Origin of the sequence: Rhodococcus sp. NPDC127593 (assembly GCF_042671975.1) — a bacterium.
GTDB lineage: Bacteria > Actinomycetota > Actinomycetes > Mycobacteriales > Mycobacteriaceae > Rhodococcus_F.
In genome coordinates this window covers 1-57,039 of record NZ_JBHXWI010000028.1, presented here as the reverse complement: position 1 = coordinate 57,039, position 57,039 = coordinate 1, and the positions used below count along the sequence as shown (strand labels likewise).

General features: G+C 67.5%; 53 protein-coding genes and 1 pseudogene (1 of these 54 only partly in view). 39 read left to right on the top strand and 15 right to left on the bottom strand.

Translation table 11 applies throughout. From position 1 onward, the window contains the following. From ACFVJ3_RS25475 to ACFVJ3_RS25455, 5 genes are all read right to left on the bottom strand, one after another. Positions 1-1,004: the beginning of an acyltransferase family protein gene (locus ACFVJ3_RS25475; RefSeq protein ID WP_378454695.1), read on the bottom strand. Its footprint begins 1,183 nt before the window's first position; the window shows 1,004 of its 2,187 coding nt (coding positions 1-1,004); the start codon lies at positions 1,002-1,004; its stop codon lies beyond the left edge, outside the window. Positions 1,005-1,128: 124 nt separating this feature from the next. Then, positions 1,129-1,455: a Rieske (2Fe-2S) protein gene (locus ACFVJ3_RS25470; RefSeq protein WP_378454694.1), complete on the bottom strand. Its 327-nt coding sequence runs from the start codon at positions 1,453-1,455 to the stop codon at positions 1,129-1,131. Continuing rightward, entirely contained in the window at positions 1,452-3,947 is a 2,496-nt protein-coding gene (gene nirB, locus ACFVJ3_RS25465) for a nitrite reductase large subunit NirB (RefSeq protein WP_378454693.1), read from the bottom strand. The genes ACFVJ3_RS25470 and nirB overlap by 4 nt, the downstream gene beginning before the upstream one ends. 90 nt (positions 3,948-4,037) lie before the next feature. Beyond that, positions 4,038-5,189 carry an MFS transporter gene (locus ACFVJ3_RS25460; RefSeq protein WP_378454692.1) on the bottom strand — a complete coding sequence of 384 codons (1,152 nt, stop codon included), beginning with the start codon at positions 5,187-5,189 and terminating at the stop codon, positions 4,038-4,040. Next, a complete protein-coding gene (locus ACFVJ3_RS25455; RefSeq protein WP_378454691.1) occupies positions 5,186-6,127 on the bottom strand; it encodes a PAC2 family protein in 942 nt (313 codons plus the stop codon). Before ACFVJ3_RS25455 ends, ACFVJ3_RS25460 begins: the two co-directional genes overlap by 4 nt. 51 nt (positions 6,128-6,178) lie before the next feature. Here ACFVJ3_RS25455 and metH point away from each other — a divergent pair, with 51 nt between their 5' ends. From metH to hisG, 6 genes are read left to right on the top strand one after another with little or no spacing between them, the layout of a single operon-like run. Next, a complete protein-coding gene (gene metH, locus ACFVJ3_RS25450) occupies positions 6,179-9,748 on the top strand; it encodes a methionine synthase (RefSeq protein ID WP_378454690.1) in 3,570 nt (1,189 codons plus the stop codon). Next, entirely contained in the window at positions 9,741-10,433 is a 693-nt protein-coding gene (locus ACFVJ3_RS25445; protein ID WP_378454689.1) for an HAD family hydrolase, read from the top strand. Before metH ends, ACFVJ3_RS25445 begins: the two co-directional genes overlap by 8 nt. Positions 10,434-10,448: 15 nt before the next feature. After that, a complete protein-coding gene (locus tag ACFVJ3_RS25440; protein ID WP_378454688.1) occupies positions 10,449-11,306 on the top strand; it encodes a rhodanese-related sulfurtransferase in 858 nt (285 codons plus the stop codon). Between the two features lies 1 nt (position 11,307). Continuing rightward, entirely contained in the window at positions 11,308-12,201 is an 894-nt protein-coding gene (locus ACFVJ3_RS25435; protein WP_378454687.1) for a pseudouridine synthase, read from the top strand. Positions 12,202-12,226: 25 nt separating this feature from the next. Next, positions 12,227-12,508 (top strand): phosphoribosyl-ATP diphosphatase, encoded by a 282-nt coding sequence (locus tag ACFVJ3_RS25430; RefSeq protein ID WP_378454686.1) that lies wholly within the window; start codon positions 12,227-12,229, stop codon positions 12,506-12,508. Positions 12,509-12,555: 47 nt separating this feature from the next. Next, on the top strand, positions 12,556-13,407 hold the full coding sequence (gene hisG / locus ACFVJ3_RS25425; protein WP_378454685.1) for an ATP phosphoribosyltransferase: 852 nt from the start codon (positions 12,556-12,558) through the stop codon (positions 13,405-13,407). Positions 13,408-13,444: 37 nt separating this feature from the next. Here hisG and ACFVJ3_RS25420 read toward each other — a convergent pair whose 3' ends face one another. Both ACFVJ3_RS25420 and ACFVJ3_RS25415 read right to left on the bottom strand, forming a co-directional pair. Further along, positions 13,445-14,281, bottom strand: coding sequence for a thioesterase family protein (locus tag ACFVJ3_RS25420; RefSeq protein WP_378454684.1), 837 nt, complete (start codon positions 14,279-14,281; stop codon positions 13,445-13,447). Continuing rightward, the gene (locus ACFVJ3_RS25415; protein WP_378454683.1) at positions 14,278-15,183 is read right to left on the bottom strand and encodes a RecB family exonuclease; all 906 of its coding nucleotides are present in this window, start codon (positions 15,181-15,183) and stop codon (positions 14,278-14,280) included. The genes ACFVJ3_RS25420 and ACFVJ3_RS25415 overlap by 4 nt, the downstream gene beginning before the upstream one ends. Positions 15,184-15,277: 94 nt before the next feature. Between ACFVJ3_RS25415 and ACFVJ3_RS25410 the strand changes: the two genes are divergently transcribed. Further along, positions 15,278-16,132, top strand: a complete 855-nt coding sequence (locus ACFVJ3_RS25410) for a tRNA (adenine-N1)-methyltransferase (protein ID WP_378454682.1) — start codon at positions 15,278-15,280, stop codon at positions 16,130-16,132. 49 nt (positions 16,133-16,181) lie between these two features. Here the strand turns inward: ACFVJ3_RS25410 and ACFVJ3_RS25405 are convergent, their stop codons facing one another. Then, complete coding sequence (locus tag ACFVJ3_RS25405) at positions 16,182-16,685, bottom strand: hypothetical protein (protein WP_378454681.1); 504 nt, start codon at positions 16,683-16,685, stop codon at positions 16,182-16,184. Positions 16,686-16,868: 183 nt separating this feature from the next. Here ACFVJ3_RS25405 and arc point away from each other — a divergent pair, with 183 nt between their 5' ends. Continuing rightward, on the top strand, positions 16,869-18,644 hold the full coding sequence (gene arc / locus ACFVJ3_RS25400; protein ID WP_378454680.1) for a proteasome ATPase: 1,776 nt from the start codon (positions 16,869-16,871) through the stop codon (positions 18,642-18,644). Positions 18,645-18,710: 66 nt separating this feature from the next. Here arc and ACFVJ3_RS25395 read toward each other — a convergent pair whose 3' ends face one another. Beyond that, complete coding sequence (locus ACFVJ3_RS25395; protein ID WP_378454679.1) at positions 18,711-19,259, bottom strand: NUDIX domain-containing protein; 549 nt, start codon at positions 19,257-19,259, stop codon at positions 18,711-18,713. Between the two features lie 82 nt (positions 19,260-19,341). On the opposite strand from ACFVJ3_RS25395, the gene ACFVJ3_RS25390 reads away from it, so the two are divergent. The 5 genes from ACFVJ3_RS25390 to prcA all read left to right on the top strand — a co-directional run bounded on the left by ACFVJ3_RS25390 (position 19,342) and on the right by prcA (position 23,316). After that, positions 19,342-19,719, top strand: a complete 378-nt coding sequence (locus ACFVJ3_RS25390; protein ID WP_378454678.1) for a nitroreductase family deazaflavin-dependent oxidoreductase — start codon at positions 19,342-19,344, stop codon at positions 19,717-19,719. A 75-nt stretch (positions 19,720-19,794) separates the two neighbouring features. Continuing rightward, positions 19,795-21,294 (top strand): depupylase/deamidase Dop, encoded by a 1,500-nt coding sequence (dop, locus tag ACFVJ3_RS25385; protein WP_378454677.1) that lies wholly within the window; start codon positions 19,795-19,797, stop codon positions 21,292-21,294. A 170-nt stretch (positions 21,295-21,464) separates the two neighbouring features. Further along, positions 21,465-21,659, top strand: a complete 195-nt coding sequence (locus ACFVJ3_RS25380) for a ubiquitin-like protein Pup (RefSeq protein ID WP_005242990.1) — start codon at positions 21,465-21,467, stop codon at positions 21,657-21,659. After that, complete coding sequence (gene prcB / locus ACFVJ3_RS25375; RefSeq protein ID WP_378454676.1) at positions 21,656-22,540, top strand: proteasome subunit beta; 885 nt, start codon at positions 21,656-21,658, stop codon at positions 22,538-22,540. Before ACFVJ3_RS25380 ends, prcB begins: the two co-directional genes overlap by 4 nt. Then, entirely contained in the window at positions 22,537-23,316 is a 780-nt protein-coding gene (prcA, locus tag ACFVJ3_RS25370; protein ID WP_378454675.1) for a proteasome subunit alpha, read from the top strand. The genes prcB and prcA overlap by 4 nt, the downstream gene beginning before the upstream one ends. Here prcA and ACFVJ3_RS25365 read toward each other — a convergent pair. Continuing rightward, the gene (locus ACFVJ3_RS25365) at positions 23,307-24,773 is read right to left on the bottom strand and encodes a phosphatase PAP2 family protein (RefSeq protein ID WP_378454674.1); all 1,467 of its coding nucleotides are present in this window, start codon (positions 24,771-24,773) and stop codon (positions 23,307-23,309) included. The genes prcA and ACFVJ3_RS25365 overlap by 10 nt on opposite strands. A gap of 73 nt (positions 24,774-24,846) precedes the next feature. On the opposite strand from ACFVJ3_RS25365, the gene pafA reads away from it, so the two are divergent. The 8 genes and pseudogenes from pafA to ACFVJ3_RS25325 all read left to right on the top strand — a co-directional run bounded on the left by pafA (position 24,847) and on the right by ACFVJ3_RS25325 (position 34,287). Beyond that, a complete protein-coding gene (gene pafA, locus ACFVJ3_RS25360) occupies positions 24,847-26,205 on the top strand; it encodes a Pup--protein ligase (protein WP_201453095.1) in 1,359 nt (452 codons plus the stop codon). A gap of 47 nt (positions 26,206-26,252) precedes the next feature. Continuing rightward, complete coding sequence (locus tag ACFVJ3_RS25355) at positions 26,253-27,248, top strand: helix-turn-helix transcriptional regulator (RefSeq protein WP_378454673.1); 996 nt, start codon at positions 26,253-26,255, stop codon at positions 27,246-27,248. Beyond that, entirely contained in the window at positions 27,241-28,221 is a 981-nt protein-coding gene (locus ACFVJ3_RS25350) for a helix-turn-helix transcriptional regulator (RefSeq protein WP_378454672.1), read from the top strand. Before ACFVJ3_RS25355 ends, ACFVJ3_RS25350 begins: the two co-directional genes overlap by 8 nt. Then, a pseudogene (locus tag ACFVJ3_RS25345) lies at positions 28,218-29,281 on the top strand (2-dehydropantoate 2-reductase). Before ACFVJ3_RS25350 ends, ACFVJ3_RS25345 begins: the two are co-directional and overlap by 4 nt. 72 nt (positions 29,282-29,353) lie before the next feature. Next, on the top strand, positions 29,354-29,629 hold the full coding sequence (gene tatA / locus ACFVJ3_RS25340; RefSeq protein ID WP_378454671.1) for a Sec-independent protein translocase subunit TatA: 276 nt from the start codon (positions 29,354-29,356) through the stop codon (positions 29,627-29,629). A 71-nt stretch (positions 29,630-29,700) separates the two neighbouring features. After that, positions 29,701-30,741, top strand: coding sequence for a twin-arginine translocase subunit TatC (gene tatC, locus ACFVJ3_RS25335; protein ID WP_378454670.1), 1,041 nt, complete (start codon positions 29,701-29,703; stop codon positions 30,739-30,741). Between the two features lie 18 nt (positions 30,742-30,759). After that, positions 30,760-33,495, top strand: a complete 2,736-nt coding sequence (locus ACFVJ3_RS25330; RefSeq protein ID WP_378454756.1) for a DEAD/DEAH box helicase — start codon at positions 30,760-30,762, stop codon at positions 33,493-33,495. 102 nt (positions 33,496-33,597) lie between these two features. Beyond that, a complete protein-coding gene (locus ACFVJ3_RS25325) occupies positions 33,598-34,287 on the top strand; it encodes a DUF4333 domain-containing protein (RefSeq protein WP_378454669.1) in 690 nt (229 codons plus the stop codon). Positions 34,288-34,377: 90 nt separating this feature from the next. On the opposite strand, the gene ACFVJ3_RS25320 is transcribed toward ACFVJ3_RS25325, so the two are convergent. Continuing rightward, entirely contained in the window at positions 34,378-35,334 is a 957-nt protein-coding gene (locus ACFVJ3_RS25320; protein ID WP_378454668.1) for a 5'-3' exonuclease H3TH domain-containing protein, read from the bottom strand. 36 nt (positions 35,335-35,370) lie between these two features. Between ACFVJ3_RS25320 and ACFVJ3_RS25315 the strand changes: the two genes are divergently transcribed. Together ACFVJ3_RS25315 and ACFVJ3_RS25310 are read left to right on the top strand one after the other, a co-directional pair. Beyond that, positions 35,371-36,510 carry a Xaa-Pro peptidase family protein gene (locus ACFVJ3_RS25315; RefSeq protein WP_016880747.1) on the top strand — a complete coding sequence of 380 codons (1,140 nt, stop codon included), beginning with the start codon at positions 35,371-35,373 and terminating at the stop codon, positions 36,508-36,510. Positions 36,511-36,628: 118 nt separating this feature from the next. Next, a complete protein-coding gene (locus tag ACFVJ3_RS25310; RefSeq protein ID WP_378454667.1) occupies positions 36,629-37,387 on the top strand; it encodes a polyprenol monophosphomannose synthase in 759 nt (252 codons plus the stop codon). Here the strand turns inward: ACFVJ3_RS25310 and ACFVJ3_RS25305 are convergent. Further along, positions 37,347-37,760 (bottom strand): TIGR03618 family F420-dependent PPOX class oxidoreductase, encoded by a 414-nt coding sequence (locus ACFVJ3_RS25305; RefSeq protein ID WP_378454666.1) that lies wholly within the window; start codon positions 37,758-37,760, stop codon positions 37,347-37,349. The genes ACFVJ3_RS25310 and ACFVJ3_RS25305 overlap by 41 nt on opposite strands. A 30-nt stretch (positions 37,761-37,790) precedes the next feature. On the opposite strand from ACFVJ3_RS25305, the gene ACFVJ3_RS25300 reads away from it, so the two are divergent. Genes ACFVJ3_RS25300 through ACFVJ3_RS25285 form a run of 4 tightly spaced genes read left to right on the top strand, consistent with a single transcriptional unit; the run spans position 37,791 to position 41,291 of the window. Beyond that, entirely contained in the window at positions 37,791-38,567 is a 777-nt protein-coding gene (locus tag ACFVJ3_RS25300; protein WP_378454665.1) for an SDR family NAD(P)-dependent oxidoreductase, read from the top strand. Further along, positions 38,564-39,799: a precorrin-6y C5,15-methyltransferase (decarboxylating) subunit CbiE gene (gene cbiE, locus ACFVJ3_RS25295; RefSeq protein ID WP_378454664.1), complete on the top strand. Its 1,236-nt coding sequence runs from the start codon at positions 38,564-38,566 to the stop codon at positions 39,797-39,799. Before ACFVJ3_RS25300 ends, cbiE begins: the two co-directional genes overlap by 4 nt. Then, a complete protein-coding gene (gene cobM, locus ACFVJ3_RS25290) occupies positions 39,796-40,545 on the top strand; it encodes a precorrin-4 C(11)-methyltransferase (RefSeq protein ID WP_378454663.1) in 750 nt (249 codons plus the stop codon). Before cbiE ends, cobM begins: the two co-directional genes overlap by 4 nt. A 2-nt stretch (positions 40,546-40,547) precedes the next feature. Continuing rightward, entirely contained in the window at positions 40,548-41,291 is a 744-nt protein-coding gene (locus tag ACFVJ3_RS25285) for a cobalt-precorrin-6A reductase (RefSeq protein WP_378454662.1), read from the top strand. A gap of 22 nt (positions 41,292-41,313) precedes the next feature. Here the strand turns inward: ACFVJ3_RS25285 and ACFVJ3_RS25280 are convergent, their stop codons facing one another. Then, positions 41,314-41,751, bottom strand: coding sequence for a cupin domain-containing protein (locus tag ACFVJ3_RS25280; protein ID WP_378454661.1), 438 nt, complete (start codon positions 41,749-41,751; stop codon positions 41,314-41,316). Positions 41,752-41,985: 234 nt separating this feature from the next. Here ACFVJ3_RS25280 and ACFVJ3_RS25275 point away from each other — a divergent pair, with 234 nt between their 5' ends. The 4 genes from ACFVJ3_RS25275 to ACFVJ3_RS25260 all read left to right on the top strand — a co-directional run bounded on the left by ACFVJ3_RS25275 (position 41,986) and on the right by ACFVJ3_RS25260 (position 46,066). Further along, positions 41,986-42,726 carry a biotin/lipoate A/B protein ligase family protein gene (locus ACFVJ3_RS25275; RefSeq protein WP_378454660.1) on the top strand — a complete coding sequence of 247 codons (741 nt, stop codon included), beginning with the start codon at positions 41,986-41,988 and terminating at the stop codon, positions 42,724-42,726. A gap of 227 nt (positions 42,727-42,953) precedes the next feature. Next, positions 42,954-43,943, top strand: coding sequence for an NAD(P)H-dependent flavin oxidoreductase (locus tag ACFVJ3_RS25270; RefSeq protein WP_378454659.1), 990 nt, complete (start codon positions 42,954-42,956; stop codon positions 43,941-43,943). A 57-nt stretch (positions 43,944-44,000) separates the two neighbouring features. Beyond that, positions 44,001-45,377: an MFS transporter gene (locus tag ACFVJ3_RS25265; protein WP_378454658.1), complete on the top strand. Its 1,377-nt coding sequence runs from the start codon at positions 44,001-44,003 to the stop codon at positions 45,375-45,377. Next, positions 45,374-46,066: a pyridoxamine 5'-phosphate oxidase family protein gene (locus ACFVJ3_RS25260; RefSeq protein WP_378454657.1), complete on the top strand. Its 693-nt coding sequence runs from the start codon at positions 45,374-45,376 to the stop codon at positions 46,064-46,066. The genes ACFVJ3_RS25265 and ACFVJ3_RS25260 overlap by 4 nt, the downstream gene beginning before the upstream one ends. On the opposite strand, the gene ACFVJ3_RS25255 is transcribed toward ACFVJ3_RS25260, so the two are convergent. After that, complete coding sequence (locus ACFVJ3_RS25255) at positions 46,054-46,923, bottom strand: LysR family transcriptional regulator (RefSeq protein ID WP_378454656.1); 870 nt, start codon at positions 46,921-46,923, stop codon at positions 46,054-46,056. The genes ACFVJ3_RS25260 and ACFVJ3_RS25255 overlap by 13 nt on opposite strands. Positions 46,924-47,052: 129 nt before the next feature. Here ACFVJ3_RS25255 and ACFVJ3_RS25250 point away from each other — a divergent pair, with 129 nt between their 5' ends. Genes ACFVJ3_RS25250 through ACFVJ3_RS25240 form a run of 3 tightly spaced genes read left to right on the top strand, consistent with a single transcriptional unit; the run spans position 47,053 to position 50,216 of the window. Further along, positions 47,053-48,081 (top strand): NAD(P)H-dependent flavin oxidoreductase, encoded by a 1,029-nt coding sequence (locus tag ACFVJ3_RS25250; RefSeq protein WP_378454655.1) that lies wholly within the window; start codon positions 47,053-47,055, stop codon positions 48,079-48,081. A 5-nt stretch (positions 48,082-48,086) separates the two neighbouring features. Further along, positions 48,087-48,986: a LysR substrate-binding domain-containing protein gene (locus tag ACFVJ3_RS25245; protein WP_378454654.1), complete on the top strand. Its 900-nt coding sequence runs from the start codon at positions 48,087-48,089 to the stop codon at positions 48,984-48,986. 45 nt (positions 48,987-49,031) lie between these two features. Beyond that, on the top strand, positions 49,032-50,216 hold the full coding sequence (locus ACFVJ3_RS25240; RefSeq protein WP_378454653.1) for a YbfB/YjiJ family MFS transporter: 1,185 nt from the start codon (positions 49,032-49,034) through the stop codon (positions 50,214-50,216). 333 nt (positions 50,217-50,549) lie between these two features. Here the strand turns inward: ACFVJ3_RS25240 and ACFVJ3_RS25235 are convergent, their stop codons facing one another. Next, positions 50,550-52,202 (bottom strand): PucR family transcriptional regulator, encoded by a 1,653-nt coding sequence (locus tag ACFVJ3_RS25235; protein WP_378454652.1) that lies wholly within the window; start codon positions 52,200-52,202, stop codon positions 50,550-50,552. Between the two features lie 231 nt (positions 52,203-52,433). Here ACFVJ3_RS25235 and ACFVJ3_RS25230 point away from each other — a divergent pair, with 231 nt between their 5' ends. Genes ACFVJ3_RS25230 through ACFVJ3_RS25210 form a run of 5 tightly spaced genes read left to right on the top strand, consistent with a single transcriptional unit; the run spans position 52,434 to position 56,697 of the window. Then, positions 52,434-53,627, top strand: a complete 1,194-nt coding sequence (locus ACFVJ3_RS25230) for an alpha-hydroxy acid oxidase (protein ID WP_378454651.1) — start codon at positions 52,434-52,436, stop codon at positions 53,625-53,627. After that, entirely contained in the window at positions 53,624-54,547 is a 924-nt protein-coding gene (locus ACFVJ3_RS25225) for a transporter substrate-binding domain-containing protein (RefSeq protein ID WP_378454650.1), read from the top strand. The genes ACFVJ3_RS25230 and ACFVJ3_RS25225 overlap by 4 nt, the downstream gene beginning before the upstream one ends. 11 nt (positions 54,548-54,558) lie before the next feature. Next, on the top strand, positions 54,559-55,494 hold the full coding sequence (locus tag ACFVJ3_RS25220) for an amino acid ABC transporter permease (protein WP_378454649.1): 936 nt from the start codon (positions 54,559-54,561) through the stop codon (positions 55,492-55,494). Further along, the gene (locus tag ACFVJ3_RS25215) at positions 55,491-56,255 is read left to right on the top strand and encodes an amino acid ABC transporter ATP-binding protein (RefSeq protein ID WP_378454648.1); all 765 of its coding nucleotides are present in this window, start codon (positions 55,491-55,493) and stop codon (positions 56,253-56,255) included. The genes ACFVJ3_RS25220 and ACFVJ3_RS25215 overlap by 4 nt, the downstream gene beginning before the upstream one ends. Before the next feature lie 58 nt (positions 56,256-56,313). Then, on the top strand, positions 56,314-56,697 hold the full coding sequence (locus tag ACFVJ3_RS25210; RefSeq protein WP_378454647.1) for a RidA family protein: 384 nt from the start codon (positions 56,314-56,316) through the stop codon (positions 56,695-56,697). Positions 56,698-57,039: the final 342 nt, after the last annotated feature.

Below are 57,039 nucleotides of genomic sequence, written 5' to 3'. Positions count from 1 at the left end.
TGCCACAGGTACCAGGAATAGGACACTCGCCCGACCGCCCGCATCGGCGGCAGCGACAGGCTCCGCCCGACCCCCAGCCGGGGTGCGGCACACCCCGCCCCGATCACCAGCACCGTGCCGGCGACCGGCAGCAGCGCCGCGGTACCGGGGTAGGGCGTCGTCTCACCGAGTCGAAAACAGGCGACGACGATCAGTGCGAAACCCAACCATCCGGCCGAGGCGGCGACCACCGACGGCAACCGCTGCCAGTGCTGAACGGACAGGGCGACCAACCCGCCTGCGGCCAGTTCCCAGGCGCGTGCGGGCAACGAGAAGAACGCCCACGGCGGCAGTGTGCGGGTCCAGTCGAGCGAGACCGCGAACGACACTGCCGCGACCACGGCGAGCACGATCAAATACGGGGTCGTCGACGGTGCTTCGTCCGCGTCGTCGCGCCGTGTCCTGCGCCGGACGAGCCAGGCGACCCCGATGATCAGCGCCGGCCACAGCAGGTAGAACTGCTCTTCCACGCCGAGCGACCAGTAGTGCTGGAACGGTGACGGGGGCGTGTCGGCGGCCAGATAGTCGGTGCCGTGCAGGGCGAACCGGTAGTTGCCGACGTAGAGCGCACTGGCGATCCCGTCACCCAGGACCGCGCGGGCCTGCAGAGGGGGCAGGAGCAGGGCCGCGCCGATCGCAGTGGCCACCAGCACGATGCACCCGGCGGGCAGCAGCCGGCGTGCCCGCGCACCGTAGAACTCGGCCAGCCGGACGCGGCCGGTGGTCGCGACGCTTCGCCACAGCAGCCCGGTGATGAGAAACCCCGAGACGACGAAGAAGATGTCGACGCCGGCGAACCCTCCGCCGATTCCGGGGACGCCCGCGTGAAAGAGGACCACGGCCAGCACCGCGACGGCCCGTAGACCCTCGATGTCCGCGCGGAACACGGTCTCGGCGGGCGGGCCACCGACCGGAGGACGGCTACCGGATCGGCGCCGTCGTTCCGGACTCGTGACGGTATTCACTCGACCAGCGATCTGTCCATGCGACGTGCCCCTTCAGCTGCAGCATTGACCTCATGATGACAGCGGTGCCGAGACTTTCCCGAAAGGCACGCCGTATCAGGGCCGAGCGCTGGTGAGTGGCCACTCACACGTGCACGACGACCGACCCTTCGCGAACCGATGCGGCGTAGGTGCGGACCGAGCCCACACCCTCGGATGCGCAGGCGCCCGTGTCGAAGGCGAACGCGTACTGGTGGAGCGGGCACATCACGCCGGTGGCGTCGATCTGTCCGTCGGCGAGGGGACCACCCTTGTGCGGGCACACCGCATCCATCGCCCGAACGGTGCCGTCCGACAACAGGAATACGGCCACCTGACGGTTCTGCACGACGTACGTCCGGCCTTCGCCCGGCGTCAGGTCGCTGACCGGACCCACCGCGATCTCGGAGGGTCCTTCGATCAGGGCGGTCATCGGACCGGCACCTGGGGAAGCGGCAGCAGCGGGAGCGACGGAGCGAACTGGGCGGGCGATTTCGGCGCGCTTCGCTCCTTCCAGGGATCCCGGTAGCCGTCCACCGCCGTCTGGATCCGCTCGTCCAATCCGGTCACGATGTCCTCCTCGTCTCGGACCAGTAGCGCCTGAAGATGTTCGAGTCCTACCCGCGGCACGAAGTCGTACGTGCGTTCGAGCCATTTCGCGTTCTCGCGGTAATACTGAATGAACCGTCCGCCGAGTTCCACTACGGCGTCCGGCGATTCGACCGTGGCGAGCAGATCACCCTTGCGGATGTGCGCTCCGGCGGCGCCGCCGACGTAGATTTCCCATCGGCCGTCGCCGACCGCGACCACACCGAAGTCCTTGCACAGGGCCTCCGAACAGTTGCGTGGGCATCCGGCGACCGCGAGTTTCAGCTTCGCGGGCGTCTCCAGGCCCTGGAACCGTTCCTCGAGCGCGATGCCGAGGCTCGTCGAATCGCCGAGACCGTAGCGGCAGAAATCGGTTCCGACGCACGTCTTCACCGTGCGCATGCTCTTGCCGTAGGCGAACCCGGACGGCATGTCGAGGTCACCCCACACCTTGGGGAGATCCTCCTTCTTGATGCCGAGCAGGTCGATGCGCTGCCCGCCGGTGACCTTCACGAGCGGCACGCCGTATTTGTCGGCCACGTCGGCGATCTTGCGGAGTTGCTCCGGCGTGGTGACGCCGCCCTTCATCTGCGGGACCACCGAGAACGTGCCGTCGCGCTGGATGTTGGCGTGCACGCGGTCGTTGATGAACAGCGCGCCGCGCTCGTCCACCCAGTCGGGACCCCAGATGGTGCGAAGCAAGGAGGCCAGGGGCATCTTCGCGGACGCGTCCTCCTTCGCGTCCGTCGCGAGTGCGGCGAACACCTGGGACACGGCGCGGAGATCGCGTTCCCGGATGGTCGCGACGAGTTCGGGCTTCGTCATCGGGATGCAGGGCACGTACCAGTCGGCGGAGGGGTCGGCCTCGAGTTCGCCGCCCGCGGCGCAGGCCACGATGTCGGCGACGAGTCCCTTGCACGAGCCGCAGCCCTTGCCTGCCCGCGTCTGGGCGCAGACGTCGGTGAGCGTCTTGGCGCCGGTATGGACGCAGGCGACCAGATCGCCCTTGCTCACGCCGTTGCAGTTGCACACCTGCAGGTCGTCGGGGAGGTCGGCGACACTCGTCGCGGCGCTCGGGGCTCCGACGTCGAAGAGCATGCTGATCCGCTCCTCGGGCAACGGCACCTTGCCGTCGAACGCCTGCGTGAGGAAACCCGCCTTGCTGATGTCGCCCATCAGGGTGGCGCCGATCAGCTTGCCGTCGCGGACGACGAGGCTCTTGTACGTGCCGCTGCGCGGTTCGTAGTACTGGACGAACTCGTCGTCCGCCGTCTCTGGTCCCTTGACGCCCATCGCGGCCACGTCGACACCGGCGACCTTCAGTTGGGTGGTGGTGCGTGAACCGACGTACGCCGCTTCGGGATTGGAGCCGGTGAGGACTTCGGCCAGGATGACCGACTGCTCCCACACCGGGGCGACGAGGCCGTAGGTCTCCCCACGGTGCTGTGCGCACTCGCCGACGGCGTACACGGAACCCTCGTCCTCGCAGCGCATCTGGTCGTCCACCACGACGCCGCGTTCGACTACCAGCCCGGCGGCTCGCGCGAGTTCGGTGTTGGGCCGGATTCCGGCGGTGACGACGACCATGTCGGCGTCCAGGGTGGAGCCGTCGACGAACGACACGCCGGTCACCAGGCCCGCGTCGTCGCGCAGCACGGCGGTGGTCCGCATCGAGGTGTGGACGCCGACGCCGAGTTTCTCGATCTCGGCGCGCAGGACGCTGCCGCCGCGTTCGTCGAGCTGCTGGTTCATCAGGTGCCCGGGGGAGTGCACGACGTTGACGGTGAGGCCCTGTGTGCGCAGCCCGTACGCGGCCTCCAGGCCGAGCAGACCGCCCCCGATCACCACGGCGGACACGTCGTCGCGGGCCTGCGCCATCTGCAGCATGCCGTTGGTGTCGGCGATGTTCCGGAATCCGAACACCCCGCGGGCCAGGCGCCCGTCGTGCTCCCGCAATCCGTCCATGTTGGGGAAGAACGTGTTGCTTCCCGTGGCGACGATGAGCACGTCGTAGTCGACGACGCGGCCGCTCTCGCACGTCACGGTCTTCGCGAACCGGTCGAGCGCGACCGCGCGGTCGCCGGCGTGGAGTTTGACGCCGTTGGCGGTGTACCAGCCCATCGGGTTGAGGATCAGGTCCTCGTCGTCGACGGCCGCCTCCCCGGACAGTACGTGCGAGAGCATGATCCGGTTGTAGTTGCCGTAGGGCTCGTCGCCGATCATGGTGATCTCGAAACGCTCGCCGCCGCCACGGTTCAGGATCTCCTCGACGGTGCGTGCGCCGGCCATACCGTTGCCGACGACCAGCAGCTTGCTCGAACTCGGTGTGTTGGCCATGCGTCGAGGCTCCGCCCCGGGAGTGTCGTAACGGCTGCGCGCACGTTACGTGGGAATCAGGAACACCTCACAGCCCGCCCGGAAGGCATGTCAGGCGGGTGCGCGGTCGCGGGGCATGAGCAGCGGGGCCAGCACGGCGAGCAGCAGGGCGGGCAGCACGAAGCCGGCCGCGGGCGACACCGAATACACCGGAGTGAGGGTGATCGGCGCGAGCGCGTTGCCCATGAACCGCAGCGCCTGCACGACGGACACGGCGCCGCCCCGATTCGGGCCCGGCGAACCGAGCACGGCGGCGTTCACACCGACCAGGATGAACTGACCGGCGATTCCGGCCGCGAACCACGCCACGGCCACGACTGCGAGGAGAGACACGGTCCCGGCGGCCGCGACGAGAATCGCCCCGCCGACTGCGCCGATCAGCACGGCCGCCCGCGCCCCGATCTTGTCGATGACACCGCCGACGAGGCGTGCGGTGAGGATGCCGGCCACGCCGAACCCGGTGAGCAGAAGCCCGCGCTGGGTCGGGCTCAGCCCGAAGACGTCCTCGGCGCGGAACGCGACCAGGAAGCTCAGCCCACCGAGCGCGCCCCAGCCGAGGAGTGCGACCACCCCGATTCTCAGCACCGACGGGGTGAGGGCGTCGCGCAGTCGCGGGCGCGGCGCCCCCGGCTCGGCGGGAGCACTGTCGGGAACGCCGACCAGACCCAGCACCGCGGCCACGAGGGCGATCACGAGGAACGCGAGCCGCCAGTCGACCTCCGCCGCGAGCCCGCCGACGAGCGGCGCGCTCGACTGTCCCGCGGCCTGGAAGGCGCCGAAGATCCCCAGTGCCCGGCCGAGATGCTTCTTCGGGGTCGAGGCGGCGAGCGCCGCCAGCAGCAGCGGCGTCGTGAACGAGTTCGAACACCCCTGGAGCACGCGGGCGCCGAGGAAGAGCGGCAGCGTCGGCGCCACGAAACAGGCCAGCGACGACAGCAGGTAGACGCCGTATGCGATCCGCACGGTCCGCATCTGTCCCCACCGGGCGCCCAGCGTGCCCGACACCAGCATCAGTAATGCGAACGGCAACAGGTACGCCGTCAGCGAGCCCGCCGCGGCGGATGCACTCACTCCGAGGTCGTCACCGATCTCGGGAAGGATCGAGGCGACGACGCCGCCGCCGAACGGGCCGAGGAAACCGCCGGCGTAGAGCGCCGTGCGCTGGAGCGAGGAACGAAGCGACTCGGATGAGTTCTTCGTCACAGCCCGAAGCTGCCGGGCCCACGCCTGCGGAGATACCGCTCGAACTCGGCCGCGAGCGCGTCACCGTCGATCTTCGAGATGGCCTCGGAGATGTCGGTCTCGGCGTCGCCGCGCTCCTCGAGGGAACGGACGTAGTCGCCGATCTCCTCGTCGTCCGCGGTCATCTCGGTGACAGCTTCCTGCCAGTCGTCGGCCTGGGCCGGGAGTTCCCCGAGGGGCACCTCGATGTCCAGGACATCCTCGACGCGTTGCAGCAGCGCCACCGTGGCCTTGGGATTCGGCGGCTGGGACACGTAGTGGGGCACAGCCGCCCAGAACGACACGGCAGGCACACCGGCCCGGACGCACGCGTCCTGCAGCACTCCGGTGATCCCGGTCGGCCCCTCGTAGCGGGTCTGCTCGAGCTTGAACCGCTCGGCAGCTTCGCTGCTGTATGCGCTGCCCGTCACCGGGACCGGCCGCGTGTGCGGGGTGTCCGCGAGCAGTGCCCCGAGGATCACCACGGTGTTGATCTGCAGCTGATCGATCAGCTCGAGGAGGTCCTCGCAGAAGCTGCGCCAGCGCATGTTCGGTTCGATCCCGCGCAGCAGAACTACGTCGCGGTCGCTGCCGGGAGGCGAGCACACCGACAGCCGGGTGGCGGGCCACACGATCTCCCGGGTTACACCGTCGACCTGCCGCACCGTGGGTCGATTGACCTGGTAGTCGTAGTATTCCTCGGAGTCCAGCTCGGCGAGCGGCTGGGCGTCCCAGGTCAACTCGAGGTGCTCGACGGCTCCGCTCGCGGCGTCGCCGGCGTCGTTCCAGCCCTCGAAGGCGGCGACGAGGACAGGGTCACGAAGTACGGGCACGCCACTGTCAATCGCACCGGCGTCCTCGGTGTCGGGGGTGTCGTCGTCGCGGCCCGCGGGCGTGACGGGGAACTCACTGGAACTCACCCACCCAGCCTACGGCCAGCATTGGTTCGCGCGCCCACTAGTCTGGACGGCATGTCTGCGCCATTTCACTCTGCCCTGCTCGATGCGTTGAACCAGCGCGTTGTCATCGGCGACGGAGCCATGGGCACCATGTTGCAGGCCGCGGACCTCACGCTCGACGACTTCCTCGGGCTCGAAGGCTGCAACGAAATCCTCAACGACACCCGCCCTGACGTGCTGAAAGACATCCACCGCGCGTACTTCGAGGCCGGGGCCGACGCCGTCGAGACCAACACGTTCGGGTGCAACCTACCCAACCTCGCCGATTACGACATTTCGGACCGTATCCGGGAACTGGCCGAGAAGGGCACCCGGCTGGCGCGTGACGTGGCCGACGAGATGGGGCCCGGACGCGACGGCATGGGCCGCTTCGTCCTGGGTTCGATGGGACCCGGAACCAAGCTGCCGACGCTGGGCCACGCGCCGTTCGCGATCCTCCGCGACGCCTACGCGGAAGCCGCGATGGGCATGATCGACGGGGGAGCCGACGCGATCCTCGTCGAGACCTGCCAGGACCTGCTGCAGGTGAAGGCCGCCATCCTCGGCAGTCAGCGGGCGATGGAGGCGCTGGGGGCGCGGCTGCCGATCATCACCCACGTCACGGTCGAGACCACCGGCACGATGCTCCTCGGCAGCGAGATCGGTGCCGCGCTGACCGCGCTCGAGCCGCTCGGTATCGACATGATCGGCCTCAACTGCGCGACCGGACCCGCCGAGATGAGCGAACATCTCCGCCACCTGTCCAAGTACAGCTCCCTCCCGGTGTCGGTGATGCCCAACGCCGGACTGCCGCAGCTCGGCCCGAACGGTGCCGAGTACCCGCTCACCGCGGAGGAGCTCGCCGAGGCGCTCAGCGGCTTCGTCACCGAGTTCGGTCTCGGTCTGGTCGGCGGCTGCTGCGGCACCACCCCGGAGCACATCCGGCAGGTGGCCGAAGCGGTCCGCCTGGTGGAGAAGGCCGAGCGGAACCCGGTGCACGAGTCGGGGACGTCCTCGCTGTACACGGCGGTGCCGTTCCAGCAGGACGCCAGCATCCTGATGATCGGTGAACGCACGAACACCAACGGCTCCAAGGCATTTCGTGAGGCGATGATCGCCGAGGACTACCAGAAGTGCCTCGACATCGCGAAGGACCAGACCCGCGACGGCGCCCACATGCTCGACCTCAACGTCGACTACGTCGGACGCGACGGTGCCGTCGACATGGCCGCCCTCGCAAGCCGGTTCGCGACGTCGTCGACGCTGCCGATCATGCTCGACTCCACCGAGCCTGCGGTCCTGCAGGCCGGCCTCGAGCACCTCGGCGGACGCTGCGCCGTGAACTCCGTCAACTACGAGGACGGCGACGGACCGGACTCGCGGTTCCAGAAGATCATGCGGCTCGTCACGGAGCACGGCGCCGCCGTCGTCGCGCTGACCATCGACGAGGAGGGCCAGGCGCGCACCGCGGAGCACAAGGTCCGCATCGCCGAGCGCCTGCTCGAAGACATCACCGCGAACTGGGGCCTCGACGAGTCCGACATCATCATCGACGCGTTGACGTTCCCGATCTCCACCGGTCAGGAAGAGGTTCGCCGCGACGGCATCGAAACGATCGAGGCGATCCGTGAGCTCAAGAAGCGGCATCCGCGGGTGCACTTCACACTCGGCGTGTCCAACATCTCGTTCGGTCTCAACCCGGCGGCCCGGCAGGTCCTGAACTCGGTGTTTCTGCACGAGTGCACCGAGGCCGGCCTGGACACGGCCATCGTGCACGCGTCGAAGATCCTGCCGATGGCGCGGATCCCCGACGAACAGCGGGAAACGGCCCTCGACCTGGTGTACGACCGCCGCCGCGAGGGCTACGACCCGCTGCAGAAACTGATGGAACTGTTCGAGGGCGTCTCCGCGGCGTCGGCGCGCGAATCCCGCGCCCAGGAACTGGCGGCGCTTCCGCTGTTCGAGCGGCTGGAACGTCGCATCGTCGACGGTGAACGCAACGGCCTCGACGACGACCTCACCGCGGCGATGGAGGAGAAGCCGCCGCTCGCGATCATCAACGAGACGCTGCTGTCCGGCATGAAGACCGTCGGCGAACTCTTCGGGTCCGGGCAGATGCAGTTGCCGTTCGTGCTGCAGTCGGCCGAGGTGATGAAGGCGGCCGTGGCGCACCTCGAACCGCACATGGAGGCCACCGACGAGGACGGCAAGGGCCGCATCGTCATCGCCACCGTGAAGGGCGACGTCCACGACATCGGCAAGAACCTCGTCGACATCATCCTGAGCAACAACGGGTACGACGTGGTGAACCTTGGCATCAAGCAGCCGATCGCGACGATCCTCGACGCGGCGATCGAACAGAGGGCCGACGTCATCGGGATGTCCGGTCTGCTCGTGAAGTCGACCGTGGTGATGAAGGACAATCTGAAGGAACTCAACGCCAAGGGTGTCGCGGAGAAGTTCCCCGTCCTCCTCGGCGGTGCCGCGCTGACCCGTTCGTACGTGGAGAACGATCTGGCCGAGGTGTACGAGGGCGACGTCAGCTACGCGCGCGACGCGTTCGAGGGCCTGCACCGGATGGACGAGATCATGGCCGTCAAGCGTGGCGGCGGACCCGACCCGGACAGCCCGGAAGCGATCGCGGCCCGCGAGAAGGCGGCCGAACGCAAGGCACGGCACGAGCGGTCCAAGCGGATCGCGGAGAAGCGCAAGGCCGCCGAGACCCCGATCGAGGTGCCCGAGCGATCCGACGTGGCCACCGACATCGTGGTCCCGAGCCCGCCGTTCTGGGGCAACCGGATCGTCAAGGGCGTCTCGCTGTCGGATTACTCGGGGCTGCTGGACGAGCGTGCCCTGTTCCTCGGGCAGTGGGGTCTGCGCGGGCAGCGTTCCGGTGACGGTCCCACCTACGAGGAACTGGTGGAGACGGAAGGCCGCCCCCGCCTGCGGTACTGGCTCGACCGGCTGAGCACCGAGGGAATCCTCGCGCACGCCGCTGTCGTGTATGGCTACTTCCCCGCGGTGTCCGAGGGCGACGACGTGGTCGTGCTCACCGACCCGACACCCGACGCGGAGGAGCGCTTCCGGTTCACGTTCCCGCGCCAGCACCGCGACCGCTTCCTGTGCGTCGCCGACTTCGTCCGGTCCCGCACCGAGGCGAAGGAGACCGGTCAGGTCGACGTGTTCCCGATGCAGCTCGTCACCATGGGGCAGCCGATCGCGGATTTCGCGAACGAGTTGTTCGCCGCCAACGCGTACCGCGACTACCTCGAGGTGCACGGCATCGGCGTGCAACTGACGGAATCGCTGGCCGAGTACTGGCATCAACGGGTCCGCGAGGAACTCGTGCTGCCCGGCGGTCACAACGTGGCCGAGCAGGACCCGTCCGAGGTGTCCGGATTCTTCGACCTCGCCTACCGCGGCGCCCGATACTCCTTCGGGTATGGCGCCTGCCCCAACCTGGAGGACCGCGCGAAGATGGTTGCCCTCCTCGAACCCGAACGGATCGGTGTGAAGTTGTCGGAGGAACTGCAGTTGCATCCCGAGCAGTCCACGGATGCGTTCGTGCTGCACCACCCCGAAGCGAAGTACTTCAATGTCTGATGCATTCGACGGTCTCGCAGGAGTTCTGTGGGACATGGACGGAACGCTGCTCGATTCCGAGAAGATGTGGGACGTCGCGGTCCGCGAGTTGTCGCTGCACCTCGGTGGTCCGATGACCGAGGAGACGCGGCTGAAGACGATCGGTGCGTCCAGCGCCAACGCTCTCGGCGTCATCTTCGATGCCCTCGGGCTCGACCGGGCTCCGGCGGCGCTCGCCGAGGCCAAGGAATGGATGTTCACCCGCGTCGAGGAATTGTTCGGCGACGGGATCCCGTGGCGGCCGGGCGCCCACGACGCACTGCAGACCGTCCGGGCGCACGGCCTGAGGTCGGCGCTGGTGACCAACACCGAGCGCCGGCTCACCGAGCGGGCACTCGAGACGCTCGGCAGGCACCACTTCGACCACTCGGTGTGCGGCGACGAGGTGCCGGCAGGCAAACCGCATCCCGACCCGTACCTGCGGGGCGCGGAACTGCTGGGACTGGATCCGTCCCAGTGCCTCGCCATCGAGGACTCGCCCACCGGTGCGGCGTCCGCGCAGGCCGCAGGGTGCGTCGTCCTGATCGTCCCGTGCGAGATCGCGGTGGCCGACGGCCCGGGGCGGGTGTTCCGGGACAGTCTTGAGGGCCTCACCGGTTCCGACCTGGCCGATGTGTGGGCGCAGCGGAGTGGTGTCCGTCTCTAGGTAGTCTGGTTTCCCGTGGCTGTTCCGAAAATCGTGCTGTTCTACGTGTTCGCTCCGCTCGCCGACCCGGAGGCGATACGGCTGTGGCAGTACACACTCGCCGAGGCGAACAACCTCACCGGCCGGATCCTCGTCTCCGAGCACGGCATCAACGCGACGGTCGGCGGCGACATCCGCGATGTCAAGCGGTACGTGAAGGGGACGCGCAGCTACGCGCCCTTCAAGGACGCCGACATGAAGTGGTCCGACGGGCTCGGTGACGACTTCCCGCGGCTGAGCGTCAAGGTGCGGTCGGAGATCGTGACGTTCGGTGCGCCGGGCGAGCTGACGGTGGACGCGGACGGCGTCGTCGGTGGCGGAACCCACCTGGCGCCCGAACAGGTGCACCGACTGGTCGAGGGTCGCGGTGACGACGTCGTCTTCTTCGACGGGCGCAACAGCTTCGAGGCGGAGATCGGCCGCTTCCGGGACGCCGTCGTCCCCGACGTGTCGACCACGCGTGAGTTCGTGCACGAACTCGACAGCGGCAGGTACGACCATCTGAAGGACAAGGCCGTCGTCACCTACTGCACCGGGGGAGTGCGGTGTGAGGTCCTGTCCTCGCTGATGCGCTCGCGCGGGTTCGGTGAGGTCTACCAACTGGACGGCGGCATCGTCCGCTACGGCGAGGCGTTCGGCGACACGGGCCTGTGGGAGGGGTCGCTGTACGTCTTCGACAAGCGGATGAACATCGAGTTCAGCGATCAGGCCAAGACTCTGGGGCGCTGCAGCAAGTGCGGTGGTCCGACGTCGCGGTACGAGAATCTGCCGGACGACCGGGGTCGCGACCTCGTGCTCGTCTGCGCCGGCTGCACCGAGAATCGGGCGGGCTGAGGTGGTGGGGGCGCCCCTGCCGGTCCGCAACGGCCTCGGTCCCGATCGCATCCGGATGCCGGCAGGCGACGGTGCGAAGACGGTCGCCGAGTTCCTGGTCGAGACCTTCCCGGACGAGCGCGCGCACTGGCTGTCCCTGATCGACGGCGGGGAAGTCGTCGACGAACACGGCAGGGTGGTCGACCGCGGGACCCGTTATGCCCCGACCCGTTTCGTCTACTTCTACCGCGACCCCGCACCCGAGATCCCGGTTCCGTTCGAGATCGACATCCTGCACCGCGACGACCACCTCGTGGTGATCGACAAACCCCATTTCCTCGCAACCATTCCGCGGGGCGCGCACATCACCGAGACGGCGGTCGTGCGGTTGCGGCGGGCGCTCGACCTGCCCGACCTCACGCCGGCCCACCGGCTCGACCGGATGACGGCCGGCGTCCTGGTGTTCCTGATCAGGCGGGAAGACCGCCGGCCGTATCAGGAACTGTTCGTCTCCCAGCAGGTCACCAAGGAATACGAGGCCGTCGCCGGGCACGATCCCGCGCTCGCGTTTCCGCGCACCATCCGCAGCCGCATCGTCAAGGAACACGGGATCATGACGGCGACGGAGGAACCGGGCGAACCTAACAGTGAGACCGTCGTCGACCTGATCGAGACCCGGGAGGAACGCGCGCGGTACCGGCTGCTGCCGAAGACCGGCCGGACACACCAACTGCGGTTGCACATGTCGTCGCTGGGGCTGCCGATCGAGGGCGACAACTACTACCCGGACTTCCACCGATCCGAGCCCGGCGACTTCTCGACCCCGCTGCGGTTGCTGGCGCGGGCCATCGAGTTCACCGATCCCCGTTCGGGCGAGGTCCGCCGGTTCGAGAGTCGCCGCACACTCGGGTGGTGACCGGTTCGGAGACGTCCGCGGCGGCGTGAAACAATGGGTCCTCGTGAAGACCTTCGAATCCCTGTTCGCCGAGCTGACCGAGCGTGCCGCTACCCGCCCCGAGGGGTCCGGCACCGTTGCCGCCTTGGACGCCGGCGTACATGCACAGGGAAAGAAGATCCTCGAAGAGGCGGGTGAGGTGTGGATCGCCGCCGAACACGAGAGCGACGAGGCGCTCGCCGAGGAGATCTCTCAGCTGCTGTACTGGACGCAGGTGCTGATGGTGGGTAAGGGCCTGAAGCTCGAGGACGTCTACCGACATCTGTGATCGGTGATCGAGACTCCTCCACCCGCTCCCGAAAGGAACCCTCAGCCATGCTGCGCGTCGCAGTCCCCAACAAGGGCTCGCTGTCCGAGTCCGCCGCCGAAATCCTCAGCGAGGCCGGCTACCGCCGTCGCACCGACTCCCGCGACCTGACCGTCCTCGACCCGTCCAACCAGGTCGAGTTCTTCTTCCTGCGCCCCAAGGACATCGCGATCTACGTCGGATCCGGTGAACTCGATCTCGGCATCACCGGCCGCGACCTCGCCCGCGACTCGGGTGCCCCGGTCTCCGAACGGCTGTCGCTCGGCTTCGGCCGCTCCTCGTTCCGGTACGCCGCCCCCGCGGGCAAGGACTGGTCGGTCGAGGACCTCGCCGGGCTCCGGATCGCCACGTCCTACCCAAACCTGGTGCGCGACGACCTGTCCGCGCGCGGGATCGAGGCCTCGGTCATTCGCCTCGACGGCGCCGTGGAGATCTCGATCCAGCTCGGCGTCGCCGACGCCATCGCCGACGTCGTCGGCTCCGGCCGCACGCTGCGCCAGCACAACCTGGTCGCGTTCGGCGACACCCTGTGCGACTCCGAGGGTGTGCTCATCGAGCGCGCCGGTTCGCCCGCCGACGATTCCGCGCGCAACCAGCTGGTGGAGCGGGTGCGCGGCATCGTGTTCGCGCAGCAGAACCTGATGCTCGACTACGACTGCCCCAAGACGATCCTCGACGACGCGTTGAAGATCACCCCGGGTCTGGAGTCGCCGACGCTGTCGCCGCTCGCCGACGAGAACTGGGTCGCGGTCCGGGCGATGGTGCCGATCAAGGGCCACAACGGGGTCATGGACGAACTCGCGGACCTCGGTGCCAAGGCCATCCTCGCGTCCAACATCCGGTCCTGCCGGGCACTCTGATCTCGTTCCACCGCAACATGTTCCGCGCTCGCTCCGCTCAGGGGCGGGCGCGGACCTGCACGGTCTGGGCGATCCGGCCGACGGCGCCGGTCTCGTCGTAGAGCACGCCCGCGCACATTCCCACTCCATCGGGTCCGATGGAGGTTTCGGAGCCGACCCCCACCCAGTCGCCCTCGGGGATCCGGAAGATGTGCACGGTGAGGTCCGTGTTGAGGAACGTCCAGTGTGCCGGGTCGAGTTTCGATCCCACACCGTTGGCGATGTCCGCGATGGAAAACAGCCGCTCGAGCGGCGTCATGGTCTCGCCGAGGACCAGTGCGGGCCGCGGCCGCGCCCACAGCTTGCCCGGGCCCTCGCCTCCCATTTCGGCGATCCACCGCCAGTCGAGGGTCGTCAGGTAGCCCGAATCCCAGGCCTCGCTGAACTTGCCCTCCCGGCCGGTGGACCGCGGTTCGAGCGGCGGGTCGACGATGTGGACGGCGTCGCTGGTGTCGACGGTCTCCATCCGCCAGGCAGAGCCCCGCGCCACGGCACGGGGCCGGTCGCCGACGGTCCACAATTCGGCGACCACCAGCTCCACCCGGCGTCCCGGTCGCTGCACCCACGACCGGACCTCGAGTTCGGCGATCGGGATGGGACCGAGGATCTCGACCACGACCCGGGTGAGACGCACGTCGTCGCGTGGGGCGCAGCGCTCGAGCGCCCGCACGAGCAACGCGGACGGCGGAGCTCCGTGCTGCATCGTCTCGGCCCACACGCTGATCGTCAGATCCGTGCTGTCGAACCGCTCGACGGTGACCTTCTGGTCCGAGTCCACTTCCGGCGCACTCAGTGCCTCCGAACCGAGTGGTACGTAATAGGACTCGGAACTCATTCGACAATCTCCTCGAAACCCGGTGCGTCTTCGGCGGCCCCCTCCGGCCATCCCGGGTAGGGAGGCGACGTTCCACCGAACGAGGGGCACCGGGACTTATGATCACACCAGTCGCAGAGCCGGCTCGGCTTGGGTCGGAAATCGCCGGTGACACCGGCCGCCAGGATGGCCTTCCAGATCGCCGACAGCGTTCGCTCGAACCGCAGCAGTTCATCCTCGTCGGGGGCATAGGTGAGGACCGTGCCGGACGCCAGGTACAGCAGCCGCAACTGCGCGGGGACGATGCCGCGGGTGCGCAGCAGGACCAGCGCGTAGAACTTCATCTGGAACAGCGCCTTGGACTCGGACATCTCGCGTGGTGCACGGCCGGTCTTGTAGTCGACCACCCGCACCTCCCCGGTGGGGGCGACGTCGATGCGGTCGACGAACCCCCGGAGCAGCACCCCGTCGGCGAGTTCGGTCTCGACGCGCTGTTCGCACGATTCGGCCTCGAACCGGGTGGGGTCTTCCAGCGCGTAATAGGCGGTGACGAGGGAACGCGCCTCGTCGAGGAATGGTTCACGCTGATCCTCGGGGACCAGGTCGACCAGGTCGGGGGCCTCGGCGAGAATGCGCTCCCAGGACGGGAGGACCAGATCGACCGCCTTCTGCGGAACGCGATCGGCCGCGGGCAGCCCGAACAGGGTCTCCAGCGCGGCGTGCACGACCGTGCCCTTCACCTGCGCGCGCGACGGCGCCTCCGGGAGCCGATCGACCGCGCGGAAGCGGTAGAGGAGCGGGCACTGCTTGAAGTCGCCGGCGCGGGACGGCGACAGGGCGGGCCGCCTCCGGGTGGCCGAAGTGTCGCCGGGCTGTGACGGGGAACCCTTTGTGACGGGGGCTGGCGACTCTGAGATGCTCACACCTGGCAGGGTAGGCCCCCGGTCCGACAGTCGAGTCGGGGCGCGGTGTGGGCGTCGGACGGCGCCGGACGAACAGGCTGAGGAGTCGGTGACGATGGTGGGACGCGAAACGCGACCGAGCGGACCGTTTCGGGTGGGCGATCGCGTCCAGTTGACGGACGCCAAAGGCCGGCACTACACGGTCAACCTGGAGGCCGGCAAGGAGTTCCACACCCACCGCGGCGGCATCCTGCACGACGACCTGATCGGCACCGACGAGGGCAGTGTGGTCAAGTCGACCAACGGCACCCCGTACCTCGCGCTGCGACCGCTGCTCGTCGACTACATCCTGTCGATGCCCCGCGGGGCGCAGGTCATCTACCCGAAGGACGCCGCGCAGATCGTCCACGAGGGCGACGTCTTCCCCGGCGCCCGCGTGCTCGAGGCCGGCGCCGGCTCGGGCGCGCTGACGTGCTCACTGCTGCGGGCGGTCGGACCGGAAGGCCGGGTCATCTCGTACGAGGTGCGCGACGACCACGCCGAACACGCGGTCCGGAACGTCGAGACGTTCTTCGGGGAGCGTCCCGAGAACTGGGACCTGACCATCGCCGACGTCGCCGAGTTCGATGCCGACGCGGCGGGCGGTCGGGTCGACCGGGTGGTCCTCGACATGCTCGCCCCCTGGGACGCGCTGCCCGCGGTGTCCAAGGCGCTGGTTCCCGGCGGTGTGCTCATCGTCTACGTCGCCACTGTGACGCAGCTCTCGAAGGTGGTCGAGGCGATGCGCGAGCAGGAGTGCTGGACGGAGCCGCGGTCCTGGGAATCGATCGTCCGCGGGTGGCACGTCGTCGGGCTCGCCGTGCGCCCGGAACACCGGATGCAGGGCCACACCGCTTTCCTGGTGAGCGCCCGGCGTCTCGCCGAGGGAACCGTCACTCCCAAGCCGCAGCGCCGGTCGGGCAAGGGCTGAGACATGCCTTCGGTGGCGCCCGGAGAGGGCGCCGCCGAAGGAGGGAAAGCTAGCTGCAGCCGGCGCGTGCCATGCCCAGCAGGGTGCACGTGCTCTCGTCCGACACCTTCCAGGTGCCGTCGACGTTCTCCCACGTCCACGCGGTCGGAGCGGCCGTGCCGTGCGGGCTGACGATCGCGACGTTCGCCGTCGCGGTATCGCCCTCTACCTGTACATCCGTGACCGTGAAGGACACCGGGTAGTTGGCCATGGCCGCTGTCATGGCCTCGAGATTCGAGCGGCGTTCCTCACCGTCGACGACCACGGCGGTCTTCTCGTCGACCGGTCGCGCGGGGTCCACGAGCAGCTGGAGCGTGCCGAGCAGTTCCTCCGACGTGGGGGCGGCAACCGCCTCGGCTGCCGCGGACGACGTGGCCGCGGACGTCGCTTCCGCGGCGTCGGAAGCGTCGTCGGACGAGCAGGCCGACATCCCGAGCGCGAGAACCACCGCGCCCACGGCAACCACGGACCGCCCGATGAAGGATGTGCCGTTCAGGGGCTTGCGGATTATCACGACGAACCCTTTCGTTACACAGAATAGAGAGGAAACTGCTCGACAGGTAGGTAAGGCTAACATGAGAGGTTCGGTGGCCCGGGGTGTCACGTATGCCGATTCGCAATCGGCAGAATCCGTGTCACGGCGCAGAATTCGGGCAGTGCCGGTAGCGTTGATAGATCTCATTGGGAGGAGACGCACATGAGCTCGACAGAGAACCCCGATTCGGTTGCGGCCGCACGAGAGCTCGAGGCGTTGCGCGCAGAGGCGTCGGCACTGCGCAGGCAGCTCGCGGAGTCGCCGGAACAGCTTCGTGAGATGGAATCGCGAGTGGACTCGCTGTCCATCCGGAACACGAAGCTGATGGACACCCTCAAGGAGGCCCGTCAGCAGCTCATTGCCCTTCGAGAAGAAGTCGACCGCCTCGGCCAGCCGCCGAGCGGGTACGGCGTGCTGCTCGGAGTGCACGACGATCAGACCGTGGACGTGTTCACCTCCGGTCGCAAGATGCGGTTGACCTGCTCCCCGAACGTCGACGCCGAGACCCTCAAGCTCGGCCAGACCGTGCGCCTCAACGAGGCACTCACGATCGTGGAAGCGGGCCACTTCGAGCGTGTGGGTGAGATCAGCACGTTGCGCGAGGTCCTCGACGACGGTCAGCGCGCCCTCGTGGTCGGCCACGCCGACGAGGAACGGATCGTCTGGTTGGCCGAACCCCTCGCGACCGTCTACGCGGACAGCGAGCGGGAGTCGATCGCGTACGACGCGGAATCGCCCACTCGCAAACTCCGGCCGGGCGACTCCCTCCTCGTCGACACCAAGGCCGGGTACGCGTTCGAGCGGATCCCCAAGGCCGAGGTCGAGGATCTGGTCCTCGAAGAGGTTCCCGACGTGCACTACGACGACATCGGCGGCCTCGGACGGCAGATCGAGCAGATCCGCGACGCCGTCGAGTTGCCGTTCCTCCACAAGGACCTGTTCCACGAATACGAGCTCCGGCCACCGAAGGGTGTGCTCCTCTACGGTCCGCCCGGGTGCGGTAAAACGCTCATCGCCAAGGCGGTCGCCAACTCGCTCGCGAAGAAGATCGCGGAGGCCCGGGGGCAGGACAGCAAGGAAGCCAAGTCCTACTTCCTCAACATCAAGGGCCCCGAGCTGCTGAACAAGTTCGTCGGCGAGACCGAGCGGCACATCCGGCTGATCTTCCAGCGGGCCCGGGAGAAGGCGTCCGAGGGCACCCCGGTGATCGTGTTCTTCGACGAGATGGATTCGATCTTCCGCACCCGCGGATCGGGTGTCTCCTCCGACGTCGAGACCACCGTCGTGCCTCAGCTGCTCAGTGAGATCGACGGTGTCGAGGGACTCGAGAACGTCATCGTGATCGGCGCGTCCAACCGCGAGGACATGATCGACCCCGCGATCCTGCGTCCCGGCCGCCTCGACGTGAAGATCAAGATCGAACGCCCCGACGCGGAGTCGGCACAGGACATCTTCTCGAAGTACCTCGTCGAGACGCTGCCCGTGCACAGCGACGACATCGCGGAGTTCGGCGGCGACCGTACGGCCTGCATCCGGGTGATGATCGAACGGGTCGTCGACCGCATGTACGCCGAGAGCGAGGAGAACCGCTTCCTCGAGGTCACGTACGCCAACGGCGACAAGGAGGTCCTGTACTTCAAGGACTTCAACTCGGGCGCGATGATCCAGAACATCGTCGACCGCGCCAAGAAGTACGCGATCAAGTCGGTGCTCGACACCGGTGCCCCGGGTCTGCGGGTCCAGCACCTGTTCGACTCCATCGTCGACGAGTTCTCGGAGAACGAGGACCTGCCGAACACCACCAACCCCGACGACTGGGCCCGGATCTCGGGCAAGAAGGGTGAGCGGATCGTCTACATCCGCACACTGGTCACCGGTAAGAACGCGAGCGCGAGCCGCGCCATCGACACCGAATCCAACACGGGCCAGTACCTGTAAGCCGTTCGGCATCACCTGCGCGGCGGGAACTCGAACACGGTTCCCGCCGCGCAGGCGGCTGTGGGGTCAGCGGTCCCGTGTGACGAGGTAGTCCGCGAGGAGTGCCCGGGTGTCCGGTACGAACGGCCACTGCGGGTCGCGCAGATGCGTCACCAGTTCGTGGGGCGTCCACCACCAGCCCGACGCGATCTCGCTGGCCTGGTGGACGATCGGCCCGTCCCAGTGCGTCTCGTAGGCGTACAGGTGGCAGCGCAGCCGCAAACCCTGCCAGTGCCCGTCCCACGCCACCCTCGCGATGGGGGTGAGGCCCACTCCGGTGATGCCCAGTTCCTCCGCCAGTTCCCGGCTCGCGGCCTCCTCCGGGGTTTCCCCGGGATCGACCACTCCGCCCGCCAGGCAATCGTGATGTCCGGCGAACACCGTCTTCGTGTCCGAGCGTCGGTGCACGTAGAGGCGCTTCCCGTCGCCGGATCGGACGAGGACGCCGGCACTCGCGTGCCACAACCCCTCGGCGTAGACGCGGGAACGCGCAGCGGTCCCCACCGGTCGTCCCGCACTGTCGAACACCGCCACCACTTCGTCCGTGCCGGGTGGGATGTTCGGTGCGGAATCCATGTGTCGATCCTGCCAGCACCCCGGCGAGCGTCGGTACTGTCGAGGTCGGATGCACGTTCCGGTGCCGAAGGGGTGAGAGGTCATGGCGTTGCCGCGTTCGATCGCCCGGTTCAACCGGGTCGTCACCAATCAGGTGAGCCGTCACGTCGCGACGATCCTGCCCGGTTTCGCCATGGTCGAGCACCGGGGCCGCACGTCGGGCAAGGCGTATCGCACACCTGTCAACGTGTTCGTCGTGGACGGCCGCTACCGGTTCGCGCTGACGTACGGTGCGCAGAGCGACTGGGTGCGAAACGTGGTGGCGGCGGGGGGATGCACCATCGTGACGCGCCGCCGGACGGTGCACCTGACGGACCCGAGAATCGTCACCGACAGCACCCACTCCTGGGCTCCCGCCGGGGTCCGCACGGTGCTGCGGGCGATCTCGGCGGACCAGTACCTGGAGTGCTCGCCGGAGTAGTCGCCGGGCGGTGGACGGCTCGCGCGGCAGGAGTGTGCCGCCGGGTGGTGTGGGTGATCGCATAGGCTCGGCAGCATGCAGCGGATCATCGGTGTCGAAGTCGAGTACGGAATCTCCTCACCCAGCGAGCCTTCGGCCAATCCGATCTTGACATCCACCCAGGCGGTGCTGGCCTATGCGGCGGCAGCGGGAGTGCCGCGCGCCAAGCGCACCCGATGGGATTACGAGGTGGAATCCCCGCTGCGCGATGCCCGCGGATTCGACCTGGGCCGGCTGAGCGGCCCGGCGCCGGTGATCGACGCCGACGAGGTCGGCGCAGCCAACATGATCCTCACCAACGGCGCCCGGCTGTACGTCGATCATGCGCACCCCGAGTATTCGGCCCCGGAGGTCACCGACCCCCTGGACGCCGTCATCTGGGACAAGGCCGGCGAACGGGTGATGGAGGCGGCCGCCCGGCACGCGTCGAGTGTTCCCGGTGCCCCCCGACTGCAGCTGTACAAGAACAACGTGGACGGCAAGGGCGCGTCGTACGGCACCCACGAGAACTACCTGATGTCCCGGGCCACGCCGTTCTCCGCAGTGATCAACGGGCTGACGCCGTTCTTCGCGTCCCGTCAGGTGATCTGTGGGTCGGGCCGGGTGGGCATCGGCCAGTCCGGTGACGAGGCCGGCTTCCAGCTGTCCCAGCGGGCCGACTACATCGAGGTGGAGGTCGGGCTCGAGACGACACTCAAGCGCGGCATCATCAACACCCGCGACGAACCCCACGCGGACGCGGACAAGTACCGGCGTCTGCACGTCATCATCGGCGACGCGAACCTCGCCGAGATGTCGACGTACCTGAAGGTCGGGACGACGGCGCTGGTCCTCGATCTCATCGAGGCCGGTGTCGACCTCACCGACCTGCAGCTGGCCCGCCCGGTGACCGCCGTGCACCACATCAGCCACGACCTGACGCTGCGCGCCACGGTCGCGCTGGCCGACGGCCGGGAACTGACCGGGCTTGCGTTGCAGCGGATCTACCTGGACCGAGTCGACAAGTTCATGTCCGCCGAGGGCAACGACGACCCCCGCGTGGCCGATCTGCTGGAGAAGTGGGCGATGGTGCTCGACCTCCTCGAGCGGGACCCGATGGAGTGCGCTCACCTGCTGGACTGGCCGGCCAAGCTGCGTCTGCTCGAGGGGTTCCGGAACCGGGAGGGCCTCAACTGGTCCGCGCCGCGACTGCATCTCGTCGATCTGCAGTACTCGGACGTCCGCCTGGACAAGGGGCTCTACAACCGGCTGGTCGCCCGGGGGTCGATGGAACGCCTCGTCTCGGAGCAGGCGGTGCTCGACGCCGTCGACACCCCGCCCACCGATACCCGCGCCTACTTCCGGGGTGAGTGCCTGCGCAAGTTCGGCGCCGACATCGCGGCCGCGAGCTGGGATTCGGTGATCTTCGATCTCGGTGGCGACTCCCTGGTCCGTATCCCCACGCTCGAGCCGTTGCGGGGCAGCAAGGCGCACGTGGGGGCGTTGCTGGAGTCGGTGGAGACCGCGAAAGAACTCGTCGACGAGCTCACGAACTGACCTGCCGACCGGTCGCGGACGGATCTGCGCCAGAACTCGCCGTCGCGTCGGCACACGTGGGGCGGCGACGCTCGGTAGGGTGAAGGTCCGAGCGGATGATGTAGTCAGACTGCTTGGCAGGACAGGACGCTCGGAAGAAGAGCTCCCTTCACACAAGGAGGTCGGCTGCGATGGCACAAGAGCAGACCAAACGTACTGGTGGCGGCGACGAGGACGACACCCCGGGCGGTGACGGTGCCGCGGGTCAGGAACGTCGCGAAAAGCTGGCCGAAGACACCGACGACCTGCTCGACGAGATCGACGACGTCCTCGAGGAGAACGCCGAGGACTTCGTCCGGGCCTATGTCCAGAAGGGCGGCCAGTGACGGCGGATCGACCGGCATTGCGGACAGGCGACGGTGACACGAGGCTCAGTTTCGGTTCGAATCTGAGCTCGTTCACCGAGTATCTGCGTGGGCACGCACCAGAATTGCTGCCGGAGAATCGGATCGGCCATCGTTCGCATTCGACACGGGGTGGTGAGGGGATGGAGAGCGGCGATCTCGCACCGCACGGAACGACGATCGTGGCGCTCACCTACAAGGGTGGCGTCCTGCTCGCCGGGGACCGGCGCGCGACCCAGGGCAACCTGATCGCCAGCCGGGACGTCGAGAAGGTGTACGTCACCGACGAATACTCGGCGGCCGGTATCGCCGGTACCGCGGGGATCGCCATCGAACTGGTCCGCCTGTTCGCCGTCGAACTCGAGCACTACGAGAAGATCGAGGGCGTTCAGCTGACGTTCGACGGCAAGGCCAACCGCCTGGCGTCGATGGTGCGGGGCAACCTCGGGGCGGCGATGCAGGGTCTCGCGGTCGTCCCGCTGCTCGTCGGCTACGACCTCGACGCGGACGACGATGCCCGCGCGGGCCGCATCGTGTCGTACGACGTCGTCGGCGGCCGGTACGAGGAACGCGCCGGATACCACGCGGTCGGTTCGGGATCGTTGTTCGCGAAGTCGGCACTGAAGAAGATCTACTCGCCGGACAGCGACGAGGAGACCGCCCTGCGGGCGGCCATCGAATCGCTGTACGACGCGGCCGACGACGACTCGGCCACCGGTGGGCCCGACCTGACCCGCGGCATCTACCCGACCGCGGTCACGATCACCCAGGCCGGTGCCGTGCACGTGTCCGAGGAGACGACGTCCGAGTTGGCTCGGCGTATCGTCGCCGAGCGCACCGAAGAAGGGGGGTCTGCGCGATGACCATGCCGTATTACGCCTCCGCCGAGCAGATCATGCGGGACCGCTCGGAATTGGCGCGCAAGGGAATTGCCCGCGGACGCAGCGTCGTGGTGCTCACGTTCCGCGACGGCGTGCTGTTCGTCGCCGAGAATCCCTCCACCGCGCTGCACAAGGTCAGCGAACTGTACGACCGGCTCGGCTTCGCGGCCGTCGGCAAGTACAACGAGTTCGAGAACCTGCGACGCGCCGGGATCGTCCACGCCGACATGCGCGGCTACTCCTACGACCGTCGTGACGTGACGGGCCGATCGCTGGCCAACGCGTACGCGCAGACCCTGGGCACGATCTTCACCGAACAGCCCAAGCCGTACGAGGTGGAGATCTGTGTCGCGGAGGTCGGGCGCGTGGGCAGCCCGAAGGCTCCCCAGCTGTACCGGATCACCTACGACGGATCCATTGTCGACGAACAGCATTTCGTCGTGATGGGTGGCACGACCGAGCCGATCGCGACCGCCATGCGCGAGTCGTACCGTGCCGACCTCGATCTCGAGGCGGCGGTAGGTATCGCGGTCAACGCTCTGCGTCAGGGCGGTGCCGGGGAAGGCGAGAAGCGGAACGTCGACGTGGCCAGCCTCGAGGTGGCCGTGCTCGATCAGTCCCGGCCTCGCCGCGCGTTCCGGCGGATCGCCGGACCCGCGCTCGAACAGCTGATCCCCGCAGCGCCTGCGGCCGTCGCGGAGCCCGCTTCGGAGTCGAAGCCGGACACCGAGACGAAGCCGGCCGACCCTCAGGACTGAGGCCGGTACACCGCGATCGCTTCGGGCACCGACCGGAAGTCGAACCTCAGGGCGTCGGCGACCACTTCACCGTCGGTGGCCAGCGCCACCGGCGAGCCGTCGACACGGACGGTGAGCCGGGGCACGAGGGATCGCACGTACACCCGGCTGCTTCCGAGTGTCCCGGTGGCGGCAGCGAACAGTAGCCGCGGCCGGGACGCTCGCCGGTCGGCCCGCACGTACCGGACGTCGAGCAGTCCGCCGGTGATGGCGGGACGCGACATCGGTACCTGATCGGCAGGGGAATACCGACCGTTCCCCACGAACAACATCCACACCTTCACGGGTCTGCCGTCGATGGTGACGGCGAGCGGCGTTGCCGCGGAGAGAATCCGGATCATCGCCACGCATGCCGCGGGCCACTTCCCGTACCGCGGCTGCCACTTCTCCCGCAGTCGCACCGCATCGGGATAGCCACCGAGACTGGCGGTGTTGAGGAACGGCGCCGGCTCCGCGACATCGGTGTGGACGACGGCCTGATCGACGAGAACCGCATGTCCGGTCTCGACGGCGTTCGCCGTGTCCGAGATGTCGGCGACGCCGGCGTCCCGCGCGAAGTGATTGAGCGTTCCGCCCGGGAACACCGCCAGCGGCAACGCGTGACGCGCTGCCGCGGACGCGACGGCGACCACGGTCCCGTCTCCACCGCACACTCCGAGGGCGCGGGGCTTCGTGTCGGCCACCCAGGCATCGAGTTGTTCGGCGAAATCGTGGTCGGTGTCGAGGGCGCGTATCTGGGTCTTGGGGAGAGCGGTCGCGATTTCCTCGCTGGGATCGACACTGTCCGGTCCGGACTCCGGGTTGACCACCACGAGCAGGTCCTCACCGCCCGGTAGCGCCGGTGCGTCGACGGTGGGGCCCAGCTCTGCCGGATCCTCCGTGCGCACCGCCCACCAGCGGCGGGTGCCCGAAGCGACGGCCCCGCCCAGTATCAGCCCGGCGGCAACGTCCGTCGGCCAGTGCACGCCGTTGTGCACGCGGGAGTACGCGACCGCGGCGGCAAGGGGGGCCACGACGGCACCGGTCGCGGGCGATTCCAGGGCGACGCCCGTGGTGAATGCCGCCGCCGACGCCGCATGACCCGACGGGAACGATGAGGACCGGGGGATCGCCACCCCGCGCAGCACGTTCGTCCATACGCGGGCCGGCGGGCGCCGCCGAGGGAACAGGGGTTTGAGGATGCCGTTGGCCAGACCGCTCGCCATCGCGAGGGACAGTAGGCCCCGCACACCACCGCGACGGGCGCGCCCGCCGACCAGTCCCAGCACCGCCGCCACGAACCACCACAGGAGCCCCTTGTCGGCCGCGCGGCTGAGGGAGCGCATGGCCAGGTCGAGCCCGGAGGGGCTCAGATCGGCGCTGCGGTCGAAGATGATCTCGTCGGCCCGGTGGATTCGGCGTAAGTGTCGGTTCACCATCTCAGCGTATGCGCGGGGTGTCGCCGGAGGGCTTTTCCGCTCCGCCGGGTGATCGGCGTTGTACTCTCGAGGTGTGCAGCGACGAATCATGGGAATTGAGACAGAGTTCGGTGTGACCTGCACCTTCCATGGTCACAGGCGACTGAGCCCGGACGAGGTTGCGCGCTACCTGTTCCGGCGGGTGGTGTCGTGGGGCCGGAGCTCCAACGTGTTTCTCCGGAACGGTGCCCGCCTGTATCTGGACGTCGGCTCACACCCCGAATACGCGACAGCCGAGTGCGACAACCTCATCCAGTTGGTCAACCACGACCGGGCGGGGGAGCGCGTTCTCGAGGAGCTGTTGATCGACGCCGAACAGCGGCTCGCCGAGGAAGGCATCGGCGGCGACATCTACCTGTTCAAGAACAACACGGACTCGGCGGGCAATTCGTACGGCTGTCACGAGAACTTCCTCGTGGCCCGGGCCGGCGAATTCTCGCGGATCTCGGACGTGCTGCTCCCGTTCCTGGTGACGCGGCAGTTGATCTGTGGCGCGGGGAAGGTCCTGCAGACGCCGAAGGCGGCCACGTTCTGCCTGTCGCAGCGCGCCGAGCACATCTGGGAGGGTGTGTCCTCGGCGACCACGCGGTCGCGGCCCATCATCAACACCCGTGACGAGCCGCACGCCGACGCGGAGAAGTACCGCCGCCTGCACGTGATCGTCGGCGACTCGAACATGTCCGAGTCCACCACCATGCTGAAGGTGGGCACCGCGGCGCTCGTGCTCGAGATGATCGAGGCCGGCGTGTCGTTCCGCGACTTCGCGCTCGACAACCCGATCCGCGCCATCCGCGAGGTCAGCCACGACGTCACCGGACGCCGTCCGGTGCGGCTCGCCGGCGGCCGGCAGGCCAGCGCCCTCGACATTCAGCGGGAGTACCACGCGCGCGCGGTGGAACACCTGCAGAATCGGGATCCCGATCCGCAGGTCACGCAGGTGGTCGAACTGTGGGGTCGCATGCTCGACGCCGTCGAGACGCAGGACTTCGCGAAGGTCGACACGGAGATCGACTGGGTGATCAAGCGCAAGCTGTTCCAGCGCTACCAGGACCGGCACGGCTTCGAGCTGGCCGATCCGAAGATCGCGCAGCTGGATCTGGCGTATCACGACATCAAGCGCGGTCGCGGCGTGTTCGACGTGCTGCAGCGCAAGGGGCTGGTGAAGAGGATCACCGAGGACGAGACGATCGAGGCGGCGGTGGACACTCCGCCGCAGACCACCCGGGCGAAGCTGCGCGGCGAGTTCATCACCGCGGCGCAGGAGGCCGGACGCGACTTCACGGTCGACTGGGTGCACCTCAAGCTCAACGACCAGGCTCAGCGGACCGTGCTGTGCAAGGACCCGTTCCGGTCGGTCGACGAGCGGGTGGAGCGCCTGATTGCCTCGATGTAGCGGCGCTGTGGGGGTCCGTAACGGGCTCACCCACTAGGCTTCCGGGCGTGCCGACTTCCAAGATCGAGCGGTTGATGAACCTGGTGATCTGTTTGTTGTCCACCAGACAGTTCCTCACCGCCGAGAAGATTCGCGAGAGCGTTGCCGGGTACGCCGACTCCGCCAGCGACGAGGCGTTCAGCCGCATGTTCGAGCGCGACAAGAACGAGCTCCGGGATCTCGGTGTTCCGCTCGAGACCGGGCAGGCGTCGCGCTTCTCGACTGTCGAGGGCTACCGCATCAACCGCAATGCGTACGAGCTTCCCGACATCGACCTCAGCCAGGAGGAGTCCGCGGCGGTCGCAGTGGCGGTCCAGCTGTGGGAGTCGCCGGAGTTGACGTCTGCGGCCCAGGGGGCACTGCTCAAGCTGCGTGCGGCGGGTGTGCAGGTGGATCCGGATTCGGCGGCCACCCCGATCACGGCGGTGCCCGCCCGCACCCGCGGCTCCGAGCCGGCGCTCGGCAAGCTGCTGGCGGCAGTTGATGCCGGCCGCGCCGTGCACTTCCCGCACCGCGGTGCTCTCAACGAGCCGTACACCGAGCGCACCGTCGAACCCTGGGGTGTCGTCACCGCGCACGGCCGGTGGTACCTCGTCGGTCACGACGTCGACCGGGGTGCCGTCCGGACGTTCCGGTTGTCGCGGATCGGCGACGACGTGACGGAGTTCGGACCGTCCGGGGTCGTCCACAAACCGGTGGGTGTCGACCTCCGGGAGATCGTCGACCGGGTCACCGGTTCGGGTGAGGTCACCGGGACCGCCACAGTGTGGGTGGCCGAGGGCCGAGCCCAGGAACTGCGCCGACTGGCGACCACGGCGGAGGAGAAGCGGGTGAACGAGCGCAGCGGCACCGTGCTCGGGATCCCGGTCCGCTCCCGGGACTGGATCGCGCGGCTGGTTGCGGGCCACGGGGCGGACGCCCTGGTCCTCGATCCGCCAGAACTACGCCACGATGTGCTGACCAAGCTGAAGGACGCCGCAGGGGAAGGGGGACGTCGTGAGTAACAGGCTGTCGTCGAGACTGTCCCGGCTCCTCAATCTGGTGCCGTACTTCATCGCGAACCCCGGAATGAGTGCGGCCGAGGCTGCCGCCGAACTGGGCGTCACCACCACACAGCTGATGTCCGACCTCAACCAGTTGTGGGTGTGCGGCCTGCCCGGCTACGGTCCGGGCGACCTCATCGACCTCTCCTTCTCCGAGGAGAGCATCGAGGTGACGTTCTCGGCGGGCATCGACCGCCCGCTGCGGTTGACGTCCACCGAGGCGACCGCCCTGCTGATTGCCCTGCGTTCGCTGGTGGAGATGCCGGGCATGGTCGATCCGTCCGCGGCGCACAGCGCGATCGCGAAGATCGAGGACGCCGCGGGGACTGCGGCGGCCCGCGCGGCGGTGACGCCGGCGTCGGAGCGGGATGCGGTGGAGGACGTGGCGGAAGATCCCATCGCCGCCGCGGTGCGGTCCGCGCTCCATCGTCGGCGTGCACTGCACCTGACGTACTATTCGGCGTCCCGGGACCGGGTCACCGAGCGCACCGTGGATCCGGTGCGGGTCGTGCTGGTCGACAACCAGAGTTATCTGCAGGCGTGGTGCCGGCAGGCCGAGGGGGTCCGGCTGTTCCGGCTCGACCGGATCGACGCCGCCACCGAGCTCGACGAGCCGTCCACACCGCCGGCCCAGGCTCTCGTGCGGGATTCCAACCTGGAATTGTTCAGCGGCGACGCGTCCCTTCCTCAGGCCCGGTTGCACATCGGCGCCGACTGCGTGTGGGTGCTCGACTATTACCCGATGGATGTGCGGACAGTCGCCGCCGACGGTTCGGTCGAGGCGAGCATGAGTTACGGGGCGCTCGAGTGGATGGCCCGGCTCGTGCTCGGGTTCGGTTCCGGAATCACGGTGCTCGAACCGGCCGAACTGGTCGACGAGGTGCGCCGCCGGGCGGTGGAGGCGCTGTCCGCCTACGACGCCGTCGAGGCATGAGCGTCGGCGGACGTCCGCTGCGGATCAGCGTCTTCGGTGCGGGCAGCATCGGATGCTATGTCGGGGCCGGCTCGCCGCGGCCGGCGCCGAGGTGACCCTGATCGGCCGGGAGCGGGTCGGGGTTGAAATCCGCGAACACGGGTTGCGGCTGACGGACCTGCACGGAGCGGACATCCGGGTCGACGCCTCCGGCATCGCGTTCGCCACCGGCCCGGAGTCGGCGGCCACGGCAGATCTCGTCGTCGTCTCGGTGAAGTCGGCGGGGACACCGGAGGCCGGTGCCACGCTGGCGTCGGCGATCGGTCCCGACACGGTCGTGATCAGTGCGCAGAACGGTTTGGGCAACGCGGACACCCTGCGTGCAGCACTGCCGGAGCAGGTCGTCCTCGCGGCGATGGTGCCGTTCAACGTGGTGCACCGCGGCGACGGGCATTTCCACCAGGGCTCCGACGGCGACCTCGAGATCGAGCAGCATCCGGCGGTGCGCGCATTCGAGCCGGTCTTCGACGACGCCGGGTTGCCGCTGCATGCACGTGAGGACTTCCGCTCGGTGCAGTGGGCGAAGCTGCTGCTCAACCTGAACAACGCGGTGAACGCCCTGTCCGGCCTGCCGCTCCGCGAGGAGTTGTCGCAGCGGTCGTTCCGGCGTGCTGTTGCCCTGGCACAGCGGGAAGCGCTGACTCTCTTGACCGCCCGCGGCATCGCTGTCGCCAAGCTCACACCGCTGCCGCCGCAGTGGATTCCCCGGTTGCTGACCGTCCCGGACGGGGTGTTCCGGGTGGCGGGCAGCCGGATGCTGGCCATCGACCCGCACGCGCGATCCTCGATGTGGGACGACCTCGAAGCGGGCCGGCGCACCGAAGTGGACTGGATCAGCGGGGAGATCGTCCGCCTGGCCGCGGCGTCGGGCACGGCCGCGCCGGTGAACGCGAGGCTGGTCGAACTGATCCGCGAGGCCGAGGCGGGCGGGAACCGGCACTGGTCCGGAGATGCCCTGCTCGCCGATTTGCGCTCACAGCGAGCACCCCGGAAACCGACAGGTAAACGGCAGCGCAACTAGCCGGTTTCGACCGAACCGGTGCCGTGTATGTCCGGTAGCATCGGTGTCACCTGATCTTTTGGAGGTTTCATCATGGGAGCCATGAGCCCCTGGCACTGGGCCATCGTCGCGCTGGTCGTCATCATCCTGTTCGGTTCCAAGAAGCTGCCCGACGCGGCTCGTGGACTCGGCCGTTCGCTCCGCATCTTCAAGAGCGAAGTCAAGGAGATGCAGAACGACAACAGCACGCCGGCGCCCACCGCGCAGCAGAGCGCGCCCGCCGAGCTGCCCGTGGCGGACACCACCACAGCGCCGGTCACCCCTCCGACGCCGGTGCAGCCGCAGCACACCGAGCCCAAGTCGGCGTAGCCCGAGCCGCCTGACAACCGGGGTGACTCTTCACCCCGGTTGCCTGCTGACCAAGACTAGGGCGAACAACAGTGCGAATTCCGTTCGATCCGCGCCACAGCAAGCGGAGGACCAATCCCGACGGCACCATGTCGTTGGTCGATCACCTCTACGAGCTGCGCACGCGATTGCTTCTGTCGGTGCTGGCCATCGTGGTCACCACGGCGGTGGGCTTCTTCTGGTACTCCCACCAGATTCTCGGGATCGAGAGTCTCGGTGAGCTCCTGCGCGGGCCGTACTGTTCGCTGCCGGCGTCGAGTCGCGCCGACCTGAGCCACGACGGGTCGTGCCGCCTCCTCGCGACCGGACCGTTCGAGCAGTTCATGCTCCGCTTCAAGGTCGCGCTGACGGCGGGCATCGTCCTCGCCTGCCCCATCTGGCTGTACCAGCTGTGGGCGTTCATCACGCCCGGCCTCTACTCGAAGGAGCGCCGCTACGCGATCGGCTTCGTGGTGTCCGGCGCCGCGCTGTTCATCGCCGGCGCCGTCCTCGCCTATGTGGTCGTCGCGAAGGCACTGCACTTTCTGCTGACGATCGGCGACAACGTCCAGATCACCGCACTCGGCGGCGCGGAATACTTCGGGTTCATCATCAACCTGCTGATCATCTTCGGTGTCAGCTTCGAGATCCCGCTCATCATCGTCGCGCTGAACTTCGTCGGCATCCTGCCCTACGTGAAGCTCAAGGCGTGGCGACGCGGCCTGATCTTCGCTCTGTTCGTGTTCGCCGCGATCGCCACCCCCGGGCAGGACCCCTTCTCGATGCTCGCGCTCGCGTTCGCGTTGACCCTCCTGTTCGAGGTCGCCGTGCAGATCGCCCGCATCAACGACCGCCGCAAGGCCCGTCGCACGGAGCAGGAGTGGGGTGCCCTCGACGACGACGAGGCGTCGACGATCGCCGCGCCGTCGGACCTGAACGAGGCGTTCGACGTCGCCGGCACACCGGTCCCCGAGCCGGCGGGTCGGTTCCGGCGGTCACGCAAGTCCGGGAAGTCCGGTGGTGCGAACAAGAACGACGAGGCGAGCACGACCGGCAGCAACACACCGGGTCAGGACTTCTCCGACACCCTGTGACAATCTGACGGGGTGGCAGTGACAACAGGTGACACGACCGGCGGTACCGAACTCGATGTGTTCTCGGCGCAGCTCGGCTTCGTGCTCGACCCCTTCCAGATCAACGCCTGCCGCGCGCTCGAGGGCGGCCACGGCGTCCTCGTCTGCGCCCCGACCGGTGCGGGAAAGACCGTGGTCGGCGAATTCGCCGTGCATCTGGCGCTCACGTCCGGGCGCAAGTGCTTCTACACGACACCCATCAAGGCGCTGAGCAATCAGAAGTACGCGGAACTGGTGCGGCGGTACGGCAAGGACACCGTCGGGCTGCTGACCGGCGATTCGAGCATCAACTCGGCCGCCCCGGTGGTCGTCATGACCACCGAGGTGCTGCGGAACATGCTGTACGCCGACTCCCCGGCGCTACGCGGGTTGTCCCACGTCGTCATGGACGAGGTGCACTTCCTGGCGGACCGGTTCCGGGGGGCCGTGTGGGAAGAGGTGATTCTGCACCTTTCCGAGGACGTCCGCCTCGTCAGCCTGTCGGCGACCGTCAGCAACGCCGAGGAGTTCGGCGCGTGGATGGAAACGGTGCGCGGCGACACCACCGTGGTCGTCGACGAGAACCGCCCGATCCCGCTGTGGCAGCACATCATGGTCGGGAAGCGGCTGTTCGACCTCTTCGACACGAGGGCACGCAGCGGGGATGCCCGCCAGGATCTGGTGGTCGACCAGGATCTGGTCCGGCACGTCAAACAGCGGCAGGCCCTCGATCGCGCCGACTCGTGGGAGTCGCGGGGTAGGGGACGCCGCGGCGGCGGCCGCGGGTTCTCCAGCGACTTCCGGCCGCTGCCCCGACCGGAAGTGATCTCCCGCCTCGACGGCGAGGGACTCCTCCCGGCGATCACGTTCATCTTCAGCCGCGCCGGCTGCGACGCCGCGCTGGCACAGTGCCTGCGGTCCCGCCTCGATCTGACGACTCCTGAGCAGGTCGCCGAGATCCGGACCATCATCGACGCCCACACCGCCGAATTGCCGAAGGCCGATCTGGAGGTCCTCGGGTACTGGGAATGGCGCAAAGCGCTCGAGCGGGGCCTCGCCGCGCACCACGCGGGGATGCTGCCCGCGTTCCGGCAGACGGTCGAGGAGTTGTTCGTCAAGGGACTGGTCCGGGCCGTGTTCGCCACCGAGACGCTGGCGCTCGGCATCAACATGCCCGCCCGCACGGTCGTCCTCGAACGCCTCGTCAAATACAACGGCGAGGCCCACGCCGAACTCACCCCGGGGGAGTACACGCAGCTCACGGGCCGGGCCGGACGTCGCGGCATCGACATCGAGGGTCACGCGGTGGTCCTGTGGCAGCCCGGGGTGGAACCCGTGGACGTCGCCGGGCTGGCCTCCACCCGCACGTTCCCGCTCCGCAGCTCCTTCCGTCCCGGCTACAACATGACCATCAACCTGGTCGATCGCATGGGCGCGGCGGAATCACGGGCCCTGCTCGAGCGGTCGTTCGCCCAGTTCCAGGCCGACCGGTCGGTGGTCGGCCTGACGCGCGGCATCGAACGCAACGAGGCCGCGCTCACCCCGCTCCGCGAACGGCTGGGCGGCGAGGACGGCGAGTACTTCGAGTACGCGCGCCTGCGGGAGGAACTGAACAGCCGGGAACGGTCACTCGAACGGGAAGGCCGGACCGAACGCCGGGACGCCGCCGTCGCGTCGCTCGTCGCACTGCGGCGCGGCGACGTAATCGCGATCCCCGTGGGACGGCACTCCGGTCTGGCCGTGGTGCTGGAACCGGACCGGGACCCCACGGATCCGAAGCCGTTGATCCTCACCGAGGCGAAATGGGCGGGCCGGGTGTCGGCCGGCGACTTCCCGGAGCCCGCACGGTCTTTGGGATCGATGCGGTTGCCGCGGCGCTTCGATCACCACACCGCCAGGGTGCGCCGCGATCTGGCATCGGCGTTGCGCAGCACCGGAATCGTTGCGCCGGGACGCCGGAAGCACAAGAAGTCGGGTGCCGCCGCCGATGACGCCGAGATCGCGCGGCTGCGGCGCGCCATCCGGCAGCACCCGTGCCACAGCTGGCCTGACCGGGAACAGCTGAGCCGGATCGGTGAGCGCTACAACCGGCTGGCCCGCGAGACCGAGACGATGCGGCAGAAGGTCGCTGCCACGACGAACTCGTTGGCGCGCACGTTCGATCGCATCCTGTCGCTGCTCGCCGAGCGCGACTACATCTCGGCGGGCGAACACCCCGACGCCACCGAACACGGCACACGGTTGAGCCGAATCTATTGCGAGAGCGACCTCTTGGTGGCCGAGTGCCTCCGACAGGGTGTGTGGAAGGGTCTCGGGCCCGCGGAGCTCGCCGCCGTCGTGTCCGCCGTGATCTTCGAATCGCGCCGCGAAGGGGACACCGGCGAAAGCGGCGGTCCGGGAGCGCTGCGGCACGCCCTCGACGAGACCGTGCGGGTGTGGCGGGAGCTGCGGGCGGACGAGATTCGGCACAAATTGCCGCCCACCCGTGAGCCGGACCTCGGCTTCGCTGCCGCGATCTTCCACTGGGCGAGCGACAATTCGCTCGTCGAGGCGCTGATCGCGGCGGGAGATCAGGGGCGTGCACTGTCTGCCGGCGACTTCGTGCGGTGGTGCAGGCAGGTGATAGACCTGCTCGAACAGGTGCGGTCGACGTCCCCCGATCCGCAGGTCGGCAAGGCCGCAGGTCGTGCGGTCGCGGCGATCCGCCGCGGCGTCGTCGCCGTGGATGCTGCGTGACCCGACGCCGTGTGGTTGGATTCGCACGCCGTCCGAGGGCCCGAATCCGATGGTGGGGCGTTACGGTAGGTACAAAACTTGACACGTGAGCGGGAGGCGACGATGAGCGGCCCTTACGGACCGAACGACCCGAACGGGCAATGGGCCCAGGGACAGCAACCGGGCCAGGGCAACCCTGACCAGACCGGCGGCCAGTACGGGGCGCCGCAGTACGGTCAGCAGCCGCCCGCCCAGCCGTGGGGACAGCCGGCACCGGGTCAGCCTCTGCAGCCCGGTCAGCCGCAGTGGGGTCAGCACCCCCAGCAGCCCGGACAGCCGCAGTGGGGTCAGCAGCCGCAACCCGGTCAGCTCGGACAGCCGGGTCCGGGACAGTGGGGTCAGCAGCCCGGGCAGCCGCAGTGGGGTCAGCAACCGGGTCAGCCGCAGCAGTGGGGCCCGACCCCCGGCCAGCAGCAGTGGGGTCAGCCGCCGTCGTCGGGGAAGTCGAAGCTGCCGTTGATCATCGGCGGTGTCGTGGCACTGCTGGTGATCGTGGGTATCGCCCTGGTGCTCGCGTTCACGGTGTTCGGCACGGACACACTCGACCAGAAGGCGGCCGAGGACGGTGTCGAGCGCATCGTCACCGATTCGTACGGCGCCGAGAACGTGTCCGGTGTCACGTGCCCCGCGGATCAGGAAGTGAAGAAGGGCAACAGCTTCACGTGCAGTCTCACCGTGGACGGTGAGAAGAAGCAGGTCACTCTCACCTTCACCGACGACAAGGGCACGTACGAGGTGAGCCGCCCGAGTTAGTAGGGCATGTCTCCCAATCCCCGTTTCGGCGCTCCTGGCGCCCAATCGCCAGGTGCATCCGAGAGGGATTGGGAGACACGCCCTCGGCCGTCACGGAACCCGTGCGGCGGCCACCTTTTTCATCGCCGCCGTGAGGCGGCCGACGGAGTTCTCGATTCCGAGTTCCTCCGCCAGCCTGCCGAGCCGGTCCGCATCGACCGGTTCGGCAGGCAGCGTGTCTTCGCGGGACAGTTCGACATCCGCGTCGCGCACCACCCGCACCACCGGCAGTGCCGCGTCGAGATAGTCGGCTGCGGCGGCGAACTTCGCGCGCGCACCCTTCGCCATGTCGGATTCGGGATCGACTGCGGCGGCCCGCAGAGCGGCGAGCGATCCGTACTGCATGATCAGACTCGACGCGGTCTTCTCACCGATTCCCTTCACTCCGGGCAGCCCGTCGGACGAGTCGCCGCGCAGCAGGGCGAGTTCGGCGTAGGCCTCACCGGCCCGGTCGGCGGGCACCCCGTACTTGGCTGCGACCTCTTCCGGCCCGAGCAGTTCGGCCTTCGCGAGGCCGCGCACCACGTACAGCACCCGCACCGGCACCGGCTCGTCCGTGACGACCTGCAGGAGGTCGCGGTCGCCGGTGACGACGATAGTGGTGTCGCGGGTCTCGGTGGCGGCCAGGGTGCCGAGAACGTCGTCGGCTTCGAGGCCTTCCGCACCGGCGGTCGCGATTCCGGTGGCGGCCAGGACATCCAGGATCATCGGGACCTGCGGCGACAGGGTGTCGGGGACCTCTTCCTCCGCTCCGCCGGTGTCCTCGGCGACCCGGTGCGCCTTGTAGGTGGGCACCGCCTCGACGCGGAACGCGGGCCGCCAGTCCAGGTCGAGGCACACCGCGAGCCGGGACGGCTGGTGCTTGGTGATCAGTGCGGCCACCATGTCGGTGAACCCGCGTACCGCGTTGACGGATCGACCGTCGGGTGAGGTGATCGAGTCGGGTAGCGCGTAGTACGCGCGAAACCACAGGCTGGCACCGTCGAGGAGAAGCAGAGGCCCTGTCATGACCCTCATCCTGCCAAACCGGTTTAGCCTGAAGCCATGAGTTCCCTCGGCGCATCGACTTCACGCTTCCCGACCACCATCTATGCCGACCGGATCGCTCGCGCAGGCGCACTGGCCCGCGACGCCGGACTCGACGGCCTCCTCATCACCCCCGGACCCGACCTGCGGTATCTGCTGGGTTCGCGCGCGGAGTCGTTCGAACGGCTCACCTGCCTGGTGATCCCCGCGAACGGCGACACCGCGTCCGTGGTGGTGCCGCGGCTCGAACTGGCGTCGCTCACCGAATCGGCCGCGTCCGAACTCGGGTTGACGATCCGTGACTGGGTCGACGGGGTCGACCCGTACGCGTTGGTGTCTGGACTGCTGCCGTCGCCCGCCCGGACCGCCGTCACCGATGCGATGCCTGCGTTGCACCTGATTCCGCTGTCGGAGGCGCTCGGTGCGCTGCCGGTCCTGGCCACCGGGGTGCTGCGGGAGCTGCGGATGGTCAAGGACGATGCAGAGATCGACGCGTTGCGCCGGGCCGGTCAGGCCATCGACCGGGTCCACGCCCGCATGGGGGAGTTCCTGAAGGTCGGCCGCACCGAGGCCGAGGTGGCGGCGGACATCACCGCCGCGATCCTGGCGGAGGGACACACCGAGGCGGCGTTCGTCATCGTCGGTTCGGGTCCGCACGGCGCCGACCCGCACCACGAGGTGTCCGAGCGGGTCGTCGAATCGGGTGACGTCGTGGTCATCGACATCGGCGGACCCGTCGAACCCGGCTACAACTCGGACTCCACCCGCACGTACAGCATGGGTGAGCCCGATCCGGGTGTGGCCGCCAAGTTCGCGGTACTGGAGGAGGCGCAGGCGGCGGCCGTCGACCTGGTGCGTCCCGGCGTCACCGCCGAAGCGGTCGACGCGGCCGCCCGCGACCTGCTGGCCGCGCAGGGGCTGGCCGAGGTGTTCGTGCACCGGACCGGGCACGGAATCGGGTTGTCGGTGCACGAGGAGCCGTACATCGTGTCGGGTAACGCGATCGAACTGGCCGAGGGGATGGCGTTCAGCGTGGAGCCCGGCATCTACTTCCGCGGGGAGTGGGGTGCACGGATCGAGGACATCGTCATCGTGACCGCCGACGGCTGTGAGCCGGTCAACACCCGGCCCCACGGGCTGACGGTTCTTCCCGGCTGAGCACCGGGAGCGTGCGGGGGCGGTGCGGCGCGGGTAGTAACATCTCCCATTTGTTCACGACCGCACTCGCCGCTGCACGTCTGCGGAGAGTCGGGATCACAGATCATGCGAAGGTGTCATGGAAAGCGTCGCCCCGAAGGTAACCGTCGTCGTACCGACCTACAACGAACGCGACAACCTGCCCAAGATCGTCGAGCTTCTCGCGGCGTCGGATATTCCGAACCTGCATGTGCTGGTCGTCGACGACAACTCGCCGGACGGCACCGGTGAGGTCGCCGACACGCTCGCGCAGAGCGGTCCGATCCCGGTCGGAGTCCTGCACCGGACCGTGAAGGACGGCCTCGGGCGGGCCTACGTTGCCGGGATGACCCGGGCGCTGGACGAGGGCGCGGACATCGTGATCCAGATGGACGCCGACCTGTCGCACCCCACCGAGGCGATTCCGCGGATGGTGGAGACGCTGGCGACGACGGACGCGGCCGTCGTGCTCGGTTCCCGCTACGTGGCCGGTGGCGCGGTCGCCAGCGACTGGCCCTGGCATCGCAAGGCGCTGTCGGCGTGGGCGAACTTCTACGTCAACGCGATCCTGCGGCTGCGCGTCAAGGACGCCACCGCCGGGTTCAAGGCGTGGCACGCGGACACCCTGCGGGCCATCGACGTCGACGGTGTGCAGAGCAACGGGTACGCGTTCCAGGTGGAGATGAACTACCGCACGGTGCAGCGCGGCCTGACCATCGCCGAGGTCCCGATCCGGTTCGTGGAGCGCACCGACGGCGTGTCCAAGATGAGCCTCGCCGTGCAGATCGAGTCCGCGCTGGTCCCGTGGAAGCTGCGGTTCAGTGGTCACGCAGCGCAGCCGAGCCGAGTACGCGGCTGACGGCGATCTCCACGACCACCCGGGTCGGGTTCACCCGGGGCTGGCGGTACCTGGCGGCGTAGCGGGCCACGGCGTCGGCGACGGACTCGGGGTCGGTCAGGACCCGGGCTGGGCCCTCGAGAGTCATCCAGCGCGCTCCGTCCACCTGGCTCACCGCGCCGTATCCTCCGTGTTCGGCGTTGAGGGCCTTCTGCGAGGAGCCGTTGGTGATGACCCGCGCCAGCCCGTGCTCCTGATCCCAGGTGAAGCCGACGGCGACGACGTGCGGGGTGCCGTTCTTGCGGAGCGTGGTGAGCGTTCCCAGGTGGTATTCGCCGAGGAAGGTGAGTGCCGCGTCGGTCAGGCGGATCGGGGTGGAGGGGGTGCGGTCCATGCCCCGACGGTAATCCAGGACACTGGAGGGGTGAGCCTGGGATCGAAGAAGAACAGCGGCAAGCCCGGCGACGACGGGGTGGTACTCCTCCTCGGTGGTCGCAGCGAGATCGGCCTCGAGATCGCCTCCCGGCTCGCGCCCGGCCGCACGATCGTCCTCGCGGCCCGCCGTAGCACCGAACTCGCCGCCGAACGGCAGGCGCTGCTCGACGCGGGCGCGTCCGCGGTGGACTGCGTGGAATTCGACGCCGACGACCTCGACAGCCACGAGAAGCTGCTGCGGTCGGTGGTGGAGGCGCACGGCCCGCTGTCGGTGGCGGTGCTGGCGTTCGGCATTCTCGGCGATCAGGCGCGCGCTGAGCGGGACGCACGGCACGCCGTCGCCGTGGTCCACACCGACTACGTCGCGCAGGTCGGGGTGCTCACCCATCTCGCCACCCTGCTCCGGGAACAGCGGTCGGGGCGCATCGTGGTGTTCTCGTCCGTGGCGGGTGTGCGCGTGCGCCGCGCCAACTACGTGTACGGGTCGGCGAAAGCGGGCCTGGACGGGTTCGCCTCCGGTCTCGGTGACGCCCTCCACGGCAGCGGTGTCTCCCTCCTGCTCGTCCGGTCCGGTTTCGTGATCGGCCGGATGACCGAGGGGATGTCGCCGGCGCCGATGTCGAGCACACCGGCACAGGTCGCGGACGCGGTTGTGCGGGGTCTGCACCGCGGTGCCAGCCGAGTGTGGGTGCCGGGACGGTTGCGCCCGGTGTTCTTCGTCATGAGGTTGCTGCCGCAGGCGGTCTGGCGCCGGATGCCGCGATGACCGACCCGATCGTCGTCGTCGGTATCGGTGCCGACGGGTGGGACGGTCTGTCGCCGTCCGCGCGACGCGCGATCGAGGGCGCCGACGTCGTGATGGGTTCCGGGCGTCAGCTCGCCCTGATTCCCGAGTCGCCGGCACTGCGGGTGGCCTGGCCGTCGCCGCTTGTCCCCGCGCTGCCGGGTCTGTTCGAACAGCACCACGGCCGGCGGGTGTGCGTCCTGGCCAGCGGAGACCCGATGTTCCACGGTATCGGCGTCACCGTCGTAGACCTGCTCGGCGCGGAGCGGGTGCAGGTGATCTCGCATCCGTCCTCGGCCACCCTGGCCTGCGCCCGGCTGGGCTGGGCGGCGCACGAGACGCCCGTGGTCACTCTCGTGAACCGGCCCGTGGACACGCTCTTGCCTGCACTCGGCGCCCACGCGCGACTGCTCGTGCTGAGCCGCGACGAGTACACCCCTGCCGCCGTGGCCGAACTCCTGACGACACACGGGTTCGGACTGTCGACGCTCAGCGTGCTCGGCGAACTGGGCGGACCCGACGAGTCGAGGCTCGACGGAACGGCGTCGGCATGGTCGCACGAGCCGGGGGCCCGGCTGAACGTGATCGCGGTCGACTGCCGGGAAGACTCCGGCACCCTCCGGCTGACCCGGATGCCCGGACTGCCCGACGCCGCGTTCACGGGCGACGGGCAGATGACCAAACACGAGATCCGCGCCCTGACGCTGTGCGCCCTCGCCCCCGCGGCGGGGGAGTTGCTGTGGGACGTGGGAGGCGGGTCCGGCACGATCGCGATCGAGTGGATGCGTACCCACCCCCTCTGCCGGGCAGTGACTTTCGAGCGCAGCGCAGCACGCGTCGACCAGATCGAGTCGAACGCGGCCGGGCTCGGGGTGCCGTCCCTCGCCGTGTTCGGTGACGCACCCGCAGCGTTCGAGGACGTACCACCCCAACTGTCCGCACCGGATGCGATCTTCGTCGGCGGTGGCGTCACGCAGGACGGTCTGCTCGACGAGTGCTGGTCCCGGCTCCGGGTCGGTGGCCGGATGGTGGCCAACGCGGTGACGGTGGAATCGGAAGTACTTCTGCTGCAGTGGTTCTCGAAATGCGGCGGGCAGCTCCGCAAGTTTCAGGTGTATCGCGGTGAGCCGCTCGGCGGGTTCACCGCGTGGCGGCCGCAACTGCCGGTGGCGCAGTGGTCGGTGACGAAGCAGTCGAAAGGTGATGCGGCATGACGGTGTACTTCATCGGGGCAGGTCCCGGCGCGGCCGACCTGGTCACGGTCCGCGCGCAGCGGATCATCGCGGCGAGTCCCGTCTGCCTGTATGCGGGCAGCCTCGTTCCGCAGGAACTCCTGGCCGAATGCCCCGAGGGTGCGCGGGTGATCGACACGGCACTACTGAGTCTCGACGAGATCGTCGCCCTGCTGATCGAGGCGGACGCGGCCGGTCAGGACGTCGCCCGCCTGCATTCGGGTGACCCGTCGATCTTCAGTGCCGTCGCCGAACAGGTGCGCCGGCTCGAGGCCGCCGGCGTCGCGTACACCGTGGTGCCCGGGGTGCCCGCGTTCACCGCCGCGGCGGCGTCGCTGGGGCGGGAACTGACCGTTCCCGGTGTCTCGCAGTCGATCGTGCTGACCCGGGTGTCCACGCTGTCCACCGCGATGCCGGAGGGTGAGGACCTGCGTTCCCTCGGCCGCAGTGGTGCCACGATGGTGGTGCACCTGGGTGCGCACCGGATCGATCAGATCGCCCTGGAACTCACCGAGAACTACGGCCGAGACTGTCCCGCCGCCGTTGTCGCGTTCGCGTCGCGTCCCGACGAGATCGTGCTCCGCGGCACCCTGGCGACGATCGCCGATCAGGTGAAGGCGGCGGGCGTCACGAAGACCGCTGTGGTGATCGTCGGGAAAGTGCTTGCTGCCGAGGGATTTCCGGACAGTTACCTGTATTCCGCCACCCGCGAGCGCACCACCCACTGAACGTGGCACGGATCCTGATCCTCGGCGGCACCGGGGAGGCCCGAGCCCTCGCCGCCGCACTCGCGGACGTTCCGGGTGTCGACACCGTGTCCTCCCTCGCCGGCCGGGTCCGCGATCCGCGCCTGCCCGTCGGTGACGTGCGGATCGGCGGGTTCGGGGGAGCGGACGGACTCGACGGGTGGCTGCGCGCACATCCCGTCGACGCGATCGTGGACGCGACACACCCGTTCGCGGCGCAGATCACGAGCAACGCCGCCGACGCCGCCCACCGTCGCGGGATACCGCTCGTCGTGCTGCGGCGCCCCGAATGGTCTCCGCGTCCCGGCGATCGGTGGCACCGCGCCGCCGACCTCGCCGACGCGGCCGCACTGCTGCCCGACCTGGGAACGAGAGTCTTCCTCACCATCGGCAGGCAGGGTGTCGACGCGTTCGCCGGCCTGCACGCACAGTGGTTTCTCATCCGCGCGATCGATCCACCCGACGTGGCAATGCCGCCGCAGTCGACACTGCTCCTCGCCCGCGGGCCGTTCGCGGCAACCGACGAGATCGCGCTGATGCGTCAGCACCGCATCGATGTCCTGGTCACCAAGAACAGCGGCGGCGCGCAGACCGACGCGAAACTCGACGCCGCACGCGCACTGGGTGTGCCGGTGCTGATGGTCCGCAGGCCAGCGTTGCCGTCGGCGACGGCAACGCTGGACGACGTTGCGGGAGCAGTCGAGTGGATCGACTCGGTCACGCGATGAGGAAGGGGGGCGTGGTGACGTGTCAGCAGGCCGGCGCCGCCGCGTCCTCGGACAGGGGCTTGCCCTCCGGTTCGGTATAGAACGCGAGCAGCACCAGTGGTTCGGTGCCCAGATTCGAGCCCTCGTGGACGTGATCGCTTCCGTGGTCCTCGGTGATCGCCTGACCGGCTGTCGTCACCGCTTTCGTGCAGTCCTGCAGAGTGCGGGACAGCACACCGGACTCGACGAACGCATACACCGGACCGTCGTGGTAATGCCATCCCGTCGTGCCGCCGGGGGCGATCTCGATGCGCCGCAGCGTGAGATCCGTGCCCGCCGAGCTACCGGCGACCGCCGGAACCGTCGTCTCGAACAGAACCTGCGCGGTGACACCCGAAGACGGCGTGGCCTGGGCGGGTGAAGCGGACAGTACCGCAGCTACGGCACCGGACAAGACGACCACACTCGATCTGAGGAGCATCGTGACGACCTCTCGGCGCGCTGGTCCTGCGCACTGTGCGCAGGCATCCAGGGGGAGTGCATTTCGGCGTGTCCAGGGTAGGGCTCCGGAGGGAGCGGCCGCGGGGATATCCGCGAAACCCGATCTCGTGTGGACTACCTCGGCCTCGGCGACACTGTAATGGTGTGCCCGAGGTGCGAGCGGTGACGTCGCAGTGTGGCCGTGTGGTTGCCGGAGCGGAGTGACGGGAAGAATATGACGATCGAGCAGTTGCTGACCACGCACTTCCCGGACGATCCCGTGTTGGACGCGGCGCTCGCCACGGCACTTCTGCGTCGCACCGCGCGAGAGCCGGATGCCCCTGCGCTGGTCCGCATCTACAGTCCCGCGCGGACGCTGTCGTTCGGGCGGCTGGACGCTGTTCGACCGCAGTTCCCGGCCGCCGCCGCGGCGGCGCGGCGACACGGGTTCACTCCCGTCGTCCGAGGAGCCGGCGGTCGGGCGGCGGCCTACCACGAGCAGACCCTCGTCGTGGAGATGTTCTCCCGGGACACCGAGGGCATGGTCGGGGCCCGCCCCCGCTTCCAGCGCATCACCCCGAGGCTCGTCAACGTGCTGAGGAAGCTCGGGATCGACGCTCGCATCGGACCGGTGCCCGGTGAGTATTGCCCCGGTGATTGGACGGTGAACGGCGCAGGCCGCGTCAAGCTCGCAGGAACCGCGCAGCGAATAGTCTCCGGGGCGTGGCTCTTCGGCTTCGAACTGGTGGTTTCCGATTCTGCCCCGGTGCGGGCGGTGCTCACCGATGTGAATGCCGCCCTCGAGCTGGAGTTCGACCCCGGCACGGCTGCGTCCCTGACTGACATGAACCCGAACGTCACCCTCGAACAGGTCCGGGCCGCCGTCCTCGCCGAACTCGGCCCAGTCCACGAACGGACCGCGGACCCCGACGTGCTCGAGGAAGCCGCGAACCTACGCGACGCACATGTGGCGTGAGGCGTCACCGCCGGGCGTAATCCCATTGGGCTAGTGCACTGCAGGACAGTGGATTTCACAAGTTCGGCTCGTCGCGCGAGCGTTCTGTTCTGGAGAACGCAGGTATCGATACAAACTGTTGGACCCCTGTTCGGCCGGGTTCTAGCGTTGTCGCAAAGCCATCCGGTGTGACGTGCAGCACGTGGCACACACGTGCGACACGTCGGAAATTTGTGGAGGAGCCCAGCATGCGCTTGCAGAACCGATTGACCGAGAAATTCGGAATCGAACACCCCATCGTCCTTGCACCGATGGATTACGTCTCCGATTGGAGATTGGCTTCTGCCGTGGCCGAGGCAGGCGGACTGGGATTGATCGGCGGAGGATACGGCGACGAGTCCTGGCTCCGCGATCAGTTCGACCGCGTGACGACCGACGCGGTCGGCTGTGGCTTCATCACCTGGTCGATGGCACAGCAACCGCAACTCCTCGAGAAGACGATCGGCTACCGGCCGGCGGCCATCTTCCTCTCGTTCAGCGACCCGGCACCGCATGCGCCTGCGATTCGTGCCGCGGGAATCCCGCTGATCTGCCAGGTGCACAATCTCGAACAAGCGCGCCGCGCGGTGGAGGTAGGTGCGAGCGTCATCGCTGCTCAAGGAGGTGAGGCGGGTGGCCATGGAACAGGAACCCGATCGACGTTCACTCTGGTGCCGGAGATCGCCGACTTTCTCCGGCGGGAGGCGCCGGATGTGATGCTGCTGGCGGCCGGTGGAATCGGCGACGGCCGTGGCCTGGCGGCCGTGCTCGCGCTCGGAGCGGACGGTGCCCTCGTCGGGACCAGGTTCTGGGCGGCGGAGGAGGCGGCGATTCCCCGTGCGGCCCAGCACCGCGCCCTGCGGGCGAGTGGGGACGACACGATCAGGCAAAGCGCCTTCGACATCGTGCGTGAGAAGCCCTGGCCGACTCGATACACGGGCCGAGTCCTGCACAACGACTTCATCCGCCGTTGGCACGGCGACGAGTCCGGCCTCCGGGGCGTGCTTCCGGAGAAGCAGGAGCAGTTCCGGGCAGCAGTGAAGGCCGAGGACTACGCCGTCGCGAATCTGATCGTCGGTGAGGTCGTCGGACAGATCGATCGTGTCGACACCGTCGCGTCGATCATCGATGACATGGTCGACACCGCCGCCGCCATTCTGGGCCGCACTTCCCACGACCTGGCAGCGATCGGCTCCTAGCGTCCATCGGTGCGACCTCGCCAACCCTCACCCGCGCGTCCCGGAGAAGGATTCCCCATGACCACCAGCCAGTCCGTTTCACCACCCGCTCTCGCGAGCGGTGTAGCGAAGAGCAGTCTTCGCAAGATCATCACCGCGTCGAGCGTCGGAACGTTGATCGAATGGTACGACTTCTACATCTACGGCAGTCTCGCAGTCGTGTTCTCCGGGATGTTCTTTCCCGAGGGAAACGGAACCGCAGCACTTCTCGTCACGATTGCCGCCTTCGGAACGGGCTTTGTCGTACGCCCGATCGGCGCCATGGTGTTCGGCAGAATGGGGGATCGGGTCGGACGGAAGAAGACGTTCATGACGACCTTGCTCATCATGGGCGGCGCCACCACGATGCTCGGACTGATGCCCACCTACGACCACATCGGGATTCTGGCGCCGATACTGCTGGTGACGTTGCGGCTGCTGCAGGGTCTCGCGATCGGCGGAGAGTACGGGGGTGCCGTCGTCTACATCGCGGAGAATTCACCGGCGAAGAAACGCGGAGCCCTCACCAGTGTTCTCCAGACCACCGCGACCGGTGGCCTCCTCCTGTCGATCGGCGTCATCGTGCTCTGCCGGGTCGGGTTGGGCGAGGACGCATTCGATTCGTGGGGCTGGCGGATTCCGTTCCTTCTGTCCGCGGTCCTGGTGCTGTTCTCGCTCAAGATCCGCATGAGGATGCACGAATCGCCGGTGTTCGAGGAGATGCGACGGAGCGGTCACCTCTCGCGTTCACCGATCAAGGATGCGGTGGCGCACAAGCCGGCCTTCGCGTTGCTGCTCGTCGTGCTCTTCGGAGTCACGGCCGGGCTGGGAGTCGCCTGGTACACCAGCCAGTTCTACACGCTCTACTTCCTGCAGACGATCTTGAAGATCGACTTCCTCACCGCGAATGTCTCCGTCGGAATCGCCCTGGTCATCGCGACACCGTTCTTCGTCCTCTTCGGCAAGATGTCCGATAAATATGGACGGACTCGGATCATCCTGTGCGGCTTGGTTCTTTCGGCGGTCGGCTACCTCCCGCTGTTCCTCTGGATCCGCGATGCCGCGGTCCACGGCCACCACATCCAGATGGTCGTGCCACTGACGATTCAGGTCATCTTCGTCACCATGGTCTACGGGCCCACAGCGGCATTCCTGTCCGAGCTGTTCCCGCCACAGATCCGCTACACGGGACTGTCGCTGGCGTACCACATCGGAACCGGCGTATTCGGTGGTTTCACTCCTCTGGTGGCGCTGTCGCTCAACTCCGCCACCGGGAACGTCTTCGCCGGGCTGATCTATCCCATCGCGGTAACCACGGTCACAGCAGTGGTGTTCGTGCTGACGTTGCGGCGGGGAGTCGACAGCCCGGTAGTCCGGCGGGCGTGGAAGCAAATCGATTCCGAGTACTCGTCATGAGACACCCGACCCGGTACGGCGCGATCGCGTTCACTGCTCCAGTGGCCGAGCGGCAGAAGGCGACGGGGAGCATCAACTGGTATGGGCGCACGCGGGCGCAGGAGGACGACCCAGGCCTGCCCGACGAACTGGACACCCCCGTCACTGCACTGATCCGAGCCACCGATTCGTTCTTCATCGCGACCGTGACGCCCTCCGGATGGCCCTATATCCAACACCGTGGCGGCCCGCCCGGCTTCGTGCACGTGCCGAACCCGACGACGATTGCGCTGGCGGACTACTCGGGAAATCAGCAGTTCGTCACGGTCGGCAACCTCGACGAGAACGACCGAGTGGCCCTCTTCTTCATCGACTACCCGACCCGCACCAGAGTCAAGGTCTACGGACGAGCCGAGGTCGTCGAGCGCGCCGACGATCCGGATCTCATCGCACGTCTCCTCACCGCACCGGAGGGGGTCGGAAAGCCCGGATGCGATCGCGCGTTCGTCATCCACGTCGAGGCCCTCGACCGGAACTGCACGAAGAACATTCCCCCGAAGTACGGCGAGGCACGGATGCGGGAGTCGCTCACGTTGGCCCGCAAGGGTCTACAAGAAGAAATCGAACTCCTGCGATCCCGCACTGCAGAACTGGAGCGCGAAATCGCCCGGCTTCGCCTGCGCACCGAGGATGACAATCAGCCGTGGTGACCGACGTCGGCGCCGCCGGGTGGCGGAGAGTGCCGGATCGCGGCGTCCCGCAGCACCCGCAGCAGCGGCGTCACCCGGTTGCGGCGGTACACGAACCTCACGACAGCGGGCGGCGCACCGACCAGCGGGATGAACTGGACGTTCCGATGGGTTACCCGCCTGCGGGCAACTTCGGGAACCGTGCCGACACCCCGATCGGCGGCGATCAACTCGAGCCAGTCGTCGAAGTTCGAGCACGTCACCACCGGACCGTCGTGGTTCGGCCACAGATCTTCGGATGTGGTGCCGCTGAGGGTATTGATCACCAGGGGAAGTGTTCCGAACTCGGCCCAGTCGATCGATTCTCGGGTCGCCAGAGGCGACGCGGTCGAGACCGCCGCAATCCGCTGCTCCTCGAACAGCGGGTGCTGCACGAACTCGTCGCCGGGAACATCCCGGCGGACGACGGCGGCGTCCACGGTGGCGTTGTTCAGTGCGGCGACGGGGTCGTCGTAGCGACGCGGGACGACGGTGGCGCGGGAGTTCTTCTCGACGTCGTCGATCACCTGCTGCGCCCACGGATCAGGCAGGAGCCAACTGAAGCCGAGAACGAGGGATCGGTTGGTGTACAGCGCAACTGCGGAATCGAGATCGCCGAGAATGACGCGCACCTTCTCGACGAATCCGGCGCCGTCCTCGGTGAGGGCGAGTGCACGCGAGGTCCGGTCGAACAATCGAACGCCGAGCGAGGTCTCGAGCTGCTGCACCGTTCGCGTGAGCGCGGGCTGGGTGATGTGGAGCGCGTTTGCCGCGGCGGTGAACGAGCCTGCCTCGGCGATCGCAACGGCCGCCCGCAGATGCCGCAGTTCGATGGACATAACTCCCAAGCATAGATCCAGCCGAATAGGCATTTCCGCTCCGCAGTGCAGCGGTGCAGGATCAGGAAGGAAAGCGTGAGGCGGACGGGAATCTGGTCCGCCACGCATGCATCGAACGAAAGGATCCAGGTGTTCGACTTCGAGGACGGCCTCCGAATTCCCATCGTCGGGGCGCCGATGGCAGGAGGGCCGAGCACGCCCGAGCTCGTCGCCGCGGTCTCGTCCGCGGGTGGCCTCGGCTTCCTTGCGGCCGGGTACAAGACCGTCGACGCGGTTCGGCGTGAGGTCGAGGCGGTCCGCGCGCTGACGAGCGCGCCGTTCGGACTCAATATTTTCGTCCCCGGCCGCCCCCTGGCCGACCGTGCAGCGGTGGAGGCCTACCGGGAGCGGTTGCTGCCGCTCGCCGAACGCCGGCAGGTGTCGCTGCCGGAGGTCGTCGACTTCGACGACGACGCGTTCGACGCCAAGGTCGACCTCGCGGTCGAGCTTGCCGTTCCCGTGGTGTCGTTCACCTTCGGCCTGCCGCCCCGGGAGATGGTCGATCGGTTGCACGACGCCGGCAGCGTCGTGGTGGCCACGGTCTCGGATGTCGGCGAGGCGCTCTCGGCCGCTCGGGTGGGCGTCGACGCGATATGTCTACAAGGAGTCGACGCGGGCGGGCACCGAGCGACGCTCGACCCCGACGCCGAGCCGGACCCACGTTCGACGAGGGATTTGGTCGAGGCGGCCCGCTCGGCAGTCGACCTTCCCATCATTGCGGCGGGAGGGATAGCGACCGGAGCAGACGTCGTGGCGACACTCGCGGCCGGTGCTATAGCCGTCCAGATCGGTACCGCTCTCCTCGACGCCGACGAGGCAGGGACCAAACCCGCGCACCGGGCCGCGTTGCACGACGCCCGCTTCACCGACACCGTCGTAACTCGCGCGTTCTCCGGTCGTCCCGCGCGTGGCCTGGTCAACGACTTCATCACCGACTTCGATGCTGACGCGGTGGCGGCATATCCGCAGGTACACCTGCTGACCAGTGGGCTGCGAGCCGCAGCCGGCGCCGCCGGCGACCCGCACGGGCTCGCCCTCTGGGCCGGCATCGGCTATCGCAGTGCTCGCTCGGCCCCCGCAGGGGAGATCGTTCGGGACCTGTGGAGTGAAACACGATAATTGTCATGGACATCGGCGATCTGAACTTCTTCCTGGCCGTGGCCCGCGCCGGCGGAATTTCCCGGGCATCGAAGGAACTTCTGACGGTTCAGTCGAACATCAGCTCACGGATCCGCGCGCTCGAAGACGAACTCGGAGTCGAACTGTTCCGCCGCCATGCCCGTGGGGTGACCCTGACGAACTCCGGCGAACGTCTGCTGCCCTATGCCGAACAGATCACTCAGCTCGTACGGGAAGTGACGCAGGTCGTCAGCGACGATCGAGATCCGGGTGGACGACTGGCGATCGGCTCGATGGAGACCACCGCGGGATTGCGGCTCCCCGGGGTGCTGGCTGCCTTCAGCGAAGAGTGCCCACGAGTCGACTTCACCTTGGCGACCGACACCACCGACGCGCTGACCACCCAGGTGATCGAGCATCGACTCGACGGTGCCTTCGTCTGCGGCCCGGTGCGGCATCCGGACCTGATCTCCGAGCAGGTCTTCATCGAGCAACTTGTATTGGTGAGCGGCGTTCGCGTGGCAGATCTGGACTCATTACTGGCCGACGGCCGGCGGCACAAGGTTCTCGTCCTCCGGGCCGGCTGCGCCTATCGGGCCCGCCTCGAGAGGCTCTTCGAGCAGTACGGAGTGCCGAGCCCGGACGTCCTCGAGTTCGGAACTCTCGAGGGCATCCTCGGGTGTGCGGCCGCGGGGATGGGCGTGACCCTGCTGCCGCTGGGCGTGGTGACCACTTCGCCGTTGGCGGCGGCCTTGAAGGTGCACCACCTGGCGCCGACCGACTCGCGCGCGGAAACCCTGTTCATCCGCCGCAAGGACGCCACCATGACCCCTGCCATGTCGCGCTTCCTGTTCCACACCCACGAGTCCAGCCGCCCGGCCTCCCTGAAATCTGTGGCTCGCTAGAGCGGTCTGCGCGCCTGCCGACCGAATGTTTCCGAAAGAGAACGCATGAACGCAGTGGACAGCGCCGAAGACCTGGTCGCGTTCCGCACGCCGACTTCGCCGTGGGTCACGGTCGGCCAGGTCGGGGCCGCATTGGCGGCGAGTATGGGCATCGGACGGTTCGTCTACACACCCGTACTTCCGCTGATGGAGGCCCAGGCAGGATTGACACCGTCGGCGGGCGCCGCTCTGGCGACGGCAAACTATCTCGGATACCTCATCGGGGCGCTCGCCGGAATCGTCCTACCCGGATTGGTGCGCTCGACGGCAGCCATGCGTGTCTCGCTGCTGATCCTGACCGCCACGCTGGCGCTCATGCCGGTGACATCGAACGAAACTGTCTGGGCCGTAATGCGATGTGTTGCGGGTGTTACCAGTGCGTTGGTCTTCGTCATCGCTGTCAGCGCCATGCACTCCACTCTGAGTGGGCACGCGGCACACCTGTCGGGTTGGGCGTTCGGCGGAATCGGAGCAGGTATTGCCCTGTCCGGGCTCGTCGTCCTCATCTTGCGGTCGATGGGCACGTGGGGCTCCGTGTGGTGGGCGGCTGCATTGCTGACCCTGATCTGCACCCTCGCCGCGTGGACTCTCACACCGGAACGCGCTCCGACGGCGCCGGCGGCCCAGCGCAGAAGGTCACACAAAAGGGGGTACAGCTGGTTCAGTGTGCTCTTCATCAGCTATTCCCTCGAAGGCGTCGGATACATCATCGCCGGCACCTTTCTCGTCGCAGCGATCGACCACACCGCAGGCAGCGTCGCCGGCAGTGGCGCCTGGGTGCTCGTCGGGCTGGCGGCGCTACCGTCCGGTCCACTCTGGGCGTTGCTCAGCCGGCGATGGTCCCGCCCGATCCTGCTGGTGATCGCCCTCGTCGTTCAGGCTGCCGGCATCGCGCTGCCCGCGGTGGCAGACGCTATCTGGCCGGCCCTGATCTCCGCCTTCCTGTTCGGGGGAACATTCCTCGGGATCAGTCAGATGTCGCTGACGATCGGCGCTCACCTCCAGTTCCCACGCGCGGTCGCGATCTTGACGACCGGATACAGTCTCGGTCAGATCGCGGGCCCGCTCGTCGTCACGCTGTCCGATGGTTACCACCTGGCATTGCTCGTCGCTTCGAGCATCGTTCTCGCGGCAGCACTCGCCGCCGCGGTACTGGCCGTCCGGTTTCGTCAGCGGCCTACGGTCGAATGAGCCGTGGTGATCGAGAAGCAGGTATGCGCACGCGTACTTCGGCCGATGCGGTCACGATGAGTAGCGGCGATGCTGGCTTTCACGTCGCCGGCGTAGCGGCACGGGCAAGAGCACACGGAGATCGTCATGGTGAGTCAACGCAGAGGCCGAAGATTTCAACCACTTCACGCGATTCGCGCGAGCGTAGGCGGCGCGGCATGTCTCGCCGGCCTCGTCATCGGCGCCATGGCGCTGACGATTCTCGCGTTCCCTGCGCCCGGCGTGCAGGCCGCAACGATCACGTCCCAGAGTCTGTACAGCGCGGGGGGGTGGACCCACCCTGGATGCGTCCACTCACATGAGGTCTGTCGAAACGAGTCGGAGCCACAGCCATAGGCGCGTGGTCGGATTGTCGAAGTCGATATGGAACTCATCGGTGAGGCGGGTGATCCGGTACCGAATGGTATTGCCGTGGACATGCATTCGGTCCGCCGCTTTGGACACGTTCGCGTTCGAATCGAAGTACGCACGCAGCGTGATCAAAAAGTCGGTGTGATGGGTGGCGTCGTACGCCCGGATCGCATCGATGACGTCGAACTTGTCGAGACGCTTCTCGGCTATGTACTTACCGATCTCCAGCAGGTTGAGCTCGGTCCAATAGTCTTCGAACACGGCCGCTGCCGGGGGTTGTGGAGTCGGATTCTCTCTCGTGACCGACTGTTGGTGCATCAGGTATTGCAATGTGCGCATCGCCTCGGTCCGGGATCGGGGTAGCTCGCTGATCTGCTCGGCGATGCCGCCGACTGCGGCGACCACGGGATGCGCGCTGATCGTCGTCGCGTAGGAGCCGATGTCACGAATGACACGACGGTGGGCTGCACGGGGAGACTCGCCCGCGCAGGGCAACAGCGCATACACGACCGAGTCGATCAGGGCGCTGTACGCACTGCGGAACTGGACGTTGCACGTGACGGTCACGAGTTGAAGTAGTCGATGTTGCTCACGCATGGCGTCGAGGCTGCCGGCGTTCGGGTGGGCGAGGGCAAACGCCGCAATGGCGAATCCATCGGTGAACTCGAGTCCGAGTTGCGCGGCAGCGAACGAGGCTTGTGCCGGATCATCCATCAACGTCCGCATGAGGTCGGCGTTGCGGCGCTCGGTGAAGTCGGATGCGGACCGGGCGTGAAGCATGTGGAGGCCGGCCAGTGGCGCCAGCCTGTCGAGTGCGTCGAGAGCCGGTTGGCGGCGTTCACCTCCGGGATCGATGATCCAGATCGATCCGAGCAGTTCCCCGCCCGCCCGGACCGCAAGTGCCAGCCGGTGCGCGATCCCGCTGGGCGACTGCACGAACAGTGCGGCGGTAGAGGAGTGGACGACCTTGAAATCGGCGTCGAGGGCTGGGGGTGTCCGCTCCTGAAGGGTCAGAGTCGTCTCTCGCCGTAGGTCGTCGATCGGCTGGCCCGGCACTGTGGAGTATCCGAGGATGCGGCCCGAGGGGTCGACGATGCTGGCGGCTCCATTGGCTATCGAGGCCACGGCATTGGCGAAGGCGAACAGATCGCCCAAACGCACGCCCGATACCGAATCGACCGCAGCACCCGCGACCGCTGTTCGGGCCATCGCAATCAGCCGTGTCCAGTCCGCGCCGTCTCCGACGACGAGCACGGGAACGTCGTGACGACTGGACGCGGCCCGCAGATCCTCGATCGGCGTTCCTCGTGCTTTGACGATCACGGCGGCGGCCTCGCCGTCGGCGGCGTGAACGAGTACTCGCTCGAATCCGGCCGACCCGCAGGACACCCCCATCGCAAGGACGACTGTGTTCCGGACGTTCGCATGGTCGTCGAGTGCGTCGTAGAGCTGCACGTCGGCGACGGGGCGGCGGAGGTTCTCTGCCGTCGGATTCGCGTGCAGTAGATCTTCTTGCACGAGATCGGTCCAGGCCGACAGCGCGATAAGCACAGGCGTCGTGTCGCCGCGACGCGACAATTCCACCGATGGATTCATTTGGAAGATCTTACAACAGACATTTCTGAGCTTGGAAACTTCTCCATATCAACCAAGTGAGGTGTGGATCACTATTGGTTCACCCCACGCACCGGGTGGTGTTCAGAACCATTTCGAGGAGTCCCGATGAAGCTCAGAGATATCAGGTCGTTAGTGAACGTCGAGGGCCCCGCTCGGTCCGTGTCACAACGGCTTGCACGGCGATGCCACAGCATCGAAGACGTACGAAAGATGGCCGCCGCACGTCTCCCGCTGAGCATCTTCGACTACATCGAGGGCGGCGGGGAAGACGAAGCGTCAGTCCGCCGCAATCGTTCCTCGTTCGACGACTGGTCCTTCGTGCCACGGTGGGGCGCCGTGGAGAACCTCGACTTGGCGTCGACTCTCCTGGGCAAGCCGGTCGCGATGCCGTTGATGCTCTCTCCCACCGGGGGAACACGACTCTTTCACCCGGAGGGCGAACTCGGTGCGGCGCGTGCTGCTCTCGCCGCGGATGTCCCGTACGGTCTGGCGCACCTGAGTACCACTCCGATGGAACTGGTCAGCGCGCAGACCCCGGGCCTTCGTCGCTGGTTCAACATCGAACCGATGGCGGACAAGGGCACGCTCCAGGCGATGCTCGACCGGACAGCGAACGCGGGATACGAGGCCGTGCTGGTCAACGTCGATTGCCGAGCGATCGGTCATCGCGAACGCGACTACCGCAACGGCTTCACGGCACCCCCGTCCCTGAAACCGCGGACGGTCATCGAAGGGGCCCTACATCCCGTGTGGGCGTGGGGGTTTCTGCGCAACGACGCGATCGCCTTCCCCAATCTCGATGGGACCATCGCGGAAGGGCCGATGGCGAGCACACCGGATATGTGGCGAACCCTGCTGTCGGGCTCCTACGAGCCCACCGACTGGGACACCCTCTGCGACCTACGCTCGCGATGGAGCGGTCCGATCGTCCTCAAGGGGTGCGTCAGCGCCGACGACGCGGCGATCGCCGCTGACATCGGGATCGACGCCATCCAGGTCAGCAACCACGGCGGCCGGCAACTCGATCACATGGCCTCCCCGCTGGACGTCCTGCCGGAGATCGTCGAACGGGTGAACGGACGGGTCGAGATCATCGTCGACGGTGGCATCCGCCGCGGCTCCGACGCGATCAAGGCCCTGGCGCTGGGGGCGAATGCGTGTGCGATCGGCCGCCCGTACCTCTACGGTCTCGCGGCGGCGGGCCAGGAGGGTGTCTCGCACGTGCTGCGGATCTTCGCGGAGGAGATGACCCGGACGATGATGCTGCTGGGGGTCTCGAGCATCAAGGAACTGCAGGACAACGGGCCGTCCCTCGTTCGGAACCGGCACGCCGCCTTCGCCCGCTCGACGAACGCGTCCACCGGACCGCAGACGGTCACGCCGAAGCAGAAGTCCTCGTCATGACCGGACACCGCGGACGCAACTCTCACCGACTCGTGTGTGCCGGCGCACTCGCCGCCCTCCTCTTCTCCTCGGTCGGTTGCGGTCGGCTCGAAGAATTTTCGGACCCGCCGGCCTCGGCTCCTGTCGAGGGTGACGAGACGCCGTCACTCGCGGTGAACGAATCGGCCGTCGCACTGCTGCCCGACTCGGTGGCAGCACGGCACACACTGCGGGTGGCGATCCCGACGAATGAACCGCCCACCCAGTTCTATTCGGAGGGCACCCGGTACATGACGGGAACGAACCCCGACATCGCGAGACTCATCGGAAAGGCTCTGAACCTGGACGTCGACATCAAAGTCGTCAATTTCGACTCCATCATTCCGGGGATCGCGGCCGGACGCTACGACACGACGGTGTCCTCGATGACGCCCACCACCAAGCGGATGGCGGCAATGGATTTCGTCGACTACATGCAGGTGGGAAACGCCATCGTTGTCGCGAAGGGAGGGGAGCCAGTCACGAAGGACACTCTCTGCGGCAAGAAGGTCGGCGTCCTGACGGGCTCGTATCAGCTCACCGTCAACATTCCGGCCTATGAGCAAGAGTGCGCGACCGACGGTAAGCCGCCGATCCAGATCGGCCAGTTCCAGGACACGCGGCAAGCGATTTCTGCGCTGACCAGTGGCCGGCAAGACGCCGTCCTGGCAGATTCCCCGATCCTCGCGTACGCCACGGCGAATAATCCCGCCCTCGAGTTGTCGGACACATTCGACTACACCCCCGTCGCCGTCGGCGTGACCAAGGAACCCGCACTCGTCGACGCCGTGTCCGCTGCACTCGACTCTGTCATCGCCAGCGATGCGTACAGGGAAGTGCTCGGAAAATACGGTTCGGAGTCCGCGATGATCACCCATGCTCGCGTCAACGCGGCTCAATAAGGAGACCTACGATGCACCAATTGGCCTCGCGAGACGCCTTCCCTCCTCCGTCCGCGCTATCGGCGTCCCCGGACACTTCCATCCCTGTTGTGCCACTCAAACATCCTGTGCGACAGACATTCGGGCTGGCACTGCTCATCGTCGCCGTGGCGGTGACCTGGAACGTCGCAACGAACGACCGGTTCCATTGGAATGTCGTGTCGTCCTATCTCTTTGCCCCGGAGATACTTCGAGGCGTAGTTCTGACGATCATCTTGACAATCGTCTCGATGACCGCTGGTATCTCGCTCGGAACGCTCCTTGCCGTCATGCGGCTGTCGGAGAACCCGATCGTCAGTTCGATCAGCCGGGGGTATATATGGTTCTTCCGGGGAACTCCGCTCCTCGTCCAATTGATCTTCTGGTACAACATCGCTGCCCTGTATCCCACCATCTCGATCGGAATCCCTTTCGGGGGACCCGAATTCATGGCCGGTTCCGTCAACGCGCTGATCACACCACTCGGGGCCGCTCTCCTCGGGCTGTCTCTGAACGAAGCGGCCTACATGGCAGAGATCATCCGCGGCGGCATCGGATCGGTGGACAACGGCCAGTACGACGCGGCTCAGGCGCTGGGAATGAACAAGGCTCAGCTGATGCGCCGGGTCATTCTTCCCCAGGCCATGCGCGTGGTGCTCCCCCCGACGGGGAACCAGGTGATCTCGATGCTGAAAGGGACAACCCTCGTCAGCGTTCTGGCGATCTCCGATCTGCTGTACTCCGCGCAGATCATCTATTCGTTGAACTACCAGACGATTCCGCTGCTCATCGTCGCGAGCCTGTGGTATCTCCTGATGACCACCATCCTGAGCTTATTCCAGGACAAGCTCGAGAAACATTACGCGCGCGGTTTCACCGCGTCGGTAGCCCCCACACGCCGTCGATTTGCACTGGGAAGGGCGAAATGAACACCGTCATGGTGAAAGCAGAGGGAGTACGGAAGCGATTCGGTGCTACCGAGATCCTCAAGGGCATCGACCTCAGCGTCGAGCGCGGCTCGGTGACATGCCTCATCGGACCGTCCGGTTCCGGGAAGACAACCTTCCTGCGCTGCATCAATCACCTCGAGAAAGTTGATGCGGGCCGCCTCTACGTGGATCGACAATTGATCGGCTACTCGGAACGTAACGGCCGGCTTCACGAGATGAAGCCGCGGCAGACGGCGCGGTCTCGACTGAATGCCGGCATGGTGTTTCAGCGCTTCAACCTGTTTCCGCATATGACGGTGCTCGAGAACATCGCCGAAGCCCCGATTCACGTTCTCGGCAGACCCCGTGACGAGGTGACTGCGGAGGCGCATGTGCTGCTCGATCGTGTCGGACTGGGGAACCGAGGTCAGGCATACCCGCGGGAGCTCTCCGGGGGACAGCAACAGCGGATCGCGATTGCCCGCGCACTGGCGATGAAGCCCAAGTTGCTGCTCTTCGACGAACCGACCTCAGCGCTCGACCCGGAACTCGTCGGTGAGGTACTGGACGTGATGAAGTCCCTTGCGGAAGCCGGAATGACCATGGTCGTGGTCACCCACGAGCTGGGGTTTGCCCGCGAGGTCAGCGATCAGATCGTCTTCATGGACCAGGGTGTCGTCGTCGAGGCAGGCCCGCCGTCCGAGGTTCTGGGGAACCCGCACCAGGAACGAACCCGCGCGTTCCTCTCGAAGGTGCTCTGAACACCTCACCCGCCCGCCCGATATCGAGAACAACGAACACGCGAGACCGAGGAAACACATGAACAGGCAACAAGTCAGCACTGAACACGCACCCCGCCCTGCAGGGCACTACTCCCAAGCGATCATTGCCGATGGGGTCCTCTACACAGCAGGCCAGACGCCCCACCACCCGAACACGTGGGAACTCGTCGGCACCACCATCGAGGAACAAACGGAACAGGCGATGCGCAACCTCGCAGCCGTACTCGAATCGTGCGGCTCGGACTTCTCACACGTGGTCAAAGCCACCGTCCACCTGCAGAATCCAGCGCGAGACTTCACGGGTTTCAACGAGACGTATCAGAAGTTCGTCTCGCATCCGTACCCGGCGCGGACCACCGTCGGATCGCATCTCGGTGACTTCCTGGTCGAAATCGACGTCGTCGCCCTGTGCCGCCGCTGACTGGATCGATTGCGCACTCCGACTGGCGGAGTCGCTCGATTCGAAATCAAGACCGATAGGGCCCCGCACGGCAGAGGTCATGTGGCATTCTCACGAGGTGCGACGGTGCAGAGGTGAGAGTGGTGAGGCCGGTGCGCCGGCCGCGACCACGCCAGGGGCAACCCCTGGCTCGACAGTGTTCATCGGAGACACCGTCCGACGCGCGACCGTATGCTCCGCGTGCTTCGGCGCGCCGCAGACGACAGATGGTTGCGTCCACGATGATGGTGTACGAGCCGGATCTCGTACCAATGACCGGCGTGTCGTAACCGGACGAGAGACGGTCACCGCGTGATTCTTCGA

Excerpts from the sequence above, each read along its gene's own strand:
- ACFVJ3_RS25305 (WP_378454666.1), bottom strand. The coding sequence starts at position 37,760 with ATGGACCGCACCCCCTCCACCCCGATCCGCCTGACCGACGCGGCACTC.
- ACFVJ3_RS25210 (WP_378454647.1), top strand. The coding sequence starts at position 56,314 with ATGAACAGGCAACAAGTCAGCACTGAACACGCACCCCGCCCTGCAGGG.
- ACFVJ3_RS25275 (WP_378454660.1), top strand. The coding sequence starts at position 41,986 with ATGACGATCGAGCAGTTGCTGACCACGCACTTCCCGGACGATCCCGTG.
- cbiE (WP_378454664.1), top strand. The coding sequence starts at position 38,564 with ATGACCGACCCGATCGTCGTCGTCGGTATCGGTGCCGACGGGTGGGAC.
- ACFVJ3_RS25220 (WP_378454649.1), top strand. The coding sequence starts at position 54,559 with ATGCACCAATTGGCCTCGCGAGACGCCTTCCCTCCTCCGTCCGCGCTA.
- ACFVJ3_RS25365 (WP_378454674.1), bottom strand. The coding sequence starts at position 24,773 with ATGGTGAACCGACACTTACGCCGAATCCACCGGGCCGACGAGATCATC.
- ACFVJ3_RS25235 (WP_378454652.1), bottom strand. The coding sequence starts at position 52,202 with ATGAATCCATCGGTGGAATTGTCGCGTCGCGGCGACACGACGCCTGTG.
- arc (WP_378454680.1), top strand. The coding sequence starts at position 16,869 with ATGAGCTCGACAGAGAACCCCGATTCGGTTGCGGCCGCACGAGAGCTC.
- tatA (WP_378454671.1), top strand. The coding sequence starts at position 29,354 with ATGGGAGCCATGAGCCCCTGGCACTGGGCCATCGTCGCGCTGGTCGTC.
- ACFVJ3_RS25445 (WP_378454689.1), top strand. The coding sequence starts at position 9,741 with ATGTCTGATGCATTCGACGGTCTCGCAGGAGTTCTGTGGGACATGGAC.
- ACFVJ3_RS25395 (WP_378454679.1), bottom strand. The coding sequence starts at position 19,259 with ATGGATTCCGCACCGAACATCCCACCCGGCACGGACGAAGTGGTGGCG.
- ACFVJ3_RS25310 (WP_378454667.1), top strand. The coding sequence starts at position 36,629 with ATGGAAAGCGTCGCCCCGAAGGTAACCGTCGTCGTACCGACCTACAAC.
- ACFVJ3_RS25265 (WP_378454658.1), top strand. The coding sequence starts at position 44,001 with ATGACCACCAGCCAGTCCGTTTCACCACCCGCTCTCGCGAGCGGTGTA.
- ACFVJ3_RS25470 (WP_378454694.1), bottom strand. The coding sequence starts at position 1,455 with ATGACCGCCCTGATCGAAGGACCCTCCGAGATCGCGGTGGGTCCGGTC.
- cobM (WP_378454663.1), top strand. The coding sequence starts at position 39,796 with ATGACGGTGTACTTCATCGGGGCAGGTCCCGGCGCGGCCGACCTGGTC.
- ACFVJ3_RS25380 (WP_005242990.1), top strand. The coding sequence starts at position 21,465 with ATGGCACAAGAGCAGACCAAACGTACTGGTGGCGGCGACGAGGACGAC.
- ACFVJ3_RS25260 (WP_378454657.1), top strand. The coding sequence starts at position 45,374 with ATGAGACACCCGACCCGGTACGGCGCGATCGCGTTCACTGCTCCAGTG.
- ACFVJ3_RS25325 (WP_378454669.1), top strand. The coding sequence starts at position 33,598 with ATGAGCGGCCCTTACGGACCGAACGACCCGAACGGGCAATGGGCCCAG.
- ACFVJ3_RS25240 (WP_378454653.1), top strand. The coding sequence starts at position 49,032 with ATGAACGCAGTGGACAGCGCCGAAGACCTGGTCGCGTTCCGCACGCCG.
- ACFVJ3_RS25410 (WP_378454682.1), top strand. The coding sequence starts at position 15,278 with ATGGTGGGACGCGAAACGCGACCGAGCGGACCGTTTCGGGTGGGCGAT.
- ACFVJ3_RS25315 (WP_016880747.1), top strand. The coding sequence starts at position 35,371 with ATGAGTTCCCTCGGCGCATCGACTTCACGCTTCCCGACCACCATCTAT.
- prcA (WP_378454675.1), top strand. The coding sequence starts at position 22,537 with ATGACCATGCCGTATTACGCCTCCGCCGAGCAGATCATGCGGGACCGC.
- nirB (WP_378454693.1), bottom strand. The coding sequence starts at position 3,947 with ATGGCCAACACACCGAGTTCGAGCAAGCTGCTGGTCGTCGGCAACGGT.
- ACFVJ3_RS25390 (WP_378454678.1), top strand. The coding sequence starts at position 19,342 with ATGGCGTTGCCGCGTTCGATCGCCCGGTTCAACCGGGTCGTCACCAAT.
- ACFVJ3_RS25280 (WP_378454661.1), bottom strand. The coding sequence starts at position 41,751 with ATGCTCCTCAGATCGAGTGTGGTCGTCTTGTCCGGTGCCGTAGCTGCG.
- ACFVJ3_RS25255 (WP_378454656.1), bottom strand. The coding sequence starts at position 46,923 with ATGTCCATCGAACTGCGGCATCTGCGGGCGGCCGTTGCGATCGCCGAG.
- ACFVJ3_RS25225 (WP_378454650.1), top strand. The coding sequence starts at position 53,624 with ATGACCGGACACCGCGGACGCAACTCTCACCGACTCGTGTGTGCCGGC.
- ACFVJ3_RS25230 (WP_378454651.1), top strand. The coding sequence starts at position 52,434 with ATGGCCGCCGCACGTCTCCCGCTGAGCATCTTCGACTACATCGAGGGC.
- ACFVJ3_RS25420 (WP_378454684.1), bottom strand. The coding sequence starts at position 14,281 with ATGAGTTCCGAGTCCTATTACGTACCACTCGGTTCGGAGGCACTGAGT.
- ACFVJ3_RS25270 (WP_378454659.1), top strand. The coding sequence starts at position 42,954 with ATGCGCTTGCAGAACCGATTGACCGAGAAATTCGGAATCGAACACCCC.
- dop (WP_378454677.1), top strand. The coding sequence starts at position 19,795 with ATGCAGCGGATCATCGGTGTCGAAGTCGAGTACGGAATCTCCTCACCC.
- ACFVJ3_RS25320 (WP_378454668.1), bottom strand. The coding sequence starts at position 35,334 with ATGACAGGGCCTCTGCTTCTCCTCGACGGTGCCAGCCTGTGGTTTCGC.
- ACFVJ3_RS25215 (WP_378454648.1), top strand. The coding sequence starts at position 55,491 with ATGAACACCGTCATGGTGAAAGCAGAGGGAGTACGGAAGCGATTCGGT.
- metH (WP_378454690.1), top strand. The coding sequence starts at position 6,179 with ATGTCTGCGCCATTTCACTCTGCCCTGCTCGATGCGTTGAACCAGCGC.
- hisG (WP_378454685.1), top strand. The coding sequence starts at position 12,556 with ATGCTGCGCGTCGCAGTCCCCAACAAGGGCTCGCTGTCCGAGTCCGCC.
- ACFVJ3_RS25245 (WP_378454654.1), top strand. The coding sequence starts at position 48,087 with ATGGACATCGGCGATCTGAACTTCTTCCTGGCCGTGGCCCGCGCCGGC.